Source organism: Streptomyces sp. NPDC007901, assembly GCF_042959465.1.
Taxonomy (GTDB): Bacteria; Actinomycetota; Actinomycetes; order Streptomycetales; family Streptomycetaceae; genus Streptomyces.
The window spans coordinates 1-56,128 of sequence record NZ_JBIBKW010000032.1 but is presented as its reverse complement, the minus strand read 5'-3'; the positions used below and the strand labels follow the sequence as shown (position 1 = coordinate 56,128).

The window sequence follows — 56,128 nt, the reverse complement described above, 5'->3', positions numbered from 1 at the left end:
CTGGGGCTCGGGCGTCATCGGCATGAGGCCCTCGCGCTCGGTCCACAGCGGGATCAGCCCGAACCGGCTGAAGCCCTCGTACAGCTCCTTCTCGGCGGCGCTGGCCTCGGCCTCGTCCGAAGGCGTAGGGGGTATCTGCGTCTGCGTCATCGATCATTCCTCTCCGCGAGCCGCTGCAGGTAGTTCCAGCCGGCCTCGCGTTGCGTGGGGTTCCACACCTGGTCCCGCTTGAAAGCGGCCTCCTCGCTGTCGGACCACACCTTCGGTCCGCCGGCGGCCATGGCCATCAGCTGCGTACGGCACGCCCGCTCCAGCAGGACGGCGTTCATCACCGCGGCCGCCGCGTCCGGACCGACGGTGACAGCGCCGTGCTGCGGCATGAGGACCGCGGGAGCGTCGCCGAGCGTCGTGGCGAGCGCGGCACCGAGTTCGGCGGTCGCGATGAGCGCTCCCGTCTCGGCGAAGCGGGGCAGTTGCGGATCGCAGAACACGACGCCGTCGTGCGAGATCGGCCGCAGCGGCACGTCGAGGGAGGCGAAGGCGCTCAGCGCGGGTGCGTGGGTGTGGACGACGCAGCCGACGTCCGGCCGCCGCGCCATGATCTCGGTGTGGATCGGGAACTCGATGTGCCGCTTGCCCTCGCCGTGGAGGACCTCGCCGGCGCGGCTGACCAGCAGCACCTGCTCGGCGTCGATCTCCTCGAACCCCCAGCCGGAGGCCTTCATCCACACGCCCTCGCCGTCGGGGTCACGGATGGCCGCGTGCCCCCACACCATGTCGGTCAGGCCCGCTGCCGCCAGGGCGCGACTGGCACGGACGGTCTCGTCGATCTCTTGCTTCATCACGGTCCTCGTGGGTCGGTTCAGGCGGCGTGCGGCTGGTACAGCCAGTCCAGGTCGGTGTAGTCGTCGGCGCTGCGGAGCCGGAAGAGGCGGTCCCGCAGGGCCTCGATCACATCGCCTTCGGCGTGCCAGACATGGCCCCAGCCGCGCGCGACGCGCTGCACCAGCGCCGTACGGGGGATCCGTTCCGCCTGGTAGGCGGCGAACGCCTTGTCGATGTCGCCGTTGTGCTCGGCCATCTGGCGGGCCAGGCACTCGGCGTCCTCGATGGCCTGGCAGGCACCCTGCGCGAGGTACTGGAACATGGGGTGTGCGGCGTCGCCGAGCAGGGTGATGCGTCCGCGGGTCCAGTTGGCCAGCGGCTCCCGGTCGTACAGGGGCCAGCGCCTGGACCTGTTGAACATCCTGACGGACGTGCGGACCTGCTCGCACGAGGTGGCGAAGGCCGCGTCGAGTTCGTCGGGCCCTCCCCACTGGTCGGTGTGCTCGATCTCCGGCGTGTAGTTGGGGCTGCGGAAGACGGCGACCTGGTTGTACAACTCGCCACGCCGGATCGGGTACTGGACCAGGTGCCTGTTCGCGCCGAGCCAGATGATCTCGTCGTCCGGCTCGACCGGCACACTGATCTCGCTCATCGGGAGCGCGCCGCGGTAGGCGACGTACGCCTCCGTGAAGGGCCGGTCCTCGGAGAGGAGCAGGCGGGCGCGGGAACGCAGGCCGTCGGCGCCGATCAGCGCGTCGGTGCGGTAGCTGTCGCCGTCGGCGAAGCGGACGACGGCGGCCGTGGTGTGGTCCTCGATGTCGACGACCTGACGGTTGTTCTCCAGCGTGACCTTCGGGTGCTCACGGCACGCGGCGAGCAGGACGTCGAGCAGGTCACCGCGGTGCAGCACGCTGTAGGACTGGCCGTAGCGCTCCAGGAACGCGGCACCGAAGTCGATCGTCGTCATGTGCCGGCCGGTGTCGGCGTGCAGGAACACCAGGTTGCGCGGACGCACCGCGACGTCGCTGACGGCGTCGAGGACACCGAGGGATTCGAGGACCCGCAGGGCGTTCGGCGCGAGCTGGATGCCGGCGCCGATCTCCGTGAACTCCTGGGCCTGCTCGACGATGTGGGTCTCGAATCCGGCCCGGGCGAGGGCCAGGCCGGTGGCCATGCCGCCGATGCCGCCTCCGATGATGAGCAGCGGGATGTGTCGCACGGTCACTCCTTGGTCCAGTCGGCGACGAGGGAGGTGTCCACTCCGACGGTGCCGGTGCCGCCGGCGCCACCGGGGCTGTCCAGCGGGGCGTCCTTGCCGGGCAGCGCCGTGGCGAAGAACGCGGCGTTGTCCTGCTTCCAGACGGGATCCGACTTCTCGGGCGCGGTGATGGCGTCCACCGGGCACTCGGGCAGGCAGGCCCCGCAGTCGATGCACTCGACAGGGTTGATGTAGCGCTTGGTGAGGCCCTCGTAGATGCAGTCCACGGGGCACACGTCGACGCAGGAGCCGTCGAGTTCGTTGATGCACTTCTCGTTGATCACGTAAGCCATGAGGTGTCTTCCTCCGTTCAGGGGGTCGGTGTCGGTGGGCGTTCGCTCGAGTGGCCCGGGAAGAGGTCCTCGTCGGGCCGGAGCCGTACGGCGATGTTGTTCACGGCGGTGGCGGCCTCCCCGAACCCGACGGCCATCAGCCGGACCTTGCCGGGGTAGGTGGTGATGTCACCGGCGGCGTAGACGCGATCCAGGCCCGTGGACATCGAGCTGTCCACCTGGATCTGCTGCCGGTCGAGCGTGAGTCCCCAGGTGGTGAGCGGCCCGAGCGAGGCGATGTGTCCCAGGGCCGGGATCAGGACGTCGGCGTCGACGGTCTCCAACGCGTCGGTGCCGCAGTCCCGTACGGTCACGGCCTTCAGGGACTCGGTTCCGTGCACCTCCGCGATCTCGCTGTTGGTCAGGACCCGCACGGGGGAGTCCATGAGCCGGTCCACCGAGAACTGGTGAGCGCGGAAGCGGGTGCGCCGGTGTACGAGTGTGACCTGACGCGCGTGCGGGGCGAGGGTGTTGGCCCAGTCGACGGCGCTGTCTCCGCCACCTACGATCACCACCTGCCGGTCGGTGTACGCGTGCGGGGGCTCGACCAGGTGGTGCACACCTTCTCCGGCGAACGCCGTCAAGGCGGGCAGCGGTCTCGGGGTGAAGCGCCCGATGCCGCCGGTGATCAGCACGGCGCCCGCCCGGATGACCCGTCCGGCGTCGGTGGTGACGACGACCGCGCCGGCGTCGTCTCTGCGCAGTTCCATTGCGCTCTCCCCGAGCAGGACGGACGGTGAGGCGGTCTCGGCCTGCTGGGTGAGCCGCTCGACCAACTCGCGCCCGCGGACGGCCGGAAACCCGGCGACGTCGAAGATCTCCTTGTCGGGGTAGAGCGCCGCCACCTGCCCGCCGAGGTGGGGCAGGCTGTCCACGAGGGTCACGTCGAGGCCCCGCATTCCCGCGTAGTAGCAGGCGAAGAGGCCGGTGGGACCGGCGCCGACGATGAGGAGCTCGGTCTCCAGGGCGGCGGGGGCCCCGGAGGGCGGGACGGGTGTGGACATCAACGGCTCCCCAGTGTTGCGTCGGCGACGAGATCGGCGTGACCGCGGGCGGCCGCCGGATGCAGCGGAAGCGGCGAGGGTGCTGTGGCGGCAGTGCCGGCGGAACGGTACGTCCGGGCGAGGAACCGCGCGGTCACGCGGGCGACGTCGTCGTCCAGGTCCTCGCGGCAGAGCACTGCGAAGTCGGAGCAGTCCAGCGTCGGCAGGTCCGCGTCGAGGAGGGGGAGCCGACCCGCGGGGACCACCCGGGTCGGCCAGCCCTGGGAGGCGAAGCCGTGCAGCACGCGCGCGTCCCACGCCAGGTACTTCACCGACCGCGCCTCGGAGGCTGCCGTCCAGTCGGGCGTGGACAGCAGGTCGTGGATGACGACGTCCGCCTCGCCGCTGGCGAAACGCTCACAGCAGGTGGCCGGCTGTTCGTCGTGGACGTATGTCACCTGGGCGTCGACACCGGCGATGCGCAGTGCGCGGCGCACTGCGAAGCCGACCAGGCTCACCCCGTCGTCCGCGGGAGTGGCGACTGTGATGCGGCTGGGGGCAGCGACCAGCTCACTGACCGTGTCGTGGGCAAGTCCGGCATCGGCAGCGGCGATCAGACCCCCGCGGCGAGCAACCACCCCGAGCGCGACCAGACCCTGGAGATCGCCGAACTGATGCAGGAGGCGCACTGCCGCGGCGGGTGTGACGACGGCGATGTCGGTCTCCCCGGAGAAGAGCCTGGCGGTCTCGTCCAGACCGCCTCGCCCGACCCGGATGCGGAGACGAGTGCCTTTCGGGCCGAGCCGGCGCACCTCCTGTCGGAGGTGGACGGAGATTCCGCGCAGGTCGCCGTGACCTTCCGGTTCGAACTCGCCAGTCACGGAGTCGCCTTGTGTGCCGCGGACAGCCGTGCCTTCGTCCGGCTCGGGAGCGACGGTGAAGCCCGGCCGGGCAGATCCGGACGCTGGAACATGGCGGCTCCTCCAGGATGTTTAAAGTGTCGCATCATACGGAACGATGTTCCGTAGTGTGGCGCTATTTTGAGGCTGAAGCAAGACCTGCAGTCGTAACCAAGCCGCCCTCCCAGCCCGCTGATTGCGGGTCGGAAGGGCGGGAGAGCGCGCTGCGAGAGTGATCAGCTGGAAGCGATCCGCAGTACCAGGGCGGCGATGGACAGCACCGTCAGGGCGGCGGCGCCGGTCATCGACTGGTTCATGCGCCCGGATCTGAGATGAAAGGCCAGCGCACCGACGAAGTACGCGGCGCTTCCGACGGCCGCGGCGACGCCGACGGGCCACCAGAACAGCCCGGCAAGAAGGCCGATCCCGCCGGCCACCGTGCATGCGCCGAGCATCCACATCCGTTCGGCCGGGAAGCCGACCTCCGCCATGAGGTCGGCCTGGCCGGTGTTGCCGGTCAGCTTGGCGATGCCGCTGCCCAGCAGGGCGACGGCGAGCACACAGCTGACAATGGCCGTGGCAACGAACATGGACGTCCTCCAGGCGGGATGTGCGATCTCACGCCGGCTCCGCCGTGATCGGAGGAGCCGGCGGCGGTACGGGGCCCCGCCCCGCACCGCCGGTAGGGCAGGGGGTGGCGTTCTCGGCCGTGACGCCGACGGCCAGCCGGCCGATCCGGTCCACCGTCAGTTCCACGGTGTCGCCGCTCTGGATCGGGGCCACACCGGCCGGGGTGCCGGTCGTCACCACGTCGCCGGGTTCGAGCACGGTGACGGTCGAGGCATACGACAGGAAGCGGGCGGCCGACCAGATGAGGTCCCGGGTGTTGGCCTTCTGCCGGAGCGCCCCGTTGACGGTCAGCTCCAGACCGACCTCGTCGGGTGAGCCGAGTTCGTCCGGGGTGACGATCCAAGGGCCCATGGGCGTGAACGTGTCGAAGGACTTGCGGGTGGAGCGGTCCTCACCGCCGCGCATGGTGATGTCCATCAGGCCCGTGTAGCCGAAGACATGATCCAGGGCTTGCTCCGGCGTGACCTGGCTGGTGCGGCGGCCGACGATCAGAGCGAACTCGGCCTCGTGGTCGAAACGGCGGTCCGAGTAGGGCAGTCGGACGGTACCCCCCGGGTCGAGCAGCGAGGACGGGGACTTGAGGAAGAACCCGAGCGCGTTGATGTGGAAGGCCTCGTTCATCTCCGCCTGGTGGTCGCGGTAGTTGACCGGTGCGGCCACGATCTTCGTGGGATCGGGCACCGGGGCACGCAGCCGCACCTCGTCCAGCGGCAGCCCTGCCGACGCCTCGGATCCGGCAGCCAGTTCCTCCAGGATCGGCCGTACCACGGTGAACTCTGTGATCAGGCGCCGGACAAGGCTGTACGGGCCGGGGGAGAGGGCGGAGGTGAGCTGATCGGTGATGTTCAGGACACGACCGTCTCGCACGAGACCGAGGCGGTCGTCGTCGAAGCGGGCGATGCGCATGAGGGCTCTCCAGGGGGCATGGTCAGGCGGTCACAGAGGTTTCGGGAGGATCGGCAGCCGCTTCCTCCCGGTAGAGAGCCAGGGCTTCCAGCACCGGGGCGTCACTGACGGTGAACAGATCGAGCGGTTCGTCCGCGATGTACGCCACGGACGTCCAGGAGGGGACGGCGATCAGGTCACCCGGGGCGACGTCGTAGGAAATCCCGTCCAGGACGACGGCGCCGGTGCCACGGAAGGCGGCGAGGAGCGAGGAACCGGTGCGTCGCAGGGCGGGAGCGGTGTGGCCAGGCAGGTATCGGTGCATCTCGCACCGCATCGTGGGCATCACGTCGCGGCCGTTCGTCGGATCGGCGAAGCGGACGTGCGCGTGGCGGGCACCGGCGCCCTCGTCGGCGAGACGGCTGCTCAGCGCGCGGTCGGTGGCGGCCCAGGGGTAGCGCAGGAGAGGGGAGTGGGCGGCCGGCAGGGAAGGCCCGTCGCAGGGAAGGAGTCCCGGTCCGCCGCCGTAGCGGCTCTCGGAGGCGGACCGGGGAGCGGTGACGCGTGCAGCGCCGGGTTCGTGGCCACGTTCGAAGAACACGGCCCCCAGCGCCTCGACCAGGGGCAGGTCGAGTGCATCGAACCAGGTCATGGGGGTGGTGCCTGGGTTGTGGTGTTCGTGCCAGGTCCAACTGGGGGTGAGGATCAGGTCTCCCGCCGCCATGTGCAGCAAATCGCCGTTCACCAGAGTCCACACGCCCTCGCCCTCCAGCACGAAGCGCAGGGCGGCGGGGGTGTGGCGGTGGGCGGGCGCCGTCTCCGCGGGGCCGAGGTACTGCACCGCCCCCCACAGTGTGGGGGTCGCGTACGGGGCGCCGCCCAGGCTGGGATTGGCCAACGACAGCACCCGCCGATCACCACCGCGGTCCACGGGGACGAGGTCTCCGGCCCGCGCGCCCAGTTCCCGCAACTCCTTGCCGCGCCAGCGATACGGTGTCGCCCAGGCTTTCGGCGTGGGGGTGAGCAGCCCGGTCAACTCCCACAGCGGCTGGAGGTTTCTCTCCGCAAGGTCTGCGTACAGGTTGCTCAGAGCGGGATCGGCAGGCGCGTGAAAGCGCCGAGTAGCCATGTCTCTCCTAAGGTGTCCGGCGGCGGGGAGGCCGGATGCGGCATCGACGATGCCGGTTGCCAAGACCGACCGGCTGTCAACTGCCGCTTCCTGCCCCGCGGTGTGTCGTCCTCGCCCGGGGGGCGGCCCTCAGGCGACGGGAACGGGGGCCTGCCAGCCGTACGACGCCAGGTTGATTTCCGGGTGGACCGCCGCGCACTTCGCACAGGTACGGGCGGACAGATCGGTGGTGAAGCGGGCGCAGGCCGCTGCGTACTTCTGGACGACCGGGGTGTCGTTGTCGTGCTCCCACTCGTAGCGACAGAGCTCGGTCTGGCATCCCGGGCAGTACCACGCGGCCCCCTGGCGGCCGGCGTCGAGCGCCATGTAGCGGATCGCGACGCCTTCCTGAAGCGGCACGATCTGGTGCGGGGTGCCGGCGGGAACGTAGATGTGATCTCCGATGTCCATCCGGAACCGGTTCACGGAACTGTCCTTGAGGTGCACCTGGGCGGCGCCGGACAGCTGGCTGATCACGGTGTCCTTCTCGCAGATCAGGTGGAAGGGCTGCGGCAGCCAGTTACGTGACAGATAGAGCTGCGGGTCGGTGTCGGCGGGCAGGACGGCGGCGTCCTCGTAGTTCCCCAGCTCGGCGGCGACCTTGAGGGAGTGCAGCATGCGGCGGCGGTTCATCACTTCTCCTGCTCGTCCTGCGGGGCGGCTGCCTCGCGCATGGCGCGGTGGGCCTTGGTCGTGGCGTCGGTCTGGACCACCGTGCGTGCCCAGCCCCAGATGTCCGACGGGAACACGTCGTTGACATGCCCGCACGCCTGACAGGTGCGTCCCTCGTCGGAGTTGCGCCGGCTGACGAACTCCATGGAGCCCAGCGTCGTGGAGAACTGGCGTATCGGGGCGTCGTGTTCACCGTGGCGGGCCACGTCGTATCCGGGCAGCGGGAACGGCGTCGCGTCGTAGTCGTAGCGGACGATCTCCGCCTTGCAGTTCTTGCAACGGGCGATCAGCGCCTCGGTCTGGTCGCCCTCCTCCGACTGGTGCTGGGTGACGACGATGACCGCGTACGCCTCGGGGTTCTTCTCGTCCCGAAGGAAGGAGTTCACTCCGTGCAGATTCTGGGTCGCCATGATCTGCCCGGTGGCGAGCATCGCCTCGTTGGAGCCGTAGGTGACGGCCACCTCGTTCACCGTGTTCCAGTGGAAGAAGTGCCCGTAGGCCTTTTCGGGGCCGCCGATGAGCACGTTCCCGCAGGGCACGATCGCCCCGGCGTGGTCGTACGGGAAAAGGGGCGTCAGCTGCGAGGCCGCCTTGGCCATCCGCTCGTAGACGTTGGCCTTCATCGGTTCGCGGTCGGGGTCCGGCGGAGGGATTCGCCGAGTGTCCTGAAGGCCGTCCTGCTCGGAGACAAGCTCGCTCACAACATCTCCTCCTTGAGATACTGTCGCATGATACGGAACACTGACCCCTATTGTGAAACTAGATGTGGGCGATGGCAAGGTGGAACTCGCAGAAAATCGCGTGATCGTGGGATGGCCGGGGCGGTGGTCCCCGGCGCGCCCCGCCACGAGAATCGGGCGTGGCGGGACTCCGCCCCAGGCGGCTTGAGAACGGCCGCTGTCTCGGCGGGCCGGCCATGACCTCCTGTACGCGGACATCAGGGATCGGACGGATCCGCAGAGGCGCTGCGCTCGACTGAAAGACGGCTACGCCGTGGGAGGTGAGCAGGTGGGCCATGATGAGGCCGACCTGACCGCCGCCCACGACGAGTACGGGCTGCCGTGGGCGGTCTACGGGTTGACGACCGCCATCCAGATCGGCTCGGTTCGGCTCTGCATGGCCTCGACGGCCTCCTTCGCCTCCGTGAGCGGGTAACGATGGGTGATGAGTTCGTCCACGTCGAGCGCCTTCTCGGCGAGCAGAGAGAGAACTTCCTGTGCGTCGGTACGGGTGCAGGAACGAGTGCCGACGAAGCGCCAGCAGTTGACCATGACGGCGATCGGGGGGAGCGTCAGCGGGCTGGGGTTGGCGCCCATGTGCACCAGGGTTCCGCCGGTGGTGAGCGAGGCCATGGCCTGGGAGGTGGCCGGCCCCTCCGGGACGTAGTCGAGGACCGCGTCCGCTCCCTGCGGGACGAGCGCGCGCAGGGCGCGGGTGAGACCCTGCGCGGAGTGCCAGTTCTCGGGCAGGGTCTCCAGCGCTACGACTTCGGTGGCGACGTCGCCCGCCAGATGCCGGATGGCCTCCAGCCGTTCGGCGCTGCGCCCGACGAGAATCAGACGCGCCACTCCGTAGTGCCGGGCGAGTTTGATGGTGGAGGTGCCCATCGTGCCGGTGGCGGCGGTGACCACCAGGGTGGCGCCCAGGGGCAGATCGGCGCTCTTCAGAGCGCGTACGGCGTTGGCGATGTCGTAGACCTTGGCGCCGACGTCGAAGGACACGCTGTCCGGCAGCGGATCGACGAGCCAGTGCGGCACCCGGACGTACTCCGCCAGACCGCCGTCGTGATAGCGCTCGTACAGCGGCATGGGGACGTCACCGAACCCAGCGTGGCCGATCACCGCCTGCTGCGCGCACATCATGTCCCGGTTCGAGCGGCAGTAGCGGCAGGCGCGGCAGTTGAGGTTGGGATGCACCCGCACCCGGGCGCCGATCTCGATGCCCTCCACCTCGCTGCCGACGGCGGCGATGGTTCCGGCGGCCTCGTGCCCGAGGGTGGTCGGCAGATGCTTGAAGGCGCCCATGGCCAGCAGGGTCATCATGCCGGGGGCAAGCCCCGCGGAGGCTACCTTGATCAGGACGTCCTGGGGGCCGGGCTCGGGGATGTCGATCTTGTCCAGGTGCAGTGCGTCGGAGCCCTTCCGGGCCCGTGCGGCGAGCATGGTGGTCATGATGTGCGGCTCCTCTGCCGTTTCAGACGTTCAGGGCGGTCAGGCGTTCGGGGGTGTACGGCTCGGCGGTCCTGGTCGTTTCGGCGATCTGCGGGAGCTCCCGGTCCGAGAACAGGGCGATGTGCTCGCTCTCCTCGCCGCACACGCTCGTGTGGGCTATGCCGAGGGGGATGCGGACGAAGTCGCCGGGCCCGAGGTCGACGATGCCGCGCTGGCTGATCAGGGTGCGGCGGCCGCTGATCTGGTACTGGACCTCGTCGGCGTCCAGGGTGCGGCGGTACGTCCGGACGCCCGCGGGCCGAATCCGGACCGTGCCGAGGCGGAAGCCCGCGGAACGGTACAGCCAGGTCGTGCCGGGTTCGTCCGAGCCGGTGAGGACCTGGAGGCGTTCCTTCTCCGCGTGCACCTGCTCCAGCAGCCGCAGCTCGTCGATGGGCGCGACGGTGATGTCGTGTCCGACGGAGCCCATGCACTGGGTGACCGCCTCGTTGATCGCCCCGGGCTCCCATCCCGGGAACGGCGGGATGACCGCCTGCGACTGCCGGGCGGCGGCACGCTCCTCCGTGACCGGGGCCGGCGTGTAAAAGAGCAGGTGACTCTCGCGGCGCCCCCAGTTGTCGTGGGCGACACCACGGGGCAGTCGGGAGAACTCGCCAGGCCGGTGCTCGACCACTCCGAGCTCGGTCATCAGGGTGCGCTCGCCGTCGATCTGGTAGGAGATCTCCTCGACGTCGCAGTTGCGGTGGTAGAAGGGCTGACGGCCCTCCATCGTCTGCCACTCGACGCGCAGTTGGGCGCTCTCGTAGACGCCGCGCGGCGGAGCGAACGGAAGCGCCTCGTACTCCTGCGGGAAGTGCACGACGCTCAGCGGCTCGCGGTCCCTCCACAGCTTCATCGGCACGCGGCTGGGGCGCGGGGGAGAGAGCAGAAGGTGCTCGTCGCGCTCGATGGTGCGTGAGGGCTCGTCGGAGCAGACGACGGCGACGACTTCGGTGACGGTACCCATGAAACTTCCTTGTTTCGTCGGGGTGATGGAAATCAGGCGGCCTGGGGCAGGTGCTTGTCGAGGAAGGCGTGGGTGCGCCGCCAGGCGGTGGCGGCGCTGTCCTCGACGTACATGTGCGGGCGGGCGTCGCAGGCGAAGGCATGGCCGGCGCCGTCATAGACATGGCTTTCGAAGTCGGCCTCCGCGGCGGTGAGGGCTCCCTCGATGGCCGCGACCTGCTCGGCGGGGATGGTGGGGTCCTGGGAGCCGACATGCAGCTGCAGGGGTGCGTCGATGTTCTTGGCCCGGTCCACGACCGCGTGCGGGCCGGCGGCGATGCCGGGGCCGTAGAAGACGACGACGGCGCCGAGACCGCTGATACCGGTGGCCGCGGTGAACGCGGCCCGGCCGCCGAAGCAGAACCCGTTGACCGCCGTGCGGGAGGCGGGAACGCCCTCCCGCTCCGCGAGGTGGGTGAGGACCGCCTCGACGTCGGTGACGATCGCGTCCGGTCCGATGGCACCGATCAGCGGCATGGCCTCGGCGTGCTGCTCGTAGGCGAGAGTGCCCGCCCCGTTGCGATGGAACAGGTCCGGGGCGAGGGCGAGGAAGCCGCGAGCGGCGTAGCGGCGGGCGATGTCCTGGATATGGTCATTGACCCCGAACGCCTCCTGCAGGACGATCACCGCGCGGTCCGCGGGCCGGTCGGGCCGTGCCCGATACACGCGCATCGGTCCGTCGGCGGTGGGGACGATGATCCACCCGGTCGGTGTGGCGAGGGTGTCGTGCTGGTCGCTCATGGTGCTGGGTCCTTCACTGGAGTGTGGGCTCGATGGCTGATGGCGTGAGGGGGCGGGCGGCGGCGAGTGTCGCCGCCCGCCGCACGAGGTAGCGGTATCCGGCTTCCAGCTGACTGTCGGCCCAGCATTCGGCGTGCTTGGCCGAGGCCTCGGCGTCGCCGGACCACACACGGACCTCGCCGGCCGCCGCCGCGGTGAGCTGGACGGCACACGCCCGCTCGAGCAGTACGGCGTGCATGACGGCGGCCGGCACGGTGCGGCCGGCGGCCACCAGGCCGTGCTTGGGCATGAGGGCGGCCGGGGCCCCGCCCAGGTCCGCGGCGAGCGCCTTGCCCAGTTCCGGGGTGCTGACGAGGCTGCCGGTGGCCTGGAAGCGCGGTACGTCCTCGCCCTCGAACAGGGATCCGTCGTGGGAGATCGGACGGAGGGCGGTCCCGAGTGCCGCGAACGCGACCGCGGACACCGCGTGGGTGTGCACCGTGCAGGTGAGGTCCGGTGACGCCTTCAGGATCTCCAGGTGGATGTGGCACTCCTTGTGCGGAGTCCCCTTCCCTAGCAGGACTTCGGCGTCCCATGACACAAGCTGCAGGCGGTCCCCGTCGACCTCTTCGAGTCCCCAGCCCGGTGCCTTGATCCAGATACCGCGGCCCTGCGGATCGCGCACCGCGACATGTCCCCAGACCATGTCGCCCTGTCCGGCCGAGGCCAGGGCGTGGGAGGCCTGGATCGCGAGCGCGGAGGTGTCGCCGGGCGTCATGACGCGGTGAGGGCGTTGTAGTACTGGGCGGCCCCCGGGTGCAGGGGAACGGAGGTCTTGCCCATGGTCACGGGGTCGAGCGGGTAGGTGACCGGGCTGCGTTCGGGGGCCAGGTGGTGATACTGCCTCTCCAGGATCTGCCGTGTCTCCCCCAGCACCCAGGCGATGGCATAGGCCACGTCGTCCGGGAGGTCGGCGCGGGTGAGGACCAGGAAGTCGGAGAAGTCGAGTGTCGTGAATGCGGTGCGGTCGGGGAAGTAGCCGTCCTCGACCGTGGCCGCCGGCCAGCCGAAGTCGTCGTAGAGGCTGTCGAGGACGTCTTTCTCGACTTCAAGGAAGTTCAGGTGCCGGCCGATCTCCTGCCAGGCCGGGAGCATCACCGCCTCGTGCACGATGGCGTTCGCCCGGCCCTCTTTCACGTGGTCCAGGGATTCGTACGGCCGCTCGTCCTGGAGTAGTTCGCCGCCCCATCCGGTGACGTCGACGCCCGAGCGGGTCAGCACGTGGTGCGCCGCCAGCCCTACATGGTTGACGCCGTCGTGCACCGACGTGGCAAGTCGCAGAACGGGCTTGCGCTCGCGCAGTTCGGCGAAGGTCGTCACCCCGAGATCCTTGTGCACGCCCACCACCAGGCGGTCGCGTTGCGGTACGACACCCAGGGCGCGCAGGTCCGGGTAGGACTCGTTCGTGTAGACACCGGCCCCCTCCAGTGCGGCGACCGTGAAGGCGGTGGGCGTGGTGAGTGCCACCTGTACCTCACCCCGGCCCACCGCCCGTACGGAGTCGCTGAACCCCCGGCCCCGCCAGGTGGCGATCCGCGTGTGCGGGCCGCACCTGTCCCCCAGTTCCTGCGAGATCCAGCCGCACACCCGGTGCAGATTGGCGGTACCCCAGTCACCCCGCAGGTGCAGCTCGAGTGAGCGCTCGATCTTTGGCTCCGCCGGGCGGCCGGTTCGCATCGAGGGTGAACCCACAACCCCTCCTCGTGTCCTGAATATAAGGACCAGTGTCCTATTTGACGGCCAGCATAGAAGGTGATGCTCTGGATGACGAGGGGGTTACGGGTGTGAATCTAAGCCTATACCTCTATGGGTAGAGTTAATAGTTGGCCGCCTCCGGACGGTGCCGCAACAGGCGGCTGGTCGGTGCCGGCGCTGAGGCCGCATCCGGCATCCACCGGTTCCCGAACTGGGAACGACCGTCGGTGGACAGCCACCAAGCACCCTTGCTCAAGACGTGCACATCGAGGTGCCCATGAGCCACGGCAGAACTCTCGCGATCACTCCAAGCTCACGAACCCGTCGTGTCGTGATCCACGAGGAGTCGCGCGACAGCCTCCTCGCCCCGTCACTCAAGGGCGTCGACCAGTTCCCCGTGCGGCCGGCAGCGGCCGCGCCAGCTCTGCCTCCGGGGCCGCCCCAGGCCCCCTCACGCGGCGTCGCCACCAGCCCGCCACCGTTCGACCAAGCACCTTCTAATCATTATGGCGATTACCTTCCCGCCTCTTGACGGCCGGCGAAACAGGGATGCAACATCACCATAATCATCATGATGATCGGAGATGCCATGGTTCCCTGTCCTTGGCGAGCAGGAATTCCGTGACCTCATGGCGGGCGTCTGCGCACCGGTCACGATCTGACCGCCACGGCGGAAGGACGTCCCTGCGGCCCTCCGAGGTCACCGTGGCACTGGCCGCTTCGCCGCGCCGGTCGTCTTCCTGCACCACACCTCCTGGCAGGTCGACGACGTCGACGAGGTCGGGCGCGGTGCCAAGGCCATGCTGGACGACCACCCCGAACGGCACGTCCGGGGCCTCGGCCGCCAGCACGCCGGCTCCGACTTCTTCTGGTACCTGAAGGACCCGGCCGGCACTTCTCCGAGTACTACTCCGACCTGGACTGCATCGTCGACGACCAGCTGTGGAATCCGGATGTCTTCGAAGGCGCAAAGGGACTGTTCCACCGGGGCCCGCCCCCGCCGCCCTCCTTCATCAGGCCCGACGACCTCGCCGCGCTCATGACCGGCTCGCACAGCAACTAGCCATTGACCCGAGGAGGACCTGAGATGAGCAGTACGGAAGCGACGGCGACCCCGCCCGAGACCGACTTCGACCACCACGCCCCCCACCTGAGCGTCAGCCACGACGAGGTTCTCGCCACCTACGCCGGCCTGCGTGAGCGGTGTCCGGTGGTGCACAGTTCCGCCCACGACGGGTTCTACGCCACGACCGGTTACCAGGCCGTGCGGACGGTGACCGGCGACGCGGAGCACTTCAGCACGGCGGAAGGGGTCATCCTCCCCACCCAGGACCTGCCCAAGATCGTGCCGCTGGAATTCGAGGGTCCGGAACACGACGCGTGGCGCACCATCATGCTCGCACCGATGACACCGGCCAAGGTGCGCGAGCTGCAGCCGGTGATCGACGAGATCGTGCGCGCACAGATCGACGGCTTCGCGCGAGACGGCAGGGCCGACCTCACGGCGGCTCTCGCCGAGACCGTCCCCGCCCTGGTCATCTCCCGCATGGTGGGGCTGTCCGCCGAAGCGGCCCCGCGCATGCGGGAACTGGGGTCGGAGATGGTCGCCGCCGTGAACACCGACCGGATGCCCCAGGCCGCGAAGGAGTTCTTCGCGTTCACCGCGGCCCAACTCGAAGACCGGCGCCGAAACCCCCGGGACGACTACCTCACCCAGCTCGCCTCAGGGGCCCTGGGAGACCGGCCGCTGACCGACGGCGAGGTCGGCGGAATCCTGATGTCCTTCTTCATCGGCGGCCATCACTCGACCACGGCGGCCATCTCCGCTCTCCTGCACCACATCATCACCGAGAACGGAGTCCGGGAGGCACTCGCGAACGACCCCGGGGTCCTCCCCAAGGTGATCGAGGAGAGCCTGCGGCTGTCGACGCCGCTGGCCCATTTCGCGCGCACCGTCCTGCAGGACACCGAGATCGAGGGGTGCCCCGTCCCGGCGGGCAGCCGGATCCTGCTCAACTACGTCTCGGCCAACCGCGACGAGCGGAGGTTCGCGGACCCCGACCGGTTCGACCTCGCCCGACGCCCCAACCCGCATGTCGCCTTCGGGTTCGGCGGACACCTGTGCATCGGGCGCCACCTGGCCCGCGCGGAAATGACCGCCGTCGCCACCCAGCTCCTCACCCGGCTGCCGGACATCGAGACCGACGGCGAGGTGCGGTTCAGCGGCCTCATCGGCGGCAACCTCCACAGAATCCTGGAGTTCCCCGTCAGGTTCACACCCGAGAACCCCAACGCCCGGCAGAACAGGACGGCGGACGGAAAATGACCAAGATAACCTTCGTGCGGCCCGGCGGTGAGCGGGAGATCGTGAACGCCGAACCCGGCCACAGCGTGATGGCGACGGCCGTCGACAACGGCATCGACGAGATCGTCGCGGAGTGCGGCGGCTGCCTCGCCTGCGCCACCTGCCATGTGTACGTCGACGAGGCCGACCTGGACCGGCTGCCGCCGCCCAGCGCTGCGGAGGACGCGATGCTGGAGGCGACGGCGGCCCCGCGCACGCCGTGCAGCAGACTCTCGTGCCAGCTCAAGACCACCCCGGAACTCGGGGACCTCACGGTGCATCTCCCGTCGGAGCAGTACTGATGGATCAGCCGGGAGTCGTCATCGTCGGCGCGGGGCACGCCGGCTTCACCGCCGCGGCATCCCTGCGCCAGAAGGGCTACGCCGGAGCCGTGACGCTCGTGACGGCCGAGGACGACCTGCCCTACCAGCGGCCACCGCTGTCCAAGGGGTACCTGGCCGGCAGCATCGGCGGCCAGCGCCTCGCCTTCCGGCCGGCGGACTTCTACGAACGCAGACGCATCGACCTGCGGCGCGGCGATCCCGCCGAGTGGATCGACCGCGAGGCCAAGGCCCTGATCCTCTCTTCCGGGCAGTCACTGCGCTACGACCGTCTGGTCCTGGCCACGGGATCGACACCGAGGACCGCCGCGCTGCCCGGCGCCGAACTCGACGGCGTGTTCCGGCTGCACTCCCGTGCCGACGCCGACACCCTGCGTGAACGCCTTGCCGTCGCACACCACCTGGTGATCGTCGGCGGTGGGTTCATCGGCCTGGAACTCGCCGCCCACGCACGCGGCCAGGACAAGGACGTCACCGTGGTGGAGAGCACCGACCGCCTTCTGGGAAGGGCGGTGTCCTCGGCGACGTCCGCGTTCTTCCACGCCACACATCTGTCGTGGGGATGCCGGGTTCTCCTGGGGTCACCGGTCGCGGGGCTGGTCGGCGACGGAACGGGCCGCGTGCGAGGGGTTCGGCTGCAGGAGGGCTCCGTACTCGACGCCGATCTCGTCGTGGTCGGCGTGGGGGCGCGCGCCAACACGGAACTCGCCGAACGCTCCGGGCTGAGCGTCGACAACGGTGTGATGGTGGACGCGGGCCTGCGGACCTCCGATCCGCACGTCCACGCGATCGGTGACTGTGCCCGCTACCCCAGCGGTGGCCGGACGGTCCGGTACGAGTGCGTGGAGAACGCGGTCGGCCAAGCGCACACCGTCGCCGAGGAGCTGACGACCGGGCGACCGCAGAACTACCGAAGGATCCCGTCGTTCTGGAGCGACCAACAGGATCTCAAACTCCAGATCGCCGGCGACTCCACCGGCCATGACCGCGCCGTTGTGCAGGGCGACCCGGCCGAAGGGAGTTTCGCCGTGCGGTGTTTCCGGGGCGCGACCCTGGTGGCCGTCGAGTCGGTCAACCGGCCTTCGGACCACGTCTCCGCCCGCCAACAGCTACAACCGGCCTGACCCGAGGAGTTCATGTGATAGAGCTCAGGGACATCGATCCCTCGACCCCGTTCCTGGCACAGCTGCAAGGCCCGGACGACGGACGGCCCATCACCCTCGTCAACACCTTCGTCGTCCCCGAAGGCCAGATCGACAAGGTCATCGACGTCTGGCGCCAGGACTCCATGATCATGAAAGCGCAGCCCGGCTTCGTCTCCGCGCAGTTGTACCGAGGTGCCGGCGACGGTCGCGCCCTGACGAACGTGGCCGTCTGGGAGACCCTCACCTCGCTGAGAAACGCGTTCATGAGCGAGGAGTTCCAGAACACGCTGCCGCTCTACCCGGACGGGTCGCTGGCGTTCCCGGTCGTGATGCGCGGGGAAGCGGTGCCCGGAGTGTGCGTGGCCTGATCACCCCCGATCAAAGGCTCTACAACTAGATGTACTCTGCGGGGATGAGCGAGTCCGTCACCCGAGAGTCCTCGGTGCAGCTGGTCCGGGTCATCTGGACCCTGCACCGAGTCCTGTACCAGCGCCAGTCGACCCCGGGCGGTGAGTCCCGCAGGCGTCCGCTCGCCCACGTGGAGGTACTGCGGCTGGTCGAAAGCCGACCGGGCATCGGCGTCCGTGAGGCGGCCGTGGCGCTGGGCATGCAGCCCAACAACGTCAGCACCATCGTCACGCAACTCGTCCGTGACGGGTTCCTGGAGCGCCGTACCAGCACCCACGACAAGCGCTACGTCGAGCTCCATCCGACCGACAAGATGCGCACCATGGGCGGCGAGGTCGACGACAGCCTCCACAACGCGATCACCGAGGCCCTCGGTCAGCTGCCTCCGGAGACGTCCCGGCGTATCACCGCCTCCCTGCCCGATCTGTGGGAGCTCGCCCGGACCCTCACCCCGGCGTCCAGGTGAGCCCAACGCGCACGAGCGGCACGCGGTACCGGGCGCGCCGCTCTCCGTGGACGGGGCTCGTCCCGGCGCCGCCCGGCCGGCCCGCTCAGTCGGTGCTGACCGTGACCGGCAGCGATTCCAGACCACGCAGTACGAGGCGGACCCGGCCATGGCGGTCAGGGTGATCAGCAGCTACAGGCCGAACAGAAGATTCCGCACCGCGTCGCCTGCCGGGCCCTGGGGGTGTCGGAGTCGTGGTACTGCGTGCAGTCCATGGGTAGAGTCGGATCTTGCTTCGACAACGCCGTGAGCGAGGCGTTCAACAGCGTGCTCAAGGTCGGGTACGTCCACCGGCACACCTTGCGCACCCGCACCGAGGCCCGCATCAGGATCGCCACCTGGACCGACTTCTACCACACCAGGCGGCTACACAGCGTGTGCGGGTTCAAGAGCCCGATCGACTACGAACGCGAGTACAGGGCCACCCTCACCAAAGGACTGACCGCGTAGATCGCCTCCACGCTCCAAGGGGATTGACACGTCCCACACGGGATCCCGGCTCAAGACTTCCGGACCGGGGCCGGCCGGTGCGCGGCCAGGGCCGAATCAGACGGTCACCACGATCTTGCCAACGTGCCTTGCCGCCGCCTGGGTTTCGTGGGCCGCAGCGATCTGGTCGAACGGGAACGTCTTCGCGATCGGCTTCGAGCCCTTGCCCCGCACCGCGAGGTCGAGGACCTGCCGCTGCTCACCACGGGTGTAGCCCCGCGCGCCCAGAACGGACAGATGCTTGGCGAAGACGAGACCGACGGGAATCGCGATCGTGTCGACCAGAGCGTTGGTCGCGGGGGTCGCCGCGAGCACGATCCTGCCGCCGAGGTCGGCGGCGCGGATGGCGAACTGAACGAGTTCCTCCGACCCATAGGCGTCCAGCGCGACGTCGGCTCCCATGCGGTCCCGCAGATCCCGCGGATCCGTTCGACCGCGTCCGGATCCCGGTGGTCGAGCACGACATCGGCCCCCGCTGCCCGGATCGCGTCGTGCTTGTCCGCGGTACGGCCACCGGTCGCGTCGGCGGATGCCGACAGGACGGGCCGAGCAGCAGGCTTCGGATCCACCACGCGTCCAGGCCGCGGCCACGAGAGGGGACATGGCCGCAGTGGCATCGTCGAGGTCATGGGGCGGGATGTTTCTCTCCGAGTAGCCGTGCGGGGAACGATTCGCGCGCTGCCCAAGGCGAATCGGGCGACCGAGGTGTGCAACGCGTCGAGTCGCGCGGGCAACCGCCAGATGGGGTCGGCGTCCTTCGCGGACCCCGCTCCGAGATCCAGGCGACGCCACCGGTGCCGTGGGTCGCGGTTCCGGCGGCCTGATCGGCGCAGTGTCCCCAGACGACCAGCCGTCTCATTGCGGGTCGATGACGGTCAGCTCACGTGGACGAGTGCCCAGCCGTTCGGCGCCCGTTTCGGTCACGACGACGGTGTCGCCCCACGTGACGTCGTGCGTACGGGCGGAAGGCACGGGCGCTTCCGGTACCTCCAGGAACGGCTTCAGGATGAAGGTGGTGTGCGCGGTGATCGGCTGCTCCGCGATGTGGGAGGCGTCGCGCTGGGGGATAACCAACGGCCCGTCGTTGCCGAGCCCGCGGCCGTGCAGCAGGGCGAGCATATGGCCGTCGGCGCCCCCCGCGACCGACTCCACGGCGGCGAAGACATCGCCCCATCGCTGCCCGGGCACCATCGCTTTCAACGCCGTGTCGAAGGCGGCCGCGTTGCGGTCGAAGATCTCCCGAGCCCGGGCGCCCGGCCGTCCGATGACCATGGGCTGCGCGACCTGGGCCTGGTAACCACGGATCTCGGGCATCAACTCCGTGGAGACGAAGGTCCCGCGGTCCAGGACTCCGGGCGGGGTCGTCACGTACCGGTGCCGTCCCTCACCCCATGGTCCCGGTGCCCAGGCCACGTGCAGCACGTCCGCGCCGGCCCGTACCTGGGCCAGCAGCATCTGCCCGTACACCTCGGCCTGTGCCACGCGCACCCGTGCCGTCGCCGCCATCGCCTCGAGCGACGCCTCGCCGGCACGGACGCTCGCGGCGAGCCGGGAGATCTCCTCGGGGCCCTTGACGTACCGGGCCCGTCCGAGGATGCCGGTGCCGTCGACGACGTGTTCGGCGCCGACCGCTTCCGCGATACGCGCCACCGAGGTGTACCCGGCGTACCCCTCGGGTTGCCGCACGGAGGAGAACTCGTCGCCGCGCAGCCCGGCGATCGCGGTGGGCCGGCCGACGAGGCCCCGTTGGCGCAGCACAGCCGCCGTCACCGCACCGTACTCGGGCGCGGTCGAACCGAACGGGGTCGCGCTCATCCGGTCTTCGATCCAGTGCGGCCGCTCGACGGCGTAGTTGCTGTGCTCACCACCGAGAATCAGGATCGGATCACCATCGACGGGAAAGATCGTCACACCGACGGTGTCGGCGATGTAGAGCGAGTCCGACGTGATCCACTGCGGCAGGACGATCAGCACCTCGACAGAGGCCTCGCTCATCAACTGCCGCAGCCGTTCCCAGCGCCGGTCGCGCTCCTCCAGGCTGAACATCGGTTCGTTGATCGGTGCCGGGACCCCCAGGATTCCCTGGACACCGCGCATACCCTGCATAGCAGTCGCCTTCCTTGGCTCAGTCGTTCGCGCGGTATCGCGTGCGGACGTACTCGTTGTAGGGCGAGGCCTGCACCGTCGCCTTGATCCGCTCGAATCCCCTGTCGTCATCGGGGTCGGTCCCGGGGCCGGGGTGTTCGCCCCACACGAATGTCACCTCCGTCCCAGGGGTGGCGTACTTCTTGTCGACCAGCGCCAGTGACAGGACCGTTCCGCGGGGGGCGAGGGTACCGGTGTCGAAGGCCATCCCGATGACCTTGTCGTCCGCCTCCACCCGGAAGCGGGCCTGTGTCTCCATGAATTCCAGGTCACCACTGTCGGCACCCCATACGCGGCGCGCTTGGTCCGCGTCGAGGACGAGGGTGACCCGCTCGCGTGCCACGTCGTGCCGGGATTGTTCCAGGCCCTGGCGGCCCAGGAAATCGTGGTCGAACGAGATCAGCCTGCCGTAACCCAACTCGTAGGGGGTGGTGTAGTAGTCCTGGATGTTCTCCGAGAAGAAGCTTCCCCGCAGCGGATTCAGTCCGTCGAAAGACAGCGCGGGAAGCGATTCGCGGTATGCGCGCAGTCCCGGTGCGCTGTAGATGCCGGGAGTCGGCATCGGGATCCAGCCGCTCTCCAGGGCGTTCGTCGAGTAGGCCCACGCGCCCACCTGGACCAGGCCGAACGACTCCCCGGCCTCGAGCAGGGCCTGCTTGATGAACTCCCCGTCCTTCCACTCGCCGATGAACTCGTATCCGGGCTGCCCGGTCATGCCGTGCCGCAACGCCCGGAAGGTCCGGCCGCCCAGCGTGACCAGAGCCGAGTGGAAGAACTTCGTCTTGGGCAGCGGGCCGCCGAATACCTGCTCGACCAGTTCCAGTGCGCGCGGCCCCTGGATCTGATAGCGGAAAAGCACCGGATCTCCGCCCCCGCGCGTTCGTGAGTCCGGGTCGAGCGAGAACGACACGTCGTAGCCACCGGCCTCGGCGTGATACCTGATCCATGCCTGTGAGGAGGGCACGCCGCTCATTGTGAACTTCTCAGCACCGTCCCGGGTGAGGATGTTGTCACCGACCGTGTATCCCTCCTCGGTGACCATGATGCTCTGTTTTGCCTGGCCGACGGCGAAGTCGCGGTAGCTGTTCGCGCTGTGATCCGAGAGGAGCCGGAGCGCGTCCGGTCCCTCGATGAACAGGTCCGATATGTGGTGGCACAGATCGGAAAGCGCCACGGTTTCATACGCGGCCGTCTGTTCCTCGCGCCATCCGGCGTACTCCGGTTCCACGACCGGCGGCGACCATCGCGGCGCGTTCGCCTTCCACAGCAGCCGGACAGGGGATTCCGCTCGGTCGATGGCTTCCTGCAGGGTCGGGACTGCCATGTGAATACTCCTCGTCAATGACTTTGAGCAGTGGAAAGGTTGTCGGTCTTCGCGCCCCCATGCCGCAGCGGCCCGTACGGCATCGGGAGGGGTGCGACGTGTGCACACGGACGTAGAGCCGCAGCAGCCGCTTGCGCGGATCCGCGCCGCCGTGTCGTCGTCGCGGCGGGGGTGCCACGTTCTTCACCCGGGAGCCGACCGAGGACGGCCGCACCTCAGATCCGGGTACCGCTCGATGACGCCGACGTCCGGGCAGGTCCGACGTCGGAGAACACGCCAGGCGTCACGGTGACGATGTCCGTAACGGGACACCGAGCCGGTTCGGGAGGCCCCACACACACCGCGTTTCCGGCGACCGGTCGGTCGGCAGGGCTCTGGTCACGGCGTCTCCCCTCGCGGAGACCGCCTGGCTTCAGGCGAGAAGGCGCGTTTCACGGTCATCGGCTCCTAGCGGGCGCCCGCCCCCGCTATGCGGTCGGGCCACGTGTGTGACGCCCTTGCTGGACGACACCGTCCCCGACATGCCTTCTGTATAGCAGACATACTTTCTGCAGTACAGACGATGGAGGGACGCGATATGCCCGTCCGTGACCCGTCCCATTGTGTCTGTCTGATAGACGCCATTTCTGCTATACAGAATACAGCGCGGGGCAACGGCTGGGACGGTCACCCGCCACCGCCGGAAAGGAAGGGATCCCTTTGCAGGAGTCTCGAGCCATGGCCCGGCTCGGCGGAGTTCACGCGAAGGGGCTCATGGACATCACGAGTGATCCGGCAGCCCTGGACTCGGAGGGATTCTGGGCCGTGATAGCGAGCTTCGAGGGGAGCTTGACGTGCGCCCGCTTCCGGGACGTGCGCCCCGCGGTCGAGGGAGCCGGCAACACGCCACCATGGCATGGTCCGGCTCGAGCCGACTGGCGGACATCGCTCGATCGGTCCGCCTACCTCACCGGCGTCCGGCGCATCCGTGAACACATCTCCGCCGGGAACGTCTACCAGGTCAATCTGTGCCGGGTCCTGTCGGCCCAGATCGCGCAGGACGTGGACATCGAGGCCCTGGCCGTCCTCCTGGCACGCGGCAATCCGGCGCCGTACGCGAGCACCATCCGCCTGCCGGAGCAGGGCCTGGAGGTGGTCGCGGCGTCACCGGAACTGTTCCTGCGCCGGCAGGGCAGAACACTCACCTCCGGCCCGATCAAGGGGACGGGCCGGACGGAGGCGGACCTGTTGGAGAAGGACCACGCCGAGAACGTCATGATCGTCGACCTCGTCCGCAACGACCTCAGCCGTGTCTGTACTCCGGGAAGCGTCACCGTTCCGGACCTGTGCGCCGTCGAGAAGCACCCGGGCCTGGTCCACCTCGTCTCCTCGGTTCGGGGTGAGCTCAGGGACGACGTCGGCTGGCCCGAAGTGCTCGATGCGACCTTTCCCCCTGGCTCGGTCACCGGTGCTCCGAAACACCGCGCGCTCGACGTCATAAAGGAACTGGAGACATCCGCGCGCGGCCCGTACTGCGGCGGCATCGGATGGGTCGACGCGGACACGGGGGCAGCCGAACTGGCCGTCGGCATCCGCACGTTCTGGATCGACCGGCACGCCGGAACCCTGCACTTCGGCACAGGAGCAGGCATCACCTGGGGATCCGATCCCGAACGGGAGTGGCAGGAGACAGAGCTCAAGGCGGCACGTCTGCTGGCCATCGCCTCGAACGCCCCATGAACGCATCACCCCGCGCCCCGGCATCCTTCGGCCGCTCGGCCACCACACCAACCGGCGGTCGCCGGCTCGCGGTTGTCCCTGTCCCTTTCCTTTCTCTTCTTCACAAGGAACCGGTATGAACCTGCCCCTGGGAGGCATCGCCCACCTCGGCCACGTCGAGCTTCTCACCCCGGACCTCGACGCCAGTCTCGTGTTCTTCACCGACTACCTGGGCCTGACCGTCAACGAACGCCGAGGCAGCTCCGTCTACCTGAGGACGTGGGACGACTACGAGCATCACAGCGTCATCCTCACCGGCGACGACCTGCCCGGCGTGCGCCGCACCGCCCTGCGCACCTCCAGCGAGGACGCGCTGCGGCGCCGGGTGAAGGAGCTGGAGGCCGCGGGACATCAGGGGTACTGGACCGAGGACGAGCCCGGCATCGGCAAGCTCTACGTGACCACCGACCCCGACGGCCACGAGCTCGCCCTCTACTGGGAGAGTGAGTTTTACCAGGCGCCGGAAGAACTCCGGCCCGCGCTGAAGGACCAGCCCCAGGCCAAGCCCAACAGGGGCGTGGGCGTGCGCCGTCTGGACCACATCAACTTCCTCGGCGCCGACGTCGCCGCCAACGCCGACTTGCACGACCAGGTGCTCGGTGCACGGCCGACCGAGCAGATCCGACTCGACAACGGGCGGATCGCGGGCAAGTGGCTGACCTACACCGACAAGTCGTACGACGTCGTCTACACAGAGGACTGGACCGGCTCGGCCGGCCGGCTGCACCACATCGCCTTCGCGACCGACACGCGCGAGGACATCCTGCGCGCCGCCGACCTGGCCATCGACACCGGCGTGTTCATCGAGACCGGACCGCACAAGCACGCCATCCAGCAGACGTTCTTCCTGTACGTCTACGAGCCCGGCGGCAACCGCATCGAGCTGTGCAACCCGCTCACCCGCCTTGTCCTGGCCCCCGACTGGCCACTGGTCACCTGGACCGAGGAGGAACGGAGGAAGGGTCAGGCCTGGGGCCTGAAGACCATCGAGTCGTTCCACACGCACGGCACGCCCCCTGCTCGGAGCTGAGTGAGCGGGTGGACAGGGGGTCCGTGCACGGCATGCGCGACCCCGGGACAACGGATGGCCGACGCGGCACGTCCCGCCGGTCAGTCGGCTCCCGCGGTGGTCGCCTCGGAGGCGAGTCGGCCGTGGGAAACTGATCGCATGGATACGCCGCCCGACCGTCTCGGTGAGTTGTCACCGCTCGCAGACCGCGCCACGCCGGCCTACCCCATCGCCTCGGTGGAGAACACTCTGCGCATTCTGCTGCTGCTCAGGGACAGGGGCACCCTGACGCTCGCCGACGTGGCCGCCGAGCTGGGCATCGCACGCTCCAGCGCCCACCGCCTCATGGCGATGCTCACGTACTACGACTTCGTACGCCAGGAGCCCGCCACCCGCGCTTTCGGACCGGGCCCCGCCATGGTGGACGTCGGGCTGTCGGCCGTACGGTCCCTCGACATCCGTGTGCTGGCCCGACCGGTGCTCACCGAGTTGGCGGAGTCCACCGAGATGACCGCCCACCTCGCTCTGCCCCGGGGACGGGACATCCTCTATGTGGACGGCGTGGAGAGCCGGCGCACGATCAGGGCGGCCCTGCGCACCGGTGACACGATGCCGGCCCATGTGACCGGCGTCGGGAAGGCACTGCTTTCCCGCATGGACGACGAACAGCTCCGTCAGCTGTACCGGGACGCGCCACCGCAGGCGCTGACCCCCAAGTCGATCTCCACCGTGAGCGCCCTCCTGGCGGAAATGCGGCAGGCACGCGAGGCCGGATACGGGGTGAACCGCAGCGAGAGCGAGAGCGGTGTCTTCTCCATGGGGGTTGCCTTCGAATCGACCGAGCCCGGCATGTACGCGGGAATCGGCCTGGTCTGCCCGGAGTCGGCGATGGACTCGGACGGGGAGACCCGTGTGGCGGCTCGGCTCAGGACGGCGGTTCGCGACATCACCAACGAGATCAAGGCTTTTCGTTCCTGAATCGCCTCGCGTCCATCGGTGCCTTCACGACCGTGCTGTCCAGGCTTGTGCCATCCGTACGGCGTCCCGGTTGGCCGGCACGTTGTGGACTCGCACCGCCCATGCGCCGGACGCCGCGGCCAGCGCGGAGACAGCCGCTGTGGCGCTGTCACGATCGGCCGGGGGCACCGGCTCGCCTCTTGCGTCGGCCAGAGCGGTGCCGATGAACGACTTCCGCGAGGCCCCGACGAGGACCGGCAGTCCCAGACCTGTCAGTTCCGGGAGTCGGCTGAGGAGGGCCCAGTCGTGCTCCGGTCTCTTGGCGAAGCCGAGGCCGGGATCGAGCACGATGCGGTCCACGTCGGCACCGGCGTCCGTGAGGCGCTCCACCCGCCGAAGCAGTTCGTCCCGGACTTCGATGACCACGTCCTGATAGTGGGCGTGCCGGTACATGTCCGCGCTGGGGGAACGCCAGTGCATCAGGATGTAGGGCACGGCCATGGCCGCGACCAGGGCGGCCATATGCGGATCGGCCAGTCCGCCGCTCACGTCGTTGACCATGGCGGCACCCGCTTGAACAGCGGCACAGGCCACGTCCGCGCGTGTCGTGTCCACGCTGACCCGGATTCCCTCCGCGGCCAGGACCCGGATCACCGGCAGGACCCGGTTCTCCTCTTCGTCCGGTGGCACCCGCAGGGCGCCGGGGCGGGTGGACTCCCCGCCGACGTCGACGATGTCGGCACCCGCCGCGGCCAGGGCCAGGCCGTGCTCGATGGCCTGGTGGGTGCCGAGGTAGCTCCCACCGTCGGAGAACGAGTCCGGCGTCACGTTGAGGATGCCCATGACCAGGCATCTGGCGTCGGACCGAGCAGACTTCTGTACCGGGTGCATGGGCGGACTCCAGCCGTGGCCGGGAGAGGAGGGGAGCGGTGCGGCTTCTGCCGTCGGGAACGCGGTGGGGACGGAAAGGGGCACGCGATTCTCCGGGAGCACGGCAGCCATGGGCTATGGCGTCCAGGACGAGGCGCGCCACCACGGTGCTACGGCCGCTGAGTCATCTCTGAGCCGCACGCAGTGTGTTGACCAGGAGCATGGCGATGGTCATGGGCCCCACGCCTCCCGGAACGGGTGTGATCATGGCCGCCAGGCCGTCCAGTTGGCCGGTGCGCACGTCGCCCAGCAGTCCCCGCGGCGTGCGGTGGATGCCGACGTCGACGACGACGGCACCCGGTTTGACGTGCTCGGGTCCGATCAGACCGGGCACCCCGGTGGCGACCACCAGGATGTCGGCCGTTCGCGTCACGGAGGGGAGGTCGCGTGTGTGCTTGTGGGCGACCGTGACGGTCGCGTCCCGCTGCAGCAGCAACTGGGCCATGGGACGGCCGACGAGTTCCGAGTGACCCACGACGACGGCGTGCGCGCCCGACAGGACGACGCCCTCCCTGTCGAGCAGTTCCATGACGCCCGCGGGGGTGCAGGGCCGCAGGCCGTCGGCTCCGCGGGTCAGCAGGCCCACGTTCAGGGTGGTGAGGCCGTCGACATCCTTGTACGCCGGAATCCGGTCGATGAGCGCCGTGGCGTCGAGGCCAGGGGGCAGCGGAAGCTGCAGCAGAATGCCGGTGACGTCCGGGTCGCGGCCGAGGGCGTCGATCACCGCAGCGATCTCCTCCTGCGTCGTGTCCCGCGGCAGGGCGTGGTGGACATCGCGCATGCCGGCTTCGCGGATCGCGCGACGTTTGTTGGCCACGTACACCGCGCTGGCCGCGTCGTCGCCGACCAGAGCGGTGGCAAGCCCCGGAGTTCGTCCGTGGGAGCGCGCCAGGTCGGCCACCTCTTCGGCTACCCGGTGGCGGATCTGGTGGGCGTACTTTCTGCCGTCGATCAGGGTGGTCATGCGCAAGGTCCTGTCCCTGGCGGTGGTGCTCACGGAAAGACAACGCAGTGGTTGCGGTGCCGGATGACGCGGTCGTCGGCGTGCCACAGGACGGCCCGGGAGAGTACGGCGCGTTCGACATCGGCACCGCGACGCCTGAGTTCGGCGACCGAGTCGGCATGGGTGACGCGGGCGACGTCCTGCTCGATGATGGGGCCTTCGTCGAGGTCTTCGGTGACGTAGTGCGCGGTGGCGCCGATGAGCTTCACTCCGCGTTCCTTGGCCTTGGCGTGCGGGCCGGCGCCGATGAAGGCAGGTAGGAAGGAGTGGTGGATGTTGATGATCGGCACGCCCACGCCCTCGATGAAGTCGCTGCTGAGGATCTGCATGTAGCGGGCCAGGACGACGAAGTCGACGTTCCCGGCGAGGAGTCGGAGGTGCTCGGCTTCCGCGGCGGACTTGTCGGGGCCCATGGACGGCACGTGGAAGAAGGGAATGCCGAAGGTCCGCACCTCTTCCGCGGTGTCCGGATGGTTCGATATCACCATCGAGATGCTCACCGGCAGCTCACCGCGCCGATGGCGCCACAGCAGGTCGAGCAGGCAGTGATCGGACTTCGAGGCGAAGATCGCGATCCGTTTGGGGACCGACATGTCCCGCAGGGTCACCTCCAGGCCGAAGTCCTTCACCAGCTGCGTGTGGAGCTCTTCGCGGAGGCCGGGAAGCTCCGCCCGGAGCCCGTCCAGGGCGAACACGGTGCGCTGGAAGTAGGCGCCGTCGTCAGGGTCCGAGTACTGGTCGAGCGAGACGATGTTGGCGCCGTGGTTGCTCAGGAGCGAGCCGACCGCGGCCACGATGCCCACGCGGTCGGTGCCCTTCACGATCAGCGAGGCACGGGCGGCGTGCGTGCCGGTGGAGGCGGCCGGTGTCGAGGTCTGCAGGGCGAGGGTCACTTCAGCCCCTTCCGGAAGGCGTCGATCCAGCGGGAGGTCGTGTCCAGGCCGCCGAAGGTGTAGAAGTGCAGCTTCACCTCGCCGTGTCGGGCGGCGTCGTATCCGGCGGCGAGCGCGGTGAGGAACCGGTCGGGGCCCGTGGTGCCCATCAGGTTGGTGAGTGACAGGCCGTATTTGCGTGCGATGGAGGCGCTGGTGCCCACGCCGAAGCGCGTGGCGTAGGTCATCAGGCGCTTGACCCCGGCGGGGCCGGGGACCCCGACGCGTATCGGCAGCTCGATGTCTCGTCCCCGTACTTCTTCGATCCAGGTCAGGACCGCATTGGCGTCGAATCCGAACTGGGTGATGATGTCGCCGCTCAGTCCCTCGGCGGCGAGTGCGTCCGCCTTTTCCGCGAGAGCGGACCACAGGGTCTCGCGGGAGATCTGCGGGTGTCCTTCCGGGTAGCCGCCGATGCCGACGCCGCGGACGCCGTGTTCCTGCAGCAGTCCGGACCGGATGATCTGCAGCGAGTCGGCGTAGGGGCCGTGAGGTTGGGCGGGGTCGCCACCGACGGCGAAGACCTGTGCCTGGGCGTCGTGCTCGCGCAGAGCTGCGAGGAATACCTCCAGTTCGTCCCGCGAGGTCAGGCGGCGGGCGGAGATGTGCGGGACCGGGACGAAGCCGAAGCCGTTCACGGCGCGCGCGGCGTCGAGGCGCATCTGCAGGTTCTCGTTGCCCAGGTAGGTCACGTTGATCCGGGTGCCGGGGGGAATGGCGCCTCGGGCCTCGTCGAGCTTCGATGTGTCCTTCCCCGTCATTTCCAGAGAGAAGTCCCGCAGCAGCATGGCTTCCGTGACAGGGGGTGGGGAGGTTGTGGTCATCATGCTCCTTGCACATATGAGGTCGGCGGCATCGACGCCGGACCGGGGGACGCGGGAGAGCCGCTTTCCCCGGGACGGACGGCGCGCGGGATCTGCCACCGCGACACAGGCACAAGGCCGTTGCCGTGAAACACCGCGGTGTGCGTTTCGCTTGCCGGCGGTGACGGACGGGCGCGGTCCGCGGGGTGCTACTTGTTGCGGTAGGTCTCGCGAGCGAACTGCACGTAGGGGGCGGGGGCGACGGTGGCCCGGATCTCGGTCTGGCGGTGGGCTTCGACGCCGGGCTTGGCCGAGTTGGGGCTCTCTCCCCACACCACGGTGACCTGGGTGCCGGGTTCGCTGTGGGCACGGTCGAGGGTGGCGAGGGAGACCATGGCGCGTTCGTTGGCGATGTAACCGACGTCCATGGAGATGCCGACGAGTTCACCGTCGAGGAGGACCTTGTCGCTCTGGTGGAGGGCGTAGCGGGCCTTGGGGAACTCGATGAACTTCGCGGGGAGTTCGTCGCTCTGGTAGAGGGAGCCGATCGCGCGGGCGACGTCCTCCTCGTTCCAGACCAGGGTCACCTTGGTACGGGGAGGGTTCTGGGCGGTCTTCGCCAGGGCCTCGCGGCCGACGAAGTCGTGATCGAACTTGACGATGGAGCCGTAGCCGATGTCATAGGGGGTGAGGTAATAGTCCTCGATGTTCGGAGAGCCCATCGAGCCGCCCAGGGATCCCATCGCGGGGGTCTTCAGCCACTCGCGGTAGCCCTTCGTCTTCTCGCCGGAGAAGACGGCCGGCATCGGCGCCGGAACCCAGGCGGACTCAAGGTTGGCCGTGGAGTAGGCCTTCGCGCCGACCTGGACCAGGTCGAACGCCTCGCCCTCGGCGAGGATCGCCTCGCGGACGGCTTCGCCTTCCTCCCAGGGGCCGAAGAGTTCGAAACCGGGCTGGCCGGCCATGCCGTGACGCAGTCCGCGGACCTGGTGTCCGGCGATGGTGAACGTCGCCATGTGGAAGAAGCGGGTCTCGGGCACCGGGGCGCCCGTGACCTTCTCCAGTAGTGCGAGCGCGTTGGGGCCCTGAAGTTCGTAGCGGTAGACCTTCGGCGGGCCAGAGACCCGGTCGTAGGAGTTGTCGTCGCGTTCCGTGGTGGCGTCGTAGTCGCCGGTCTCCACGTTGTACTGCACCCAGTCCAGCACCGGCGGGTGCCCGACCAGGTCGAACACGCCCTGCTCCAGGTGGAAGAGGACCGCGTCGCCGATGAGCTGTCCGTCGTGGTTGACGGCCACGTACTGCTTGGCACGGCCGGGGCCGAAGTCGGCGAAGCTGTTGACGCCCAGATCGGACAGCAGCCGCAGTGCGTCCGGGCCCTGGATGTACAGGTCCGTCATGTGGTGCGACTGATCCAGCAGCGCCACCGAGTCCCGCCACGCCCGCTGTTCGGTCCGCCAGTTCGTGAACTCCGCCCGCACCGGGAACGTGTGCGGACGGATCGGGGAGTTGCGCAGCAACTCCACCGCGCTGCCCGCACGCTCGATCGCCTGCTCGACACTCTCCTGGCTCATGTCCCACCTCTCTGTACCGGCGGCCGCATGGCCGCCTGACGCCCCCGACGGGAGCGTCAGGGCTGCGCCGGGTCGTGCGTCACGAAACTCGGGGCGCGTGCGGAGAGCACTGCCAATCCGTCTACTGAACAGAATAGCTGTCTGGTATGCAGAACGCTAGGTTGGGTGGCGCACCACGACGAGATCGTCGGCGCCCGCGTGCCTCACCGTTCGGGCGGCGTCGTCGAGCAATGTCTCGTGGGAGCCGGCCCGCACCGGCAGCGGTGGTGGTCCGGCGAGGGCGAGGTCGGCGCAGTCCGGGCCGGGAAGACGCTGAGCCCCAGCACGGTCGGCGAGACAGAGGGCGGCGGGCGCCCGCGCCTGCTCCGCGGTGCAGCCATCACGTGAGAGACGTGGTCTTCGCCGAGGGAGCCTCCGCCGTCCATACCGGCGGCGCGGCGCGGGCGATGACCTCCTGGCGGAACCTGGCCATCGGCGGACTACGGCTCTGCTCGGAGCGGACGGACCGTCCGAGCGGTCTGGGCCGCGCCCGGACATGCCCTCTGGATCTGCGGCGTCACCGACAGCCCACCGCTACCGGGAACTTGAAGCCGCCCTGGGGCACGAGCCCCACAACCGTGACCTCGCCGACCTCGTCCGCCACCCGGTCGCGGGCGAACGGCTCATGGCGCCGGGTCGAACCGAGTGGAAGCAGCGGACATGTATCGAACGAGAGGCCTCCCCACGGCGCGGCCATGGGGTTCCGCGCCGTGGGACGGGCTTTCGCCGCAGCGAAAATTACCATAATGAATATGAGGAAGTGGGGGTGGTGAACACCGCCGCTCGATAAGGTGTTGCGCCTGGCTCGGTCTTTCGGCCGCTGCGGGGCTTCGCCGGCGATCGGTCGCGAACGGCGCTGCCGTACTGACTCCGACAAGGGGGTTTCGATCAGGCAGGTTTCCAGCAGACTCGTGGTGGAGGTCAGGTCCACCCCACCGAGCCGCTCACGCGACCATGCGCGGAAGATCTCCTTGCGCTCGCGTGCGGCGTCGGCGAGTTCGCTGCCGCGCGGGGTGCACGTGATCTCGATTCGGCGGCGGTCGTCGCCGGCGGGCTCTCGCTCAAGGACCCCTGAGGCGACCAGACGGTCCACGAGCCGGCCCGGGTGACCCCCTTCGGCGATCAGAAGCGTCCCCAACTCGCCCAGGGACATCGGGCCGTACCGGTCGACAAGCTGCAACGCCTCGGCGTGGCTCGTGGTGATCCCCAGCGGCCGCAGCAGGTCGTTGGCCCGGCGGTCCGCCTCCCGGGTCAGCGCCTTGAGCAGCAGGCCGAACTCCTCGATCGCATATGAGTGAAAGGGACCTTCCGTGCCCAGCACCCCCCGCACCGTCGTCGTCACCGGCGCCAACAGTCGTACCGGACGTGACCTGCTGCCCCGCCTCGCGGAATCCGGGCTGCGAGTGATCGCACTCGCTCCAGGTGGCCGATCACCGGCCCGACCGCCTCCTGATCCATCCCTCTCCCGGCGAATCGCCTGGTCGAAACCCTTTCCTGCCCGATGCCACTGGGGAGGGACGAGTCGCGGGCGGTCCGGGGATCCATCCATGAGCCGCAGGACGACCCGAAGGAACGTGAAAGTGGAACAGACCATGATGGCGGTCCGCCTGTTCGAGCACGGCGGGCCCGAGGTGCTCAAGTACGTGGAGGTGCCGGTCCCCGAGGTCGGCCCCGACGACGTCCTGATACGCGTGCGCGCCACGGCCGTGAACAGCTGGGACCTCCGGTACCGCTCGGGAAACCTGCCGAAGCCGCTCCCGGGCCGGCCGGCCTGGCCCGTGCCGTTCCAGCTCGGCCGGGACGCGGCCGGTGAAGTCGTCGCCACCGGCGCCAATGTCACGAGGTGGCACGCAGGCGACAGGGTCCTGCAGCTTCCGCACCCGCCGTGCCGCAACTGTGCCCTGTGTATCCGAGGGCTGGAGAACCTGTGCATTGACACCGCGTACCCCGGCCACCAGGTCTTCGGCGGATACGCCGAGTACATTGCGCGCCGCCAGGACGCGATCCTGCCCATTCCCGAAGGCGTCGACTTCGAGACGGCCGCGGCCACCATGTGGACGTACACCACCCCGCTCAACTGCGCGCGGCAGGCGCCTGTCGGCCCGGGCGACACGGTGGTCATCACCGGTGCCAGCGGTGGAATGGCGATCGCCTGCGCACAGCTGGCGAAGCTGAGCGGAGCCACCGTGATCGGCACCACGACCAAGCCGGACCGGGACGAGGCGCTCAGGAAACTGGGCTACGACCACATCCTGCACTCCACCGACGCACGGCTGCCGGCTCAGGTCAGGGAACTGACGCACGGCCTGGGCGCCGACGCCGTCTGGGACTGCGTCGGCGGCAACGACTTCTTCCAGCTCTCCGTGTCCTGCACACGGCTCGGCGGCGCGGTCGTCGTCCTCGGTTCACCGCCCAGTCAGGGGTCCCGGCTCGAGCTGGACGCGTTCGCGCTCATCGCCAAGCAGGTGCGGATCGCCAGCGTCCGCGGCGCGACCCTGCGGGACCAGCAGCTGTGCCTGGAGCTGCTGGCGGCCGGAAAGATCACCCCGATCATCGACGAGACCTACCCCCTGGCGTCGGCGGCCGAGGCCCACGCGTACCTGGAGGGCCAGCGGCAGATCGGCAAAGTGCTCCTCCTGCCCTGACACGCGGGCACGCGCTGACCGCAGCACGAGCGTGGTCAGCGCTCGGCACCACGGCCGCCGAAAGACGGCATGATCAGGCCGACTGCCTTGCAGCCCCGCTTCCAGGGCGGGAACCTCCCACACGACCTCACGTTGGTCGAGCTCCTGCGAAAGGTCGCCGAACAGAAGGGTCTCAGCGTCGCCCAACTCGCCATCGCCTGGGTGCTCTCCCGCGGCGAGGACATCGTCCCGCTGGTCGGGCGCGGGATTCGGCGATGGTACTGGCGACTTCGTTTCCACTGGCTCGGCTCCGTGCTGCAACACGCCCTAGCGACCAGGCTCGTAGGCGAGCTGTTTGACCTCGCGCATGGCGAGGGCGGTCTCGACGGACTGGACGCCGTCAAGAGCACCGATCTTGTCGCTGAGGTAGGTGTACAGGTCGCCGGTGCCGGTATGGAGGGTGGCCGCGACGATGTTGGCCTGACCGGTGGTGGCCGCCGCGAAGCGCACCTCGGGGTGCGAGGCGAGGGCTCGGCCGACGTTGGCGAGTGCGGCCGGGGTGACGGTGAGCCAGAGCATGGCGACGACCTCGTTGCCGAGGTGCTGGTGGTCGAACTGCACGTCCAGGTAGAGGATCCCGGTCGCCCGCAGGCGATCCAGCCGCCGCTTCACCGTGGATTCGGGAAGGCCTGTGCTTGCCTGGAGTTCCGTGATGGACGCTCGTCCGTCGCGGCCGAGGACGGCGAGCAGCGCCTCGTCGGCGTCCTCCAGTGCGACCGGTCTGGTGCCCGGATCTACCGGTGGGGGGCTGAGGGCGGCCTGTTCGTCGGGACTGAGGGCGTTGATCTTGCTGAGCCAGCCGACGGGGCCCCCGTAGAAGTGGTGGAGCAGGCAGTGGGCACTGACCGAGATGACGCGTGGCGTGCGCTGGAGGCGGTCCAGAAGGAGTTCGTCCCGCGCCTGCCGCGTGCGGGGCTTCATCGCGCACATCACTTCTGTACCACCTGAGATCACGCTGACGTACGCGGTGTCCGGACGCCGGGCGAAGTACGTCGCCGATCACCACGTGGGCGCCTTCGGCGGCGAGGCGCCGCGCATGCGCGGCGCCCATCCCGCGGGCTCCGCCCGACACGATCACGACCTTGCCCGCGACCCGTCCGCTCATGCGACCGCGGCCTCCTCCGCGGCCTCGGCGGCCGTCGTCTGCGGCGCCGATCCCCGTACGAGGATCAGTGTGGCCGCCGCACCGACGAGGGACGCGATGCCGGCCACGACCGTGCCGACGGAGTAGCCGTGACCGAGCGCGTCGAGCGCGGCCTGCCGTGCGGCGTCGCTCGTGTCCGGCGAGTTGAACAGGGCCAGCGCGCCACCGGCCTTCTCGATCGCCGCGTCGGCGCCCGTGAGGTTGCCGGACAGCTGTCCCGCGGCCAGAGCCGCCGCGATGGATCCGACGAGGGCCGGGCCGAGCGCCTGGCCCGCCTCACGCACCAGCGACGTGGCGCCGGACGCCATACCGGTCATGTGGATCGGCACCGCGTTCACCGCGGCGGCCGTGAGGGAGGAGACCACACAGATGAATCCGACACCGAGCAGCAGCACCGGACCGATGAACGCGCTCAGGGACGTCGTCGTGATCGGCAGGGCGCTGATCCAGAACTGGCCGGCCGCCATCGGCAGCAGACCGCCGACGAGCAGCCAGCGCGGGTTCACCTGGCTGAGCATCCGGCCGAGCACCGGGGCGAGCAGCAGCGGTATGAGCTGCAGTATCACGAACGGCATCCCGGCTTCCAGCGAGCTCAGATGCATCACGGCGCCGAGCCGCATGGACACCACGTACGCGGTGCCGATGAAGCCCAGCATGCCGAACAGGGCCACCACGGCGGCCGCCGCGAACGACGGAATCCGCAGCAGAGACATGTCGAACATCGGCGCGGAGGAGCGCAGCTCGACCCGGACGAACGCGGCGAGACCCACCACGGCGACGATCATCGCGCCGATGAACAGGCCACTGCCCCACCCGGAGGCCGAGCCCTGATTGATGCCCCACAGCAGCGCGGTCAGGCCGACGGCGACGGCGATCTGCCCCGGCCAGTCCAGCGTGCGGCCCTCGGCCGCACGCGTATCGGTGACCAGCCGCCAGGACAGCAGAGCCGTGACGACACCGAGCAGCACCGGCAGGGAGAAGGCCCAGTGCCAGTCCGCCTTGGTGGCGATCACACCGGACCACAGCGGGCCCGCGGCCGACGCGGCGGAGATGGAGAGAGCCCAACGGGACACCGCCTTGGCGCGTTCCTTGGGCTGCGGGGTGGCGGCCGAGAGCACGGCGAGGGTGGTGGGGAAGAGCATCGCCGCGCCGAGGCCGGCGATGACCTGGCCGACCCAGAGCATCTCGATCGACTGGGCCGTCACATTGAGAAGTTCACCGGCAGCGAGGACCGCTCCGCCGAGTACCAGGAGCTTCTTGCGCCCGAACATGTCGCCGACGACACCGAAATTCAGCTCAAGAATGGCAGTCGGCAGCAGGAAGGCGGTCGTCACCCAGCCGATCTGGGCCGAGTTCGCGCCGAATGCCGTCGTGATATTGCCGTTGATCGGAGATGGAATCGTGATGGCCAACTGGGCGGCGGCGACCGCGAGACAGCACGCGATGAGCGTACCGGTGTCGAGCCTTTTCGGTGTCGGGGCGGTTTCACTCACAGGAAATCCCTTTCCGTACGTTCGATGCGTTGTATGAGTTCGAGGCCGAGTTCAGGGGGTGTGACGGCGAAATGGCCGCACCCCTCGGTGTGCGCCGTGGCCAGCGGGTGGGGAGCGCAGAGGCGGGGCCGAGAACCGGGTCGTGCGAGTAGTTCGAGCCGCCATTCGGAGTCGGGACGTTCCAGGACGACGCCGCGCAATCGACAGGCCGTGCTGTCACCGTCCGCAGCGTATGGACCGGTAAAGCGGGGGACAAGAACGTGTGCGGTTCGGGGGCATAACCGATTGACATGTCTGCCATCTGGTGTGCGGTGGCAGGCGGGGGCTTGTCAGTTCGCGTCGAGGGCGTTTTGGGATCGCCTTGACACCGCGTGCGCCGTGCCGCCCATCGCACACGAACGGGTCCGTGGTGCCGTCCGCGAGGACGAGGATCTCGGTCGGGCCCGCGAACAGGTCGATGCCGATCTCCCGCAAGTCCGGCTCACCGCCGCAGTCACGGGCGGTACGGAGCAGGAGGCCGAACGGGACTTCGCCTCCCGCGCGGCCCGCGCACCGGCGTCGACGAGGCGGCCTCTTTCTCCTCGCCGAGCTCGGCGGGACGCCACGGCCGCGAAGCGGTCGACCTGCTCTCTCTCGCCGCTGACGCGATCACCGCTGCGGCGCTGTCACATCCGCGCCGGGCCATCGCCCTGGAACCGCTCGGGGACCACCCAGCCGATCCCGCCGTCGACCGGGCTCTCGACGTCGTCGAGGTGGACGGCGACGCGCATCAGCTCGCGCAGGTCGTCGGCAATCTGCTGTCCCACGCCTGTACCCACACGCCGCCCGACAGCCGGATCCGGGTACGTGTGGGTGCCACCCGGTGCGGCCCGCGCACCGGCGGCATCGACGTGCCCGGCAGGACGAGCTTTGGGCCCGTACTCCTGCCCGGTCTCGAGGTGTGCGTGATCGAGGTCATCGACGACGGCACGGGCCTCGGACCGGAGGACGCCCGTCATGTCTTCGGCCGCTTCTACCGCGCCGACCCGCCGGCCACGGCCGAAGCCGAGCCTGGCTCGGGACTCGGCCTGTCCATCGCGTCGGCCATCGCGACCGCTCACGGCGGCCGGCTGGACGTCCCGGCCTGCGCGACGCCGGCATGATCCGCCGGACAGACCCTAACCGCAGGGCAGGACGCAACGGAACACGCAGCCCTGTGCGGGCCGGGTCTCCAGTTCGAGGCGGCCGCCGTGTCCCTGGGTGATCGTGCTCGCGATGGCCAGGCCGAGGCCGGAGCCGCCTTGGTCGCGGGAGCGGGAGGGGTCGGCCCGGTAGAGGCGTTCGAAGACCCGGTCGGCGGCCTCGGGGCAGATGCCGGGACCGTCGTCGATCACCTCGACCACACAGATCGGGGTGCCTTCCGCCAGAGGTGGTCCCGAGGCGCTGCGGCCGGGCCGGTCCCGTCCGCCGGAGTCGGTGTCAGCGCGGGCGGTGCCGACGCGGACCCGTACGGTCGTTCGGGGTGGAGTGTGGGTGACGGCGTTGGTCAGCAGATTGGTGACGACCTGCCGCAACCGGTGCGGATCGCCGGTCGTCTCGGCCGGCTCCAGTTCGCCCTGACCGCCGCCCAGTGGCTCCAGCCCGATCCGGTGCCCCGGGCTCTGCGGCGCCACGGCGCTCACGGCGTCGGCGGCCAGCGAGAGCAGGTCCACACGCTCCGTCGCGTACACGGGTTCCTGGTCCAGCTTGGCCAGGAGAAGCAGGTCGTCGACGAGCAGACTCATCCGCTCGGCGTTCTGTGCGATGAGCCGGTCGGCCTCCCGCCGCGCCGACGCGGGCCGGTCCTGGTGTCGCAACGCCAGTTCGGCGAATCCCTGGATCGTCGTCAACGGTGTCCGCAGTTCGTGCCCCGCGTCCGCGACGAACCGGCGCAGCCGTGCCTCGGAGGACTCGCGTTCCCGCAGGGCCCGCTGGAGTCGGTCCAGCATGGTGTTCAGTACGGTGCTCAGCCGCCCGGTCTCGGTCCGCGGATCGGTGTCCGGCAGGCGCAGGTTCAGGTCGTGGGCGGTGATGTCCTGCGCGGTGTGTTCCATGCGGGTCAGCGGGAGCAGACCGATCCGTACGGCCCAGCGGCCGAGCACCACCAGGCCGGTGGCCGTGGCGGCCAGCACGATCGCGTTCAGCCAGAGCATCTTCGCGGCGGCCCCGTCCACCGTGTTCAGGGGGAGCGCCACCACGTACGAGGTCCTGCCGGATCCGGATTTGACCAGCACCCGCCATCGCTCGTCCCCGGAGACGGAGCCGACAGTGGCGGGCTCTCCCGGCGACAGCCCGAGCCGGCCGATCGAGGACGGAAGGTCCGGTCCGGGAGTGCTGCCTCCGCCCAGGGTTCCGTGCTCGTCACCCCGGGCGTCGTAGAAGGTGACCCGGAAGTCGGACGGCAGGGTCACGGAGCCCGGGGCGGGCGATGGCACGGGTCCGGGGCCGACGGTCCGGGAGTAGGCATGGTCGGGCAGGAGAAAGTCCCGGAGCTGGCCGTCCACCCGGTCAAGCAGCCAGGACCGCACCACGAAGAAGCCGATGGCCTGCGCCGCCAGCACCGCGACCGTGGCCAGCAGCGCGGCGCCCCACACCAGCCGGCCGCGCAACGACCTGGGCCGCACCGTGCGCAGGAGGTGACGCCGTCTCACCCGTCGGTCCGGGCCGTGCGGTCGCGGGGCAGTCGCAGGCAGTAGCCCACGCCCCGCTCGGTGTGGATCAGCGGCGGGTCGATGGCGTCGATCTTCCGGCGCAGGTACTTCACGTATGTCTCGATGATGCGGGCGTCACCGGAGAAGTCGTAACCCCACACCCGCTCCAGGATCATGGCTTTGCCGACCACGCGGCCCGCGTTGGCCATCAGGAAGGAGAGCAGCCTGAACTCGGTGGGGGACAGGGGGATGTAGGTGCCCGCCCGGCGGACCTCGTGCGCGTCCTCGTCGAGTTCCAGGTCGGCGTAGCGCAGGACGCCGGGCGCGGCGCCGGGCTCGTCGCAGGCACCCTCGGGGTCCGTACGACGCAGCACGGCGCCGATCCGCAGCACCACCTCTTCGATGCTGAACGGCTTTGCGACGTAGTCGTCGCCGCCCACGCGCAGGCCGGCGAGCCGGTCGTCGACGTCCGCGCGGGCGGTCAGGAACAGTACCGGTGTGGTCACGCCCGCCGCCCGCAGTGTGCGGGTGAGTTCGAAGCCGTCGAGGTCGGGCAGCATCACGTCCAGGACCAGCAGAGCGGGCGCGAACCGCTCGGCCTCCAGCAGGGCGTCCCGGCCCGTGGCCGCGCTGCTCACCTCGTAGCCGGACAGCCGCAGCGCCGTCTCCAGCAGGGTGCGGATGCCCGGGTCGTCCTCGACGACGAGGATGCGGCGCGGGCCGCGGGCAGCGGGTGCTTCTGACATGTGGGGCTGTCGTCCGTTCTGCCGCCTACTTCGTGGTGCTCTTGGCAGCGCAGTCGTACAAGGTCGTCTCGCCGCCCATCATGCCCGCGGAACCTGAGGAGCCGCCCGAGGAGCCGCTGCCGCCGTAGGCGGAGGCGGGCACCTCGGTGCAGTTCTCGCTGATCCACTGGGAGCGTGCGGAGGCACTGCCGCCGGACCCCATCGGGCCGCCGCCGCCCGAGCCCGAGCCGAGGACGTAGCGCAGCTCACCCTTGCTCGTCCAGGTCCGCAGCTGGTTCACCGAAGGGGCGTTGTCGGTGCCCATGAAACCGCCCATGCCGATGACCACGGCGTCGCTGTTCAGGATGTAGGAGGAGGTGGCGTTGGCGCCGCCCTCGACGGCGAGCTTGATCCGTGCCTTGCCCGAGTGCTCGACGGCGTAGTCGAGGATCTTGCGCTGTTCGGAGGTGAGGGCCGAGTCGCCGCCGAACCCGCCCATGCCGCCGAACCCGCCCATGCCGCGGGAAGCGCCGTTGCCGCCGCCGGAACCGCTTCCGCCGCCGGTGCCCGGGAAACCCTCCATGCCTTCCGGCAGCCCGCTGGGCATCCCTTCGGGCAGCTGTCCCGAGCCCCCGCCGGCGCTCCCGCCCGGCATCTGCGTGGGCATGCCCTGCGGCATGCCGCTCGCGCCGTCGCTCGGCAGCTGTCCCGATCCGCCGTTGCCGTTCCCGCCGAAGCCCTCGGGCATTTCGAAGTCACCGGAGCCGCTGCCGCCCCGGGGCAGGGAACCCGAGCCGAAGCCCATACCCGTCAGGGGGCCCGCCGTCGGGTTCGTTCCTCCCATCGCGGACGTGGAACCGGGCACGCTGACCGACCATGCCGCGGGCGCGAGCAGCACCGCGAGCACCGCGCCGCCCAGCGCCGTGGGCAGCAGACGCCGCCGTAGGCCGGACAGCCCCAGAAGAGCCGCCGCGCCGATGCCCACCACAAGCACGAGCCAGGCCAGCCAGCCGTGCCAGGACGGCGTCCGCCGGATCACGACGACCGCCCAGACCATCGTGACCATCACGGTCATCGCCCCGGTCGGGATCGCCCAGCGCGCACCGGCCCGGTGCGCCCGTGCGAGCGCGGTCACCAGACCTGCAGTGAGGGCGGCGATCGCCGGGGTCAACTCGGTGGTGTAGTACGGGTGGAAGATGCCTTCCTGCGTGGAGAACACCAGCCCGCAGACCACCAGCCAGGTGCCCCACAGGATCCAGCCGGACGCGGCGAGCGGTTCGCCCGTGTCACCCCGGCCACGGCGGCGCCGTACCGCGACCGTCACCGCGACGCCCAGCGCCACCGCGCACAGCGGCAGCAGCCAACTGATCTGCCCGCCGACCTGGTCGTTGAACAGCCGCCCCAGACCGGCCGCGCCTCCGAAGGAGATCCCGCCACCGCCGAAGCCGCCACCCGAGCCGTTCTCGCCGAAGACGCGGCCCAGCCCGTTGTAGCCGACGACCAGGTTCCAGGCCGAGCCGTCCTCGCTGCCGCCGATGTACGGCCGCTCACCCGGCCACACAGCGACCATGGCCACCCACCACAGGGACGACACCGCCAGCACCGCCCCCGCGGCCAGCAGCCGCCACAGCCGCCTGAGGAACGGCCCCGAAGCGCCCACCAGCCAGGCCGCGGCGAACGCCGGGACCACCATCCAGGCGGCCAGCATCTTCGTCAGGAAGCCGACTCCGATCAGGAAACCGCTGCCCGACAGCCACAGCAGCGCCGAACGGTCCGACGACGCCTGAAGGGCACGGGTCAGCGCGTACGCCGCCGTCACCAGGGTCAGCACCAGCAGGGTGTCCGGGTTGTTGTCCCGGTTGATCGCCACCGTGATGGGGGTGAGCGTCATGACCAGCGCGGCGAGCAGGCCGGCGCCCTCACCCGCCCAGCGGCGCACCGTCCGGTGCAGCACGAAGACGCCGGCGACGCCCTCCAGGAGCTGCGGCAGGATCATCGCCCAGCCGTGCAGGCCGAAGATCTTCGTGCTGATCACCTGCGGCCACAGGGCCGCCGGGGGCTTGTCGACGGTGATGACGCCGGCCGGGTCGTAGGCGCCGAAGAGGAAGTTCGTCCAGCTGCGGCCCATGGACTTCACGGCGGCCGAGTAGAAGCTGTTTCCCCAGCCGAGCGAGCCCAGGGCCCATCCGTACAGCAGGGCGGCCAGCAGCAGGATGGCGCCGAGCGCGGCGGGGGCGGCCCAGCGGGGCAGCGGGCGGCCACCGAGGGCGGGGGGCGCCGTGGTGTGCGACTCGGGCGGCGACTGCTGGGATGTGTCCGTCATGATCGGAGGCACTCTCCGTCTGTGTGTGTGGGTGTGGGGGCGTGAGGGATCAGGACGTATGGCCGCGGAAGACGGCCAGACGCAGCACCAGGAACCGGAGCGCGGTGACCACGACCGACGCGGCCATGAGCACCAGCGTTTCGGCGGCGGCAGAGGCGTGCGGCCGGCTTTCGCGGAACAGGAGCACGGCGCCGGAGGTGACGAGATACCCGACGACGAACAACGCGCCCGCGCCCAGGTGCGCACGCCCGATCCCGGTCTGTGACCGGCGGAACGTGAGGCGGCGGTTGGCCTCGGTGTTGACGACGGTGAGCACCAGCAGGGAGACGAGGTTCGCCAGGGCCGGCGGCCACCAACCGCGCAGCAGCCAGTACAGCAGTGCCTGGCCGAGTGTCGAGACGATGCCGATCGCGATGAAGCAGCCGGTTTCCCAGGTCAACCGGGAGCGCCCCGAGTCGGGGGCCAGCACCGCGTCCGGGTGCTCGGCGGCCGGCCGGGGGCGCCTCGGCAGCGGTATGCGGGCGGCGCCCGAGGACTTCAGCCGGGCCATGCGCCACAGCCCGCGCAGGTCCTCGGCGGCGGTGCTGACCACGTCGACCCGGGTGTCGATGTCCTCCACCCAGTCGACGGGTACCTCGTGGATGCGCAGTCCGTTGTGCTCGGCGAGCAGTAGCAGTTCGGTGTCGAAGAACCAGGCGTCGTCCCGGGTCTTCTCCAGCAGCGGCCGGAGTATCTCGGTGCGGGCGGCCTTGAACCCGCACTGCGCGTCGCTGAACCGGGCCCCGTGGGTCAGCCGGATCAGACGGTTGTAGCAGCGCGATACGAACTCCCGGCGCGGCCCGCGCACGGTACGCGCGCCCGGCGCGAGCCGGCTGCCGATGGCGAGGTCGGAGTGGCCGCTGGCCAACGGGGCGACGAGGGGCAGCAGCCCGTCAAGGCCGGTGGACAGGTCGACGTCCATGTAGACGACGATGTCCGCCTCACTCGCGCCCCACACGGTGCGCAGGGCGAGCCCGCGCCCCTTGCGGTCGAGGTGGACCACGCTCACCCCGGACAACTCGGCGGCCAGCGCGCGGGCCACCTCCAGGGTGCGGTCGGTGCTGGCGTTGTTCGCGACGGCGATGCGCCAGGGGAACGGAAACCGCTCGTGCAGCCGCGCATGCAGGGTGCGCACACAACCCGGCAGGGAATGCTCTTCGTTGTACACGGGGATGACGATCTCGACCGTGCGCAGGGCCGTGTCGAGTGGGCCGGGCCGCGCGGCCGGTTCGAATTCACCGACGGTGCGAGCCCGACTGGACGTCTGGGTCATGGCTTCCTCGTTCGTGGGGGGAACGGCGGGAAGCTCCCACACCCGGGCAGGGCCGCACGCCCAGCGGAGGGAGGCGACGACCTCGGCCTCCGGCTCGTCGTACGGAAGCGGGAGCCAGCCGAGAGCATGGCCGCCCCGGCTGGGGGGATCCGGGAAGAAGGCTGGGAACCCGCTGTGAGCCGGGTTACTGACTCCGGCGCTTCGGGGTCTGTGCGGTCTGTCGGGCAAGACGCATCCCAGTGAGGGCTCCGCCGAGGACGCAGTGCGGGTGCTGCGGCGCCTTGAGCTATCTGCGGGGCAGGGTCGGCAGTTCGCTGAGTCTGGGCTTCGCTTGAGTGGCGAGGTCGTGTTGTGGTTGGTGCGGCGTTGGTCAGTCAGGGGAGCAGGGCAGGGATCAGGCCGTGCACGAGGCCGGCGGCGGCTGATTCGGGGAAGTCGGGGCCGCCACCGAAGTAGCGCAGGAAGGCCTGTTGGAAGCAGGCGCCCATGAGGAGCGCCGCGGCAGCCTCGGGAGTGCTGTCAGCCGAGACCCGGCCAAGGTTCTGCTCGGCCTGGAGGTAGTCGGCCAGCATGCGGACCGGGTGCTGCGGGCCGGCGCCATATGCGGTCAGGGTTTCGCGGGCCGCCGCCATCAGGTGGGGCTGGGCCACCATGGAGGCCATCATCGGGAAAGCGTGGAGGTAGAAGCGCAGCGCGCCATGGGCCACCGCCACCAGGTTGGCCTCCACGGTCCCCTCGCCGGGAACGGCTCCTCCGGGAAAGGCGGGCATCCGTTCCTGCAGGACATGCAGGAGGATCTCCTCCTTGTCGCGGAAGTGCTTGTAGAGCAGTGCCTCGGAGTAACCCGCCGCGCGCGCGATCTGTTTGGTCGTCGCGTGGGCGACGCCATGTTCCCGCATGACCGAGGCAGCCGCGTCCAGGATCCGCTCCCGCGCGTTCATGATCCCCCTTGACAGGTGAGTGAGTGCTTACCCACTCTATGGGTGAGTGAATATTTACTAACCCAGGAGCTCCTACGAAACTCACCGTCCTCGGCGCGACCGGTGGAACCGGCTGCCAGATCCTCCGCCAGGCCGTCGATGCCGGCCATGAGGTGACCGCCATCGTCCGCGACGCAACCAGGCTGCCGCCCGACCTGCGGGATCGAATCGCCATCGTCGAGACGCACTCGCTGGACGACGGGGCCGCCTCGGCGGCCATCGCCGGATGCGACGCAGTCATCAGCGCGATCGGCACCCGCGATCTCAAGCACCCCACCCGCGTGTGCACCGAGACTGCAGGCATCCTCACCACTGCGATCCGGTCCGGTAGTCACCGCCAGCCGCGGCTCGTCCTCGCGAGCAACAGCGCGATGGCCCCGGGCCCCGGCGACGACCCGCTCACCCGCTTCTTCGTCAAGCCGGTCGTACTGGCCCCCTTGCTCCGGCACATGATCGAGGACATGCACCGGGCCGAACAGATCGTCCGCGCCTCCGGCGTACCCTGGACGATCGTCAGGGCCGGACGGCTGACTGACCGCCAGAGCAAAGGCGGCTACCGTCGCGGCGTCGACCGTAATGTCCTCGGCGGCTTCCAGATAACCAGGGCCGACTTCGCCACCGCGATGCTGGACGCCGCCACGGACCCCGCTTGCACCGGACACGTCATCTCCGTCGGCAACTGACCTCGGCGCTTCCAGGCCAGTTCGGTCTGTCGAGAGCGAGGCCGGTCCCGTCGAAGAATCCGCTGAGGATGCCCTGCCGGTACTGCAGTGCCTTGAGTCGCCTGCGGAGCAGTGTCTCCAATTCGCTGAGGGTGCGGGTGGCCAGGTTGGCCAGGCTCCGCTTGATATGCGCCCACAGGCCCTCGACCGGGTTGAGTTCCGGCGCGTACCCGGGCAGCAGGACCACCCTGAGCCAGTCCCGCTCGGCCACGAGCGCCTTCATTGACTTGGAGGTGTGGGTGCTCAGCCGGTCCCACACCACGATCAGCGGGGCCTTGAGCAGTTGGTGGGCGCCGTCGAGCAGGCGGATGTAGTCGGTCTCGCTGAGCGAGCGGCGCTCGCCCTTGCGGCCGGTATGCCGGCGCAGCCGGTAGCACAGGCGGGCGGGCAGGCCGGGCCGGTAGCACAGCAGCCCGGCCACCGAGAGCCGTCCCCGGCTGCGGCCGGGCACCTTGACCCTCGGGGTGATCCCACGTCGGCCCCAGGTGCGGCCCTTGGGCGGCCGGCCGGTCACGCCCGCTTCGTCGCTGAGTAGGCCCGGGGCGCGGTGCCGGGATTGCTCCCGGTCCGTCTCCCCGGACCTCTCGCCGAACCCGCCGTGCCCATTACTGGGCAACGGGCTCTCCACGGTGTCAGTCGTCAGGTGGGTGCAGGAGCCCAGGGTGTGGGGATCTTGTTGCCGCGGTAGCGATACCGGGTAACCGAGATCGCGCTGATCTTCCGCAATTCGATCCCGTCCACGCTGATCGGCAGCCACCGTCCGGTGCGGGTGGTGAGCCGTTTGCGGACGTCCTTCCAGCCCCAGTGGTGCCGTTGCCGCAGCAGCCGGATGACCCGCCACCAGACGAGGTCGTCCAGCTTGCTGAAGATGTGCTTGGCGACGGCATGCCTGAAGTAGTTGGCCCAGCCGTAAGTGACCTGGTTGAGATTGATCAACACTACGGCGAGGTCCTGCTGCGACGTTCTGTGGGTGAGGTGACGGATCTTCGCCTTCACCGACCGGAGGGGCCGGTCGGCGATGAAGGTGTAGACGTACCTCTTGCTCGTTCCGCGCTTGCGGCGCCACTGGATGTGGAACCCCAGGAAGTCGAACCCCTCGCTCAGGTGCACCACTTGGGTCTTGGCCGGTGACAGCCGCAGTCCCATCGGAGCAAGCACCTGGGCGATCTCTTCGTGCAGTGCCCCGGTGTGCTGCCTGGTCCCGTCGACCAGGACGACGAAGTCGTCCGCTTATGCCGTGCGCCGGGTTATGCCGACTGCGGCGGCGACAGCATGACGAGCTCTGTGCCTGCCTCGGAGTGGTCGACATAATCCGTGGCATGTGACTCAGAGTGTCTTGAGGAACGCCAGTAGGTTGTCCGGAGCGGTGAAACGTCCGGGGGTGCTGCCGGCGGGAGCCGTGCGCGCGAGCGCACGTTCTTTGATGGTCATGTCGGCGTGCAGATAGATTTGTGTGGTTTCAGTTGATTCGTGGGCGAGCCAGAGGGCGATCACGGAGACGTCAACTCCCTTGTGAAGGAGTGCCATTGCGGTGCTGTGCCGCAGGGTGTGCGGGGTGACGTGCTTGTCGGCCAGGGACGGGCAGGTGGCTGCAGCGGTCCGGGTGTGCTTGGCGACGAGGTGTTCGACGGCGTCCCGGCTGAGCGGGGTGCCGCGGCGGGTCGGGAACAGCGGATCGCTTCGCTCGCCGCCTCGTTCCTTGAGCCAGGTCTTGAGCACTTTGACGGTGCCGCTGGTCAGCGGGGTGCACCGGTCCTTGCGTCCCTTGCCGTGGCAGCGCAGGTGAGGGCCGGAGCCCAGATGGACGTCCTGGAGCGTGAGCCGGGTCAGCTCGCTGACGCGCAGTCCGGTGTGGACGTCGGTCAGGAGCAGGGCGTGGTCGCGGCGTCCGGTCCAGGTGGTGCGGTCCGGTGCTGCGACCAGGGCGTCGGTCTGCGTGGTGGTGAGGTAGTTGACGATGGCCCGGTCGAAGCGTTTGGGCGGGATCGCCAGCACCCGCTGGATCACCGCCGCGTGCTCGGGCGCCCGTAATGCCGCGTAGCGGAAGAACGAACGGATCGCGGCGAGTCGGACGTTGCGGGTCGCCGCGGTGTTTCCACGGACGGTTTCCAGATGCTGGAGGAACGCGCCGATTGTCGGTGCGTCCAGATCGGCGATGCTCAAGCGGGTCGGCCGTCGGCCGGTGCGCTGCTCGGCGAAGCCGAGCAGGAGGGTGAAGGTGTCCCGGTAGGCCGCGATGGTGTGCTGGCTGGCCTGGAGCTGGAGCATCAGTTTGTCGGTGAAGAAGCCCTGCAGCAGGGGCGCGAGGTCGCTCATGACCGGTCTCCGAAGCTGTGCTCCAGACGGGCTGCGGCCAGGGAGAGCAGTTCTGGTGAGCCGGAGAGATACCAGTAGGTGGACTTCGGGTCGGCGTGACCGAGATAGGTGGTCAGCAGCGGAAGCTTCGCCTGCACGTCCGCGCCGTCGCGGTACCACCGCAGCAAGGTCGTGGTCGCCGAAAGTATGGCGAAGATCGTGCAATCGGGGCCTGCGGTAGCCCTCACCTGCTGTGATGCCCGCCGCAGACAGTAGCTGGACGAAGGTGCGCGGGAGGTTGTGGGAGTCGAGCCGGGTGCCGCGGGTGGAGACCAGGAAGGCCGCCGTGCTCGGGACGGGCAGCTGGAGATCACGCTCCCGGACATACCTCCGCAGCGCCGTGACGGTGCTGGCATGCACCGGAACCTGCCTCGACTTGCCGAACTTCGTCTCCCTCACGGTGAGAAGACCACCGGTGAGGTCGACGTCGGTGCGGTCCAGGCCGCAGGCTTCGGACGTGCGCAGGCCGCTCACGGCCATCAGGCCGATGAACGTGTGCCAGGTGCGGGCCCGGAAGGCCGGACTCAGGGCACTCGTCGCCGCGAGCAAGCGGTCCAGTTCGTCGGGGGTGAACAGATGAGGGGTGATGCGCCGGTAGTGGTGCGGCAGGGCATCATCGGGCGGGATCTCGGTCGCCGGCTCCAGGGCCTTCAGATGCCGGGCGAAGATCCTCACGACCATCAGCCGCCGGCTCCAGTGCACTTCATCGGTGCTGCGAGGCGTATCCGTCGCCCAGGCGAGCGCGGCCCGGGCGGTCAGGACGGTGTCGCCGGTGCACTCCAGGTAGCCGATGAAACTCATCAGCTTCTCGCCGAAGGTGGTCAGCTTGAACCCCAGCCGTCGGCGCATGGCCAGGTACTCCTGCGCGTGCTGTCGAAGCGTGGTCACCGTGCACCGCCTTCCGGCCACGACTGGGCCAGCAACCGCAGAGCTTCATGGTCGACTTTCGCGTAGATCGTGGTACTCAACTGGCTGCGATGACGGAGCACTTGGCCGACCTCGGGCAACGGGGCACCGGCCCGCAGGATGGTGGTGGCCAGAGTGTGCCGGAGCCGGTGGGCTCCCAGCCGCGGCAATCCGGCCCTCTCGCAGGCCCGCCCCATGATCGCTCGGATGCAGGCTCCGGTCAGTGCCTGATAGGGAGCCCGGGCGGTGAGAAACACGGCCGTGGCCGAACACCGGGGACGGTCCTCCATCAGGTAGTCCGAGAGCACCTCGCCGACCTCGGCGGTCAGCGGCAGCCGCTCGACGCGCGAGCCCTTGCCCCGCACGGCGATCTCCCCCGCGTGCCAGTCGATGTCGCTCAGCTGGAGGGCGGCGGCTTCCGCGCCGCGCAGCCCGAGACGGGCGAGCACCGTCAGTAATGCCCTGTCCCGCCGTCCCGCCGAGGACTTTGGGTCCGGTGCGGACAGCAGCGCGGACACCTGCTGCGATTCCAGTCCACGGGGCAAAGAATCGAGCCGCCAGCCCGCCACCGCGGGAACCGACCCGGTCAGCGGCACCGGGGTCCGGCCGTCCACGTGCAGGTAACGCAGCAGCGAGCGGACCGCGGTCACCAGGGCTTTCGCTGACCACACACTCTCGGCGTCCGCGGTGTGCCGCACCATGAACGCGGTCACCTGAGCGGCATCCAGCCGAGCCAGCGAGTCGTCCAGCGGATCCGGCAGCGCAGCAAGGAACTTGCGGGCCTGGCCGCAGTAACAGCGGACCGACTCGGCCGCCAAGCCCCGCTCCCCGCACAGGTAGGCACCGTAGTCCGCCAGCACCTCCTGCACCGCGTCGCCGCCGACCTCGGCCGGAACCGGAACCGCGCCGGCGTGCCGCAGTACCTTGACCACCGCCCCCAGAGACCGCCGGGCCACCGGCTCCGAGGAACACACCGCCCGCCGGAAGGCCAGGAACTCTTCCACCCTCGCCGGCGTCAGCTCGGCCGCGACGAGCTCACGCCGATCCATCCACAGGCTCAGGCGCCGCATCATGCGCACCGCGTCCCCCACCGACGACGCCGCGTACCCCCGGGACACCAGCTCCGTACACACCAGCGACTCGAACGTCGCCAACGGCCCCGTCACCACGAGCGGCACCGGCCCACGGCGCCGCTCTCCGATCACATCCATGATCTTCTCCTGTCTGCAGGCAACTCGCCTACGCAGACAGCGATATGAGCCACCTCGGACAGAGACGGCTGGTTATGCTGAAGCTTTCGAAACCAGACCCCAGGTCCGTCATGCTGTCGCTGCCGCAGTCGGCATAACCCGGCGCACGGCATAAGCGGACCTATGCCGAACTCGGCATAGGTCTGCGTAACGAACCAGACGCCACGAGGGCAGGCCCTGTGCCCGACGTCGGCCCCGCCGGTAGTCGGTGGACAGTTCTCCGCCCGGCTCCCACGCCCGGTGCAGGTGCTCATCGAGCACGGACAGGGCGATGTTGGCCAGCAACGGGGAGAGAATGCCACCTTGCGGCGTGCCGGTGAAGGTGTCCTGATACTCGCCGAGCTCCGTCAGGAGACCGGCCTTCAAGAACGCCTTTACCAGTGCCAGGACCTGCTTGTCCTTGATCCTCGCCCGGACCCGGTCCATCAGTGCGGCGTGGTCGATCTCGTCGAAACACGCCGTGATGTCCGCGTCCAGCACCCAGCGGTAGCCGTGGGTGCCATAGAACTGGATCTCGGAGATCGCGTCCTGGGCCCGTCGTTTGGGCCGGAACCCGTAGGAGACCGGCTTGAAGTCAGCCTCGAAGATCGGTTCCAGCACCAGTTTCAGCGCGGCCTGGACGACCCGGTCGGCGATGGTGGGAATCCCTAATCGCCGCACCTTTCCCGACCCGCCCGGCTTGGGGATCTTGCGTTCCCGCACCGGCAACGGCCGGAAGGTGCCCAGCTTGAGCTGGGCCCGCAGGTCGTCCAGGAACCCGGGAGCCCCGATTCTCTCCTCGACAGCGGCGGCCGTCAGGCCGTCGATGCCGGGAGTGTTGGCTCCCCGGTTGCCGGCGACCCGGTCGAACGCCACGGTCAGCGTCGCCGGGTCGTGCACGAAGTTGAACAGATCGTCGAACCGGCGGCCGCAGTCGGCCACCGCCCAACGGTGAAGCTTGGCCTGCATCTCCGATACCCGCTGACGAGGACCGATGGGATCCGCGTCCGGCGCGGCACCGCTATTCAGCGGTGCGTCTTTCGGCATTGCAGCGTCCTTCCCTTCTTGATACCGCTGCCGCCCTTCCCCATGTTCCGGGCTCTCCCCGGCTCGGAGTACTACGGCGGCTCCGCCCCACCCGGCCCGTTCGGCGGTCGATGCGCCTATCCCCGCCACCGAACTGGCTGTCCGACACCGGGGAGTTGAGACCGGGTGGTTCCCGTGTTCACTGTGTTTCGCTCGTCGAAGTAGGAGCCCGGCTGTGTCCCTGCGGCCTCGCCACGAGTACGCCGTAGTCCTTCCTCGTGGCCTCCCGGACGGCTTCGAAATACCGCCCAAGGAGTTGCCCACCGCCCAACGGCGATGGTTACGCACCGCTTCCGGCCCAGATCCACCAGATTCGAGCCGGTGTCATCGTTAAGAGACGTAAAGACGCCGGTTCCTCGCGTACTCCTCTCCGTCCCGCTCGCCGGACCCGCACCATCTGGCGGTACTGACACGTCCCGGCTTTGTCAGGGCCGCTCCCGCCCTCCCCGGCATCACCCGGATCAGGCTGCCCTCAGCTCCACCTCCCTGCTACGACAGGTCAGCGGCGAAGGTCTCTCACCTCCACACGAAACACAGCGCCTCACGGCGCAACTCGAAGCAGATGAACGCGCCGGTCGCCGCCCGGAGGGTTTTACCTCCTGCCAGGTCGCCTCCCGCCATGCGGTGATCGCGTCCTCGTCGCGTTCGGCGGCGGGCCGGGCGGGCATCTGCACGCTGTAGCCCATCCGGTGCAGCAGCCGGGTGACCCCGGAGACGCTGTAGGAGATGTGGAACTTCCGTCCGATCAGCGTGCGTACCCAGGCGGCGGTCCACACCTGGTCGTCCGCCCAGCCCTGCGCTGCCGGCCCCTCCTCCAGCCACATCGCGAGCTTGGCCTGCAGGTGGGGGCCGAGCCGGCAGTCGTAGCCCGAGGGGCCTCTGGAACGCAGCGCCTCGCGTCCGCCCGTCCTCCAGGCACGGCGCCACTGGTAGACCGACTTCTCGCTCACCCGTAACTCCCGGGCGATGCACGGGACTTCCACATCCTCCTCGAAGAGGTCAACCGCCCGCATCCGTACCTCTTCCCGGCGCCTGCGCTGCTCGGCGGTCAGCCCGCCCCCGTCCGGATACCGCATGCCTCCGGCGTACCAGCCCGGACGGACCGCGTCACCGGTCCCGACACAGATCCAGACCCCGAAACGCCGAAATCAGTAATTTCCGCTTTGCGGACGGCAGTGGCGGAGACCGCCGGCTGATGCCGGATTGGGCGAGGCAGCCGAGCACGGTCGCCGCTCCGCCCTCCCCGCGCGGACGGGAAGAGCGCGCGACGGCCGAGTACGGCGTTCCCTGCGTGCCGACGCGCGGCGCAACCGGGCTCACGTGTCCAGCGGGACACCTCAGCTCGCGCGACATCTAATCGGTTTGGGTGCGGCTCGGTTTGAGGGACCGTGATCATGCGGCGAGTGTGAGGGCGTCGCGGTAGCGGATGGCGTGAACCCGCAGGTGCTCGCGCTGCACGTGATACTTCCAGTACTGCTCGAAGTCGCCGTTGCTGATCACCGCGCGGAGCTTGAGGACGGCCTCGGCCCCGGCCAGGCCCCAGCGAGCACCGGTGATATCCATCCGGTCCTTGACCAGGTGCCGGCACGCCCCCTCGATCACGCCTGTCGCGATCGGCCAGCCCTCCGCCAGCGCGATGTCGTAGCCGAGGTAGGGGAGTTTGGCCCGCAGGTAGCCGACCGCCTTGTCCACCCCCAAGCGCCGCTGGCCGTCCAGTTCCGCCGTGTCCGCGTGCGCTTCGAGGGCGTCGGCGACCTGCCCGGCCCGGCCCTTAAGGATCTCCAGCGCGATCTCGCCGACCCACCTCTCGGCGGCGGGGTCGGTCCTGGCGAAGAAGCACCAGGCAGCGCCCCACGCGTACTCCAGCACGTGAACGAAGTCGATCAGCAGGCACACCTCCGCGCTGCGCGCGTCGCACTGATCATGGATCACATCCAGCTGGTGCCGGGCGCCGTCGACCAGCATCACCCACTCCCGCTCCCGGTCCGGGTCGCGGCGCTCGGCCTCGTCGAACACCGCGCCGATGACCTGTTCGGCGTCGCGTTCGACGGAGGCCGTCAGCCACTTCGCCCGCGCCCTGGGGCGTCCGGTGCACTCGGTGCGGTCGGCGTCGCCGCGCCTGATCACCTCGCCCGGCTCGCGCGGCATCGGCGCGAGGTCGTAGACCGCGCCGACGGTCGCCATCCGTTTGCGCCCGTTCTTCTCCCCGCCGGCCAGGCGCGTCTGAAACGGCCCGCCCCCGGCCGCGGTCTTCTTCGCGGCGGCCCGCCTGGTCTCCTCGCGCAGCGCCTCCGGGCGCATGACGATCCCCTTGCCATCCGCCGAGAGCACCAGCAGCATCTCCCTGGAGCCGGAGCCGGAGCCGGAGCCGGAGCCGGAGCCGGAGCCGGAGCCGGAGCTGGAGCTGGAGCCGGAGCCGGAGCCGGAGCCGGAGCCGGAGCCGGAGCCGGAGCCGGAGCCGGAGCCGGAGCCGGAGCCGGAGCCGGAGCCGGAGCCGGAGCCGTGGGCGTGGGTGTGGGTGCTGCGCACGTGGGCGTAGAAGTCGTCGACGTCCGCTGCGGCGCGCTGCACCAGCTGCTCGACCTGCCGCTTGCCCATGTGCGTGCCGGTGGCGCGCTCGATCGCGGCGACCGCTGACTCGAACGAGCCGCGCGCCGCCTCGATCGCGGCGAGCTTTTTGAGCGCGTGCGAGTGCCGCCCGGTCGGCAGGTCCAGGTCGGCATCGGCCGGGTGCAGGTTCGAAGCCCCCTTCGCGCGGTAGGCGATCCGCTCCACCTCCACGGTGCCGAACCGCGTGGACAGCAGCCGCTTATGGCCCGCCTCGGCGGCGCGCCGCACCACCTGGTCGGATCCGGCAACCTCCGGCAGGCGCTCCTCGCGCTGCGCATGCTGGGCGAATCACTCCTGCAGCATCAGACGGTGCACCTCGCGACCGCGCGCGGCGATGAACTCCTCCGCCTCGGGGTGGGAGGCACCCTGCTGGTCGAACAGATCGGCGAGCAGTTGCTCGAAGGCGGCGCGGGCGGCGGGAAACGCCCCGCCGGTCCGGGCGGGCCGTAGGCTGGCATCGGGCTCTTCTCTTTCTGTCGTGCGCGGCTTGTCACCAGGCACGACGCAGGGAAGAGCCCGCCTTGTCAGGACCGATCGGGTGCGCGAACGCCGTCGGCCAGCGCGAACAGGCCCCGGGACGGCTCGGCCAGCCACTCACCGCGCACCAGCGCTTCAGCCGCATCCGCAGCGTCTCGACGTGCCGGTTGTCGGCCACCTCCTCCGTCACTTCGCAGATCTCCTTCGCCCGCAGCGACGTATTCGCACTGGCCAGCAGAGCCAGCACCGGCCAATCGCCCTCGGCGGACACCTCACAGGTCGCGACGCGCACAACCGGCGGCCCAGGGTCGGCCAGATCGTCCGGATCCGCATCCCGTACGGGCTCCTGCTCGAACTTCCCTTCGCCCGCGTCGCGTTCGGCGAGCACGCGGGCGAGGGTCGCCTGAGTGACCACCAGCTCGGACAGCTCCTCCTCGGCGGCAGCGATCCGCTCGTTCAGCACGGCCTGCTCGGCCCGCAGCCCCTCCACCCGCCGCCGGGCCGCCTCCTCATGCTGCTTCAGCAGCGCCAGCAGCTCCTGCTCCATGCGCCCCTCCCAGCGATGCCGCCGACGCAACCGCGCCGGGCCCAACCCCCGCACCATCCAAGGACTTACCGGACCACCAGAACGCGAAACGCCTACTGATCACCGTCCCTCAAACCGAGCCGCACCCAAGTGGAGTCGTCATGACTGAGCCTGGCTGGCCGGGTTCAGGCCTCGCTGGTTCCGATGCGAGAGCCCACCGGGGCGGGCTCCGTGCCCTCGAGCGGTTCCTGGATGTCGGGGCGCTTGATCGCGAGGTAGGCGAGCAGGGCCACGAACAGGATCAATCCCCCCAAGGCGACCGGCCCTGGTCCGAGACCGACACCACCGCCACCCTCACCGGAATCGTGGACGGGCTTGCTGAGCCAGTCAGCCACCGAGGCCCCCAGCGGCCGGGTGAGGACGTACGCCGTCCAGAAGGCCGCGACCGAGTTGAGGTATCCGCGGTGGTGCAGGATCCACGGAATCAGGATGGCGACGCCGAACAACACGCTTGAGCCCAGGAAGCCGATGTGCAGCGGGCTCGCCGTCAGGTCACCCACCGCCGTTCCCGTGGCGAAGGTGCAGGTCACGGTCCACCAGTAGAATTTCTGACGGCGCCGCGTGGTGATGCTGTGAACCGAGAGCGTCCCTTCCGATCGGTACCAGCGCCGGAGCACCATGGCTGTGGCGGCCGCGTACCCCAGGGTCACCAACAACAAGGGCAGCAACGCCTGGAAGTTGCCTCCGGCTACGAGGAAGGCCAGGAGGCCGGTCACGCCGTCGGAGGCGAGCGTGCCGAAGACGGCGATGCCGGCGACCGTGACCCAGTACGGGATCGCCTGGTAGTAGGGCGACCGGAGCTGCCGACGGAACGCCACGACGAACACGACGAGGACGACGGGTATCAAGTACCAGTAACTGTAGAGGGCGTCCGAGGTCGCCTCCCCCAGAGCGGTGGTGATCACCTTGACGATCCAGAAGATCGCGGTAATGACAGGAACCTTGGCGTACGGCGTGTCGGCGTCGCGCACCTCGCCTGTGGTGGTCACGAGCTCTCCCCGGGGAGAGCGGAGGTGGACGTTCCGTGCAGCGAGCCGCCCAAGGTGCTCTGCCCCGACAGCCTGGCCACGGCCGCGAAACGCGCTACGTCGGCGGTCGGCTTGGCCTCAGACCGTTTGATCAATTGCTGAGCCAAAATCGTCTCCCTCGAACCGGGCACCACACGTTGCGGCGCCCTCAGCAGGGACGGTAGGGCCGCGAGGGGCGCCTGTCGTGGTACTCCGGCACTAACCTCTGGCCTCCACGTAATACCGCAGCAGTACGCCGCAGCAGATGTGGACGAACGATGCCCTCCCTGCTGTGGCAGGGGCCGGATCGACGACCCGAAGGTCAGCCGTTCTCTCCGTTGCTGCCGTTGCCGTTGCCCTCGTGGCCGATACCCTGCACTGAGCGCGATCCCACGATTGGGCATCTGACCTGCTACGCAACCAAGATCAATCTCACCGGTACCGGCTGTTCCGCTGGTCCCCACGGCCGGTGACGCTATCGGGCACTTCTGGGACCGGAAGCCGCGAGGCGGAGGCGAGTACATGGCCTCTCGCAGCGAAGGTTGAGCGTTATGACCGAAGGTTGGTGATCGATTGGCGGGCCGGCCGGGTCAGCTGTCGGTGCACGAGGGCCATGTGTCTGCCGCCCACTCCAGCCAGCTCGGCCAGCCCGCCGGCGGAGTGGGAAGGGTGCGGCTCTGGGCTCATACAAGATTTTCGTAGCCGTTGATCGTCCACAGATCGTCGAGATCATCGTGGGGGTGGAGGGTGCGACGGGAGTGGGCGACGAGGATGA

At 69.4% G+C, this 56,128-nt stretch carries 56 protein-coding genes and 2 pseudogenes (1 of these 58 cut by a window edge); 15 read left to right on the top strand and 43 right to left on the bottom strand.

The genetic code is table 11. From position 1 onward, the window contains the following. The 16 genes from ACFZDK_RS50755 to ACFZDK_RS50680 all read right to left on the bottom strand — a co-directional run. A protein-coding gene (locus ACFZDK_RS50755; RefSeq protein ID WP_390049872.1) for a cupin domain-containing protein crosses the window boundary here: on the bottom strand, positions 1–150 show its 5' portion. 942 nt of this gene lie to the left of the window's left edge; only the first 150 of its 1,092 coding nucleotides appear in the window; it begins with the start codon at positions 148–150; the stop codon falls past the left edge of the window. Next, entirely contained in the window at positions 147–842 is a 696-nt protein-coding gene (locus tag ACFZDK_RS50750) for a class II aldolase/adducin family protein (protein ID WP_390984824.1), read from the bottom strand. The genes ACFZDK_RS50755 and ACFZDK_RS50750 overlap by 4 nt, the downstream gene beginning before the upstream one ends. A 20-nt stretch (positions 843–862) precedes the next feature. Continuing rightward, complete coding sequence (locus ACFZDK_RS50745; RefSeq protein ID WP_390984821.1) at positions 863–2,044, bottom strand: FAD-dependent monooxygenase; 1,182 nt, start codon at positions 2,042–2,044, stop codon at positions 863–865. Positions 2,045–2,046: 2 nt separating this feature from the next. After that, positions 2,047–2,376, bottom strand: coding sequence for a 4Fe-4S binding protein (locus ACFZDK_RS50740; RefSeq protein WP_390984818.1), 330 nt, complete (start codon positions 2,374–2,376; stop codon positions 2,047–2,049). A 17-nt stretch (positions 2,377–2,393) separates the two neighbouring features. Next, the gene (locus tag ACFZDK_RS50735; RefSeq protein WP_390049864.1) at positions 2,394–3,419 is read right to left on the bottom strand and encodes an NAD(P)/FAD-dependent oxidoreductase; all 1,026 of its coding nucleotides are present in this window, start codon (positions 3,417–3,419) and stop codon (positions 2,394–2,396) included. Next, the gene (locus tag ACFZDK_RS50730; RefSeq protein ID WP_390984815.1) at positions 3,419–4,279 is read right to left on the bottom strand and encodes a hypothetical protein; all 861 of its coding nucleotides are present in this window, start codon (positions 4,277–4,279) and stop codon (positions 3,419–3,421) included. Before ACFZDK_RS50730 ends, ACFZDK_RS50735 begins: the two co-directional genes overlap by 1 nt. A 254-nt stretch (positions 4,280–4,533) precedes the next feature. Continuing rightward, positions 4,534–4,887, bottom strand: a complete 354-nt coding sequence (locus ACFZDK_RS50725) for a DoxX family protein (protein ID WP_390984813.1) — start codon at positions 4,885–4,887, stop codon at positions 4,534–4,536. Positions 4,888–4,915: 28 nt separating this feature from the next. Then, on the bottom strand, positions 4,916–5,833 hold the full coding sequence (locus ACFZDK_RS50720; protein WP_390984811.1) for a fumarylacetoacetate hydrolase family protein: 918 nt from the start codon (positions 5,831–5,833) through the stop codon (positions 4,916–4,918). A gap of 22 nt (positions 5,834–5,855) precedes the next feature. Beyond that, positions 5,856–6,941: a cupin domain-containing protein gene (locus ACFZDK_RS50715; RefSeq protein WP_390984808.1), complete on the bottom strand. Its 1,086-nt coding sequence runs from the start codon at positions 6,939–6,941 to the stop codon at positions 5,856–5,858. A 129-nt stretch (positions 6,942–7,070) separates the two neighbouring features. Further along, complete coding sequence (locus tag ACFZDK_RS50710; RefSeq protein WP_330351278.1) at positions 7,071–7,613, bottom strand: hypothetical protein; 543 nt, start codon at positions 7,611–7,613, stop codon at positions 7,071–7,073. Continuing rightward, a complete protein-coding gene (locus ACFZDK_RS50705; RefSeq protein WP_390049854.1) occupies positions 7,613–8,353 on the bottom strand; it encodes a hypothetical protein in 741 nt (246 codons plus the stop codon). The genes ACFZDK_RS50710 and ACFZDK_RS50705 overlap by 1 nt, the downstream gene beginning before the upstream one ends. Before the next feature lie 369 nt (positions 8,354–8,722). Further along, the gene (locus tag ACFZDK_RS50700) at positions 8,723–9,823 is read right to left on the bottom strand and encodes an alcohol dehydrogenase catalytic domain-containing protein (RefSeq protein WP_390984804.1); all 1,101 of its coding nucleotides are present in this window, start codon (positions 9,821–9,823) and stop codon (positions 8,723–8,725) included. 22 nt (positions 9,824–9,845) lie between these two features. Then, positions 9,846–10,829, bottom strand: coding sequence for a hypothetical protein (locus tag ACFZDK_RS50695; RefSeq protein WP_390984801.1), 984 nt, complete (start codon positions 10,827–10,829; stop codon positions 9,846–9,848). A 32-nt stretch (positions 10,830–10,861) separates the two neighbouring features. Continuing rightward, positions 10,862–11,608 (bottom strand): dienelactone hydrolase family protein, encoded by a 747-nt coding sequence (locus tag ACFZDK_RS50690; protein ID WP_390984799.1) that lies wholly within the window; start codon positions 11,606–11,608, stop codon positions 10,862–10,864. Between the two features lie 13 nt (positions 11,609–11,621). Beyond that, on the bottom strand, positions 11,622–12,365 hold the full coding sequence (locus ACFZDK_RS50685) for a class II aldolase/adducin family protein (protein ID WP_390984796.1): 744 nt from the start codon (positions 12,363–12,365) through the stop codon (positions 11,622–11,624). Next, the gene (locus ACFZDK_RS50680; protein ID WP_390984793.1) at positions 12,362–13,339 is read right to left on the bottom strand and encodes a TAXI family TRAP transporter solute-binding subunit; all 978 of its coding nucleotides are present in this window, start codon (positions 13,337–13,339) and stop codon (positions 12,362–12,364) included. The genes ACFZDK_RS50685 and ACFZDK_RS50680 overlap by 4 nt, the downstream gene beginning before the upstream one ends. Positions 13,340–14,061: 722 nt before the next feature. Here ACFZDK_RS50680 and ACFZDK_RS50675 point away from each other — a divergent pair. The 7 genes and pseudogenes from ACFZDK_RS50675 to ACFZDK_RS50645 all read left to right on the top strand — a co-directional run. After that, a pseudogene (locus tag ACFZDK_RS50675) lies at positions 14,062–14,405 on the top strand (dioxygenase); the annotation flags it as partial. Between the two features lie 24 nt (positions 14,406–14,429). Beyond that, positions 14,430–15,668 carry a cytochrome P450 gene (locus ACFZDK_RS50670; RefSeq protein ID WP_390049844.1) on the top strand — a complete coding sequence of 413 codons (1,239 nt, stop codon included), beginning with the start codon at positions 14,430–14,432 and terminating at the stop codon, positions 15,666–15,668. Further along, positions 15,665–15,988 carry a 2Fe-2S iron-sulfur cluster-binding protein gene (locus ACFZDK_RS50665; protein WP_390984789.1) on the top strand — a complete coding sequence of 108 codons (324 nt, stop codon included), beginning with the start codon at positions 15,665–15,667 and terminating at the stop codon, positions 15,986–15,988. The genes ACFZDK_RS50670 and ACFZDK_RS50665 overlap by 4 nt, the downstream gene beginning before the upstream one ends. Beyond that, a complete protein-coding gene (locus ACFZDK_RS50660) occupies positions 15,988–17,151 on the top strand; it encodes an FAD-dependent oxidoreductase (protein WP_390984787.1) in 1,164 nt (387 codons plus the stop codon). Before ACFZDK_RS50665 ends, ACFZDK_RS50660 begins: the two co-directional genes overlap by 1 nt. Before the next feature lie 14 nt (positions 17,152–17,165). Beyond that, on the top strand, positions 17,166–17,540 hold the full coding sequence (locus ACFZDK_RS50655; RefSeq protein ID WP_330351287.1) for an antibiotic biosynthesis monooxygenase family protein: 375 nt from the start codon (positions 17,166–17,168) through the stop codon (positions 17,538–17,540). A 44-nt stretch (positions 17,541–17,584) separates the two neighbouring features. After that, positions 17,585–18,046 carry a MarR family transcriptional regulator gene (locus tag ACFZDK_RS50650; protein ID WP_330351288.1) on the top strand — a complete coding sequence of 154 codons (462 nt, stop codon included), beginning with the start codon at positions 17,585–17,587 and terminating at the stop codon, positions 18,044–18,046. A 252-nt stretch (positions 18,047–18,298) separates the two neighbouring features. Then, positions 18,299–18,535 (top strand): integrase core domain-containing protein, encoded by a 237-nt coding sequence (locus ACFZDK_RS50645; protein WP_390984782.1) that lies wholly within the window; start codon positions 18,299–18,301, stop codon positions 18,533–18,535. Between the two features lie 96 nt (positions 18,536–18,631). On the opposite strand, the gene ACFZDK_RS50640 is transcribed toward ACFZDK_RS50645, so the two are convergent. The 3 genes from ACFZDK_RS50640 to ACFZDK_RS50630 form a co-directional block, all read right to left on the bottom strand. Then, entirely contained in the window at positions 18,632–18,976 is a 345-nt protein-coding gene (locus ACFZDK_RS50640) for a zinc-binding dehydrogenase (RefSeq protein ID WP_390984779.1), read from the bottom strand. A gap of 453 nt (positions 18,977–19,429) precedes the next feature. After that, a complete protein-coding gene (locus ACFZDK_RS50635) occupies positions 19,430–20,680 on the bottom strand; it encodes a M24 family metallopeptidase (RefSeq protein ID WP_390984777.1) in 1,251 nt (416 codons plus the stop codon). A 19-nt stretch (positions 20,681–20,699) separates the two neighbouring features. Continuing rightward, complete coding sequence (locus tag ACFZDK_RS50630) at positions 20,700–22,043, bottom strand: aminomethyl transferase family protein (RefSeq protein WP_390984775.1); 1,344 nt, start codon at positions 22,041–22,043, stop codon at positions 20,700–20,702. A 753-nt stretch (positions 22,044–22,796) separates the two neighbouring features. Here ACFZDK_RS50630 and ACFZDK_RS50625 point away from each other — a divergent pair. From ACFZDK_RS50625 to ACFZDK_RS50615, 3 genes are all read left to right on the top strand, one after another. Continuing rightward, complete coding sequence (locus tag ACFZDK_RS50625; protein ID WP_390984773.1) at positions 22,797–23,762, top strand: chorismate-binding protein; 966 nt, start codon at positions 22,797–22,799, stop codon at positions 23,760–23,762. A 115-nt stretch (positions 23,763–23,877) separates the two neighbouring features. Then, positions 23,878–24,831 carry a catechol 2,3-dioxygenase gene (locus ACFZDK_RS50620; protein ID WP_390984771.1) on the top strand — a complete coding sequence of 318 codons (954 nt, stop codon included), beginning with the start codon at positions 23,878–23,880 and terminating at the stop codon, positions 24,829–24,831. 138 nt (positions 24,832–24,969) lie between these two features. After that, positions 24,970–25,788 carry an IclR family transcriptional regulator gene (locus ACFZDK_RS50615; RefSeq protein WP_330351293.1) on the top strand — a complete coding sequence of 273 codons (819 nt, stop codon included), beginning with the start codon at positions 24,970–24,972 and terminating at the stop codon, positions 25,786–25,788. Between the two features lie 24 nt (positions 25,789–25,812). On the opposite strand, the gene folP is transcribed toward ACFZDK_RS50615, so the two are convergent. The 5 genes from folP to ACFZDK_RS50590 form a co-directional block, all read right to left on the bottom strand. After that, positions 25,813–26,658, bottom strand: a complete 846-nt coding sequence (gene folP / locus ACFZDK_RS50610; protein ID WP_390984767.1) for a dihydropteroate synthase — start codon at positions 26,656–26,658, stop codon at positions 25,813–25,815. A 163-nt stretch (positions 26,659–26,821) separates the two neighbouring features. Further along, positions 26,822–27,661, bottom strand: a complete 840-nt coding sequence (folD, locus tag ACFZDK_RS50605) for a bifunctional methylenetetrahydrofolate dehydrogenase/methenyltetrahydrofolate cyclohydrolase FolD (RefSeq protein ID WP_390984764.1) — start codon at positions 27,659–27,661, stop codon at positions 26,822–26,824. A 29-nt stretch (positions 27,662–27,690) separates the two neighbouring features. Beyond that, positions 27,691–28,593 carry a formyltetrahydrofolate deformylase gene (gene purU, locus ACFZDK_RS50600; protein ID WP_390984761.1) on the bottom strand — a complete coding sequence of 301 codons (903 nt, stop codon included), beginning with the start codon at positions 28,591–28,593 and terminating at the stop codon, positions 27,691–27,693. Next, the gene (locus ACFZDK_RS50595) at positions 28,590–29,456 is read right to left on the bottom strand and encodes a methylenetetrahydrofolate reductase (protein WP_390984759.1); all 867 of its coding nucleotides are present in this window, start codon (positions 29,454–29,456) and stop codon (positions 28,590–28,592) included. Before ACFZDK_RS50595 ends, purU begins: the two co-directional genes overlap by 4 nt. Before the next feature lie 188 nt (positions 29,457–29,644). After that, a complete protein-coding gene (locus ACFZDK_RS50590; RefSeq protein ID WP_390984757.1) occupies positions 29,645–31,006 on the bottom strand; it encodes an aminomethyl transferase family protein in 1,362 nt (453 codons plus the stop codon). Between the two features lie 165 nt (positions 31,007–31,171). Here ACFZDK_RS50590 and ACFZDK_RS50585 point away from each other — a divergent pair, with 165 nt between their 5' ends. Continuing rightward, on the top strand, positions 31,172–31,393 hold the full coding sequence (locus ACFZDK_RS50585; protein WP_390984754.1) for a hypothetical protein: 222 nt from the start codon (positions 31,172–31,174) through the stop codon (positions 31,391–31,393). A gap of 169 nt (positions 31,394–31,562) precedes the next feature. Here the strand turns inward: ACFZDK_RS50585 and ACFZDK_RS50580 are convergent, their stop codons facing one another. Continuing rightward, complete coding sequence (locus ACFZDK_RS50580) at positions 31,563–32,387, bottom strand: winged helix DNA-binding protein (protein WP_390984752.1); 825 nt, start codon at positions 32,385–32,387, stop codon at positions 31,563–31,565. 238 nt (positions 32,388–32,625) lie between these two features. Here ACFZDK_RS50580 and ACFZDK_RS50575 point away from each other — a divergent pair, with 238 nt between their 5' ends. Continuing rightward, positions 32,626–33,690, top strand: coding sequence for an alcohol dehydrogenase catalytic domain-containing protein (locus tag ACFZDK_RS50575; protein WP_390984750.1), 1,065 nt, complete (start codon positions 32,626–32,628; stop codon positions 33,688–33,690). Between the two features lie 84 nt (positions 33,691–33,774). After that, a pseudogene (locus ACFZDK_RS50570) lies at positions 33,775–33,942 on the top strand (aldo/keto reductase); the annotation flags it as partial. Between the two features lie 54 nt (positions 33,943–33,996). Here the strand turns inward: ACFZDK_RS50570 and ACFZDK_RS50565 are convergent. The 3 genes from ACFZDK_RS50565 to ACFZDK_RS50555 form a co-directional block, all read right to left on the bottom strand. Next, positions 33,997–34,650, bottom strand: a complete 654-nt coding sequence (locus tag ACFZDK_RS50565) for an Lrp/AsnC ligand binding domain-containing protein (RefSeq protein ID WP_390984747.1) — start codon at positions 34,648–34,650, stop codon at positions 33,997–33,999. Between the two features lie 180 nt (positions 34,651–34,830). Further along, positions 34,831–36,366, bottom strand: coding sequence for an MFS transporter (locus tag ACFZDK_RS50560; protein WP_390984744.1), 1,536 nt, complete (start codon positions 36,364–36,366; stop codon positions 34,831–34,833). Positions 36,367–37,031: 665 nt separating this feature from the next. Next, the gene (locus tag ACFZDK_RS50555) at positions 37,032–37,172 is read right to left on the bottom strand and encodes a hypothetical protein (RefSeq protein ID WP_390049915.1); all 141 of its coding nucleotides are present in this window, start codon (positions 37,170–37,172) and stop codon (positions 37,032–37,034) included. Here ACFZDK_RS50555 and ACFZDK_RS50550 point away from each other — a divergent pair. Next, positions 37,119–37,508 (top strand): ATP-binding protein, encoded by a 390-nt coding sequence (locus ACFZDK_RS50550; RefSeq protein WP_390984742.1) that lies wholly within the window; start codon positions 37,119–37,121, stop codon positions 37,506–37,508. The genes ACFZDK_RS50555 and ACFZDK_RS50550 overlap by 54 nt on opposite strands. A 15-nt stretch (positions 37,509–37,523) precedes the next feature. On the opposite strand, the gene ACFZDK_RS50545 is transcribed toward ACFZDK_RS50550, so the two are convergent. From ACFZDK_RS50545 to ACFZDK_RS50525, 5 genes are all read right to left on the bottom strand, one after another. Then, positions 37,524–39,035, bottom strand: coding sequence for an ATP-binding protein (locus ACFZDK_RS50545; protein ID WP_390984740.1), 1,512 nt, complete (start codon positions 39,033–39,035; stop codon positions 37,524–37,526). Then, positions 39,032–39,781 carry a response regulator transcription factor gene (locus ACFZDK_RS50540; RefSeq protein WP_390049789.1) on the bottom strand — a complete coding sequence of 250 codons (750 nt, stop codon included), beginning with the start codon at positions 39,779–39,781 and terminating at the stop codon, positions 39,032–39,034. Before ACFZDK_RS50540 ends, ACFZDK_RS50545 begins: the two co-directional genes overlap by 4 nt. A gap of 25 nt (positions 39,782–39,806) precedes the next feature. Continuing rightward, positions 39,807–42,083 (bottom strand): glycosyltransferase family 39 protein, encoded by a 2,277-nt coding sequence (locus tag ACFZDK_RS50535; protein ID WP_390984736.1) that lies wholly within the window; start codon positions 42,081–42,083, stop codon positions 39,807–39,809. A 49-nt stretch (positions 42,084–42,132) separates the two neighbouring features. Next, positions 42,133–43,395: a glycosyltransferase gene (locus tag ACFZDK_RS50530; protein WP_390984733.1), complete on the bottom strand. Its 1,263-nt coding sequence runs from the start codon at positions 43,393–43,395 to the stop codon at positions 42,133–42,135. Positions 43,396–43,769: 374 nt separating this feature from the next. Further along, positions 43,770–44,336 carry a TetR family transcriptional regulator gene (locus ACFZDK_RS50525; protein WP_390984730.1) on the bottom strand — a complete coding sequence of 189 codons (567 nt, stop codon included), beginning with the start codon at positions 44,334–44,336 and terminating at the stop codon, positions 43,770–43,772. A gap of 50 nt (positions 44,337–44,386) precedes the next feature. On the opposite strand from ACFZDK_RS50525, the gene ACFZDK_RS50520 reads away from it, so the two are divergent. Continuing rightward, positions 44,387–45,058, top strand: a complete 672-nt coding sequence (locus tag ACFZDK_RS50520; protein ID WP_390984866.1) for an NAD(P)H-binding protein — start codon at positions 44,387–44,389, stop codon at positions 45,056–45,058. Here the strand turns inward: ACFZDK_RS50520 and ACFZDK_RS50515 are convergent. The 10 genes from ACFZDK_RS50515 to ACFZDK_RS50470 form a co-directional block, all read right to left on the bottom strand. Further along, positions 45,039–45,725: a transposase gene (locus tag ACFZDK_RS50515; protein ID WP_390984728.1), complete on the bottom strand. Its 687-nt coding sequence runs from the start codon at positions 45,723–45,725 to the stop codon at positions 45,039–45,041. The two genes, ACFZDK_RS50520 and ACFZDK_RS50515, sit on opposite strands and share 20 nt — an antisense overlap. Before the next feature lie 11 nt (positions 45,726–45,736). Then, positions 45,737–46,243, bottom strand: a complete 507-nt coding sequence (locus ACFZDK_RS50510) for a group II intron maturase-specific domain-containing protein (RefSeq protein ID WP_390984725.1) — start codon at positions 46,241–46,243, stop codon at positions 45,737–45,739. 180 nt (positions 46,244–46,423) lie between these two features. Further along, complete coding sequence (locus ACFZDK_RS50505) at positions 46,424–48,340, bottom strand: tyrosine-type recombinase/integrase (RefSeq protein WP_390984722.1); 1,917 nt, start codon at positions 48,338–48,340, stop codon at positions 46,424–46,426. Then, positions 48,337–49,569 (bottom strand): tyrosine-type recombinase/integrase, encoded by a 1,233-nt coding sequence (locus ACFZDK_RS50500; RefSeq protein ID WP_390984719.1) that lies wholly within the window; start codon positions 49,567–49,569, stop codon positions 48,337–48,339. The genes ACFZDK_RS50505 and ACFZDK_RS50500 overlap by 4 nt, the downstream gene beginning before the upstream one ends. Before the next feature lie 108 nt (positions 49,570–49,677). Further along, positions 49,678–50,634 carry a reverse transcriptase domain-containing protein gene (locus ACFZDK_RS50495; RefSeq protein ID WP_390984717.1) on the bottom strand — a complete coding sequence of 319 codons (957 nt, stop codon included), beginning with the start codon at positions 50,632–50,634 and terminating at the stop codon, positions 49,678–49,680. Between the two features lie 500 nt (positions 50,635–51,134). After that, a complete protein-coding gene (locus tag ACFZDK_RS50490; protein ID WP_390984714.1) occupies positions 51,135–51,749 on the bottom strand; it encodes a winged helix-turn-helix domain-containing protein in 615 nt (204 codons plus the stop codon). Between the two features lie 316 nt (positions 51,750–52,065). Next, the gene (locus ACFZDK_RS50485; protein ID WP_390984712.1) at positions 52,066–53,514 is read right to left on the bottom strand and encodes an ISKra4 family transposase; all 1,449 of its coding nucleotides are present in this window, start codon (positions 53,512–53,514) and stop codon (positions 52,066–52,068) included. 57 nt (positions 53,515–53,571) lie between these two features. After that, positions 53,572–53,784: a hypothetical protein gene (locus ACFZDK_RS50480; protein ID WP_390984710.1), complete on the bottom strand. Its 213-nt coding sequence runs from the start codon at positions 53,782–53,784 to the stop codon at positions 53,572–53,574. Then, the gene (locus tag ACFZDK_RS50475; protein WP_390984707.1) at positions 53,774–54,307 is read right to left on the bottom strand and encodes a hypothetical protein; all 534 of its coding nucleotides are present in this window, start codon (positions 54,305–54,307) and stop codon (positions 53,774–53,776) included. The genes ACFZDK_RS50480 and ACFZDK_RS50475 overlap by 11 nt, the downstream gene beginning before the upstream one ends. Before the next feature lie 164 nt (positions 54,308–54,471). Then, a complete protein-coding gene (locus tag ACFZDK_RS50470) occupies positions 54,472–55,317 on the bottom strand; it encodes a hypothetical protein (protein WP_390984704.1) in 846 nt (281 codons plus the stop codon). Between the last annotated feature and the right edge of the window lie 811 nt (positions 55,318–56,128).

Coding starts and splice junctions, on each gene's coding strand:
- ACFZDK_RS50750 (WP_390984824.1), bottom strand. CDS start 842: ATGAAGCAAGAGATCGACGAGACCGTCCGTGCCAGTCGCGCCCTGGCG.
- ACFZDK_RS50740 (WP_390984818.1), bottom strand. CDS start 2,376: ATGGCTTACGTGATCAACGAGAAGTGCATCAACGAACTCGACGGCTCC.
- ACFZDK_RS50735 (WP_390049864.1), bottom strand. CDS start 3,419: ATGTCCACACCCGTCCCGCCCTCCGGGGCCCCCGCCGCCCTGGAGACC.
- ACFZDK_RS50725 (WP_390984813.1), bottom strand. CDS start 4,887: ATGTTCGTTGCCACGGCCATTGTCAGCTGTGTGCTCGCCGTCGCCCTG.
- ACFZDK_RS50720 (WP_390984811.1), bottom strand. CDS start 5,833: ATGCGCATCGCCCGCTTCGACGACGACCGCCTCGGTCTCGTGCGAGAC.
- ACFZDK_RS50715 (WP_390984808.1), bottom strand. CDS start 6,941: ATGGCTACTCGGCGCTTTCACGCGCCTGCCGATCCCGCTCTGAGCAAC.
- ACFZDK_RS50710 (WP_330351278.1), bottom strand. CDS start 7,613: ATGAACCGCCGCCGCATGCTGCACTCCCTCAAGGTCGCCGCCGAGCTG.
- ACFZDK_RS50700 (WP_390984804.1), bottom strand. CDS start 9,823: ATGACCACCATGCTCGCCGCACGGGCCCGGAAGGGCTCCGACGCACTG.
- ACFZDK_RS50695 (WP_390984801.1), bottom strand. CDS start 10,829: ATGGGTACCGTCACCGAAGTCGTCGCCGTCGTCTGCTCCGACGAGCCC.
- ACFZDK_RS50690 (WP_390984799.1), bottom strand. CDS start 11,608: ATGAGCGACCAGCACGACACCCTCGCCACACCGACCGGGTGGATCATC.
- ACFZDK_RS50685 (WP_390984796.1), bottom strand. CDS start 12,365: ATGACGCCCGGCGACACCTCCGCGCTCGCGATCCAGGCCTCCCACGCC.
- ACFZDK_RS50670 (WP_390049844.1), top strand. CDS start 14,430: ATGAGCAGTACGGAAGCGACGGCGACCCCGCCCGAGACCGACTTCGAC.
- ACFZDK_RS50665 (WP_390984789.1), top strand. CDS start 15,665: ATGACCAAGATAACCTTCGTGCGGCCCGGCGGTGAGCGGGAGATCGTG.
- ACFZDK_RS50660 (WP_390984787.1), top strand. CDS start 15,988: ATGGATCAGCCGGGAGTCGTCATCGTCGGCGCGGGGCACGCCGGCTTC.
- ACFZDK_RS50650 (WP_330351288.1), top strand. CDS start 17,585: ATGAGCGAGTCCGTCACCCGAGAGTCCTCGGTGCAGCTGGTCCGGGTC.
- ACFZDK_RS50645 (WP_390984782.1), top strand. CDS start 18,299: ATGGGTAGAGTCGGATCTTGCTTCGACAACGCCGTGAGCGAGGCGTTC.
- ACFZDK_RS50640 (WP_390984779.1), bottom strand. CDS start 18,976: ATGGGAGCCGACGTCGCGCTGGACGCCTATGGGTCGGAGGAACTCGTT.
- ACFZDK_RS50635 (WP_390984777.1), bottom strand. CDS start 20,680: ATGCAGGGTATGCGCGGTGTCCAGGGAATCCTGGGGGTCCCGGCACCG.
- ACFZDK_RS50630 (WP_390984775.1), bottom strand. CDS start 22,043: ATGGCAGTCCCGACCCTGCAGGAAGCCATCGACCGAGCGGAATCCCCT.
- ACFZDK_RS50625 (WP_390984773.1), top strand. CDS start 22,797: ATGGACATCACGAGTGATCCGGCAGCCCTGGACTCGGAGGGATTCTGG.
- ACFZDK_RS50620 (WP_390984771.1), top strand. CDS start 23,878: ATGAACCTGCCCCTGGGAGGCATCGCCCACCTCGGCCACGTCGAGCTT.
- ACFZDK_RS50615 (WP_330351293.1), top strand. CDS start 24,970: ATGGATACGCCGCCCGACCGTCTCGGTGAGTTGTCACCGCTCGCAGAC.
- folP (WP_390984767.1), bottom strand. CDS start 26,658: ATGCACCCGGTACAGAAGTCTGCTCGGTCCGACGCCAGATGCCTGGTC.
- folD (WP_390984764.1), bottom strand. CDS start 27,661: ATGACCACCCTGATCGACGGCAGAAAGTACGCCCACCAGATCCGCCAC.
- ACFZDK_RS50595 (WP_390984759.1), bottom strand. CDS start 29,456: ATGACCACAACCTCCCCACCCCCTGTCACGGAAGCCATGCTGCTGCGG.
- ACFZDK_RS50590 (WP_390984757.1), bottom strand. CDS start 31,006: ATGAGCCAGGAGAGTGTCGAGCAGGCGATCGAGCGTGCGGGCAGCGCG.
- ACFZDK_RS50565 (WP_390984747.1), bottom strand. CDS start 34,650: ATGAAGCCCCGCACGCGGCAGGCGCGGGACGAACTCCTTCTGGACCGC.
- ACFZDK_RS50540 (WP_390049789.1), bottom strand. CDS start 39,781: ATGTCAGAAGCACCCGCTGCCCGCGGCCCGCGCCGCATCCTCGTCGTC.
- ACFZDK_RS50535 (WP_390984736.1), bottom strand. CDS start 42,083: ATGACGGACACATCCCAGCAGTCGCCGCCCGAGTCGCACACCACGGCG.
- ACFZDK_RS50530 (WP_390984733.1), bottom strand. CDS start 43,395: ATGACCCAGACGTCCAGTCGGGCTCGCACCGTCGGTGAATTCGAACCG.
- ACFZDK_RS50525 (WP_390984730.1), bottom strand. CDS start 44,336: ATGAACGCGCGGGAGCGGATCCTGGACGCGGCTGCCTCGGTCATGCGG.
- ACFZDK_RS50510 (WP_390984725.1), bottom strand. CDS start 46,243: ATGGGACTGCGGCTGTCACCGGCCAAGACCCAAGTGGTGCACCTGAGC.
- ACFZDK_RS50500 (WP_390984719.1), bottom strand. CDS start 49,569: ATGGATGTGATCGGAGAGCGGCGCCGTGGGCCGGTGCCGCTCGTGGTG.
- ACFZDK_RS50495 (WP_390984717.1), bottom strand. CDS start 50,634: ATGCCGAAAGACGCACCGCTGAATAGCGGTGCCGCGCCGGACGCGGAT.
- ACFZDK_RS50490 (WP_390984714.1), bottom strand. CDS start 51,749: ATGCGGTATCCGGACGGGGGCGGGCTGACCGCCGAGCAGCGCAGGCGC.
- ACFZDK_RS50475 (WP_390984707.1), bottom strand. CDS start 54,307: ATGGAGCAGGAGCTGCTGGCGCTGCTGAAGCAGCATGAGGAGGCGGCC.